We start from the raw sequence: 57671 nt of genomic DNA on the forward strand, positions 1-57671 counted from the left end.
AACCAACGAAACTCAGTATTGTTGGTAAACAACGACGATGCTGGATGAAAACAGCGCATCTTGAGAAGGTGTTGATGGCAGGAATATCTTCAATGGTTAAAAACTAAACACTCATGCGGTTGCCCTGCAGTGAACAGGGTGTTTTTTTATCGCGCGTGCCTTATTACCTTTAAGAATGTTATTGCTGCTCATTATGCCCGCTTTAGTGGTAAGATACGGATTCTATTTTAAGGAATGTCACGCTGGCACATGAAGAGCAACCTATTATGAAACCCATGATCTCCCTTATTTTTCAACGCCATTGGAATCCTTATCTGGTGCTACTTATGGCCGGCTTACTCAGTGCATTGTATTTTGGCTTAACTTCTACTGTGTGGGCTGTGACCGGTGAGTTTACTCGTTTGGGAGGCGATATATTAGGCCTGTTTGGTGTGGATGCCTCTGGCTGGCAGTATTTTAATATGGTGAAGCTTGAAGGGGCCACTTGGGAGCGTGCCGATGGCTGGATTGTATGGGGGATGTTTATAGGTGCCCTGATCATGGTGCTGCTAAGTAATAGCTTTAAAGTGAGGCTGCCCCAACAAAAACGCCGTTATGTGCAAGGACTGGTAGGCGGCATTATTGCCGGTTTTGGGGCACGATTAGCGCTGGGCTGTAATTTGGCAGCCTTTTTTACTGGTGTACCTCAGTTTTCACTCCATTCGTGGATCTTTATTGTGGCAACGGGAATAGGGACTTTCTTTGCCGCTAAGTTAACCAAGATGCGCTGGTGGAAAGGGCGTCCCTCGTTAACGCGCGGTGCAGCTGCACCTTCTCAGGTTAAAAAACGCCTTATTCAGCCCTATATGGGGGGCGTGATTGCCATCGCCTATTTAAGCTTAATGCTGTACTTTTTTGTATCAGGGCAAACGCGACTCGGCTTAGGCGCGCTCTTTGGTTTGGCGTTTGGTATTTTAATTGAGCGTGGCCAAATCTGCTTTACTGCGGCCTTTCGTGATTTATTTTTGGTAGGGCGCAGCTTAATGGCCAAAGCCATTATCTTGGGGATGGCATTAAGCTCTATCTTCACCTTTATGGTTATTGTGTTATATGGCTTAACCCCTATTACGCAAATTGCGGCACTTAGCACCTTGGTAGGGGGCGTATTATTTGGCTTTGGTATTGTGCTAGCGTCGGGGTGTGAAACAGGCATGATGTATCGATTAATGGAAGGTCAGGTGCTGTTTTTACCTGTGTTTGCCGGCAATATCATAGGGGCGACTTTGCTTGCTTATGCTTGGGATCATCTTGGCGTGTATGAGTTATTAGTGAGCAGTGGCGCGAAAATTAACCTGTTTGAGGCCATTGGCCCTGTGGGAGCTTTGTTGGCGACACTGGCCATGTTAGGCGGACTCTATGCCCTAACGGTATACAAAGAGCGCAACTACCACCGTCAATTCACACAAAAGAAGAGCGTGAGACATGAAGCATACTGATAAAGAAGCCGATTTTACTCTCGATTTACGGGGGGAGTCTTGTCCTTATCCCGTGGTATATACTCTAGAGGCATTAGAGGGCATGAGTAAAGGTGAGCTATTACAAGTGATCACCGATTGCCCTGGTTCGTTTCGTAATGTACCAGAAGAGGCGCTGGCTCATGGCTATACTTTTGCCAAAGAGCCAGTCAAAAACGGGCAAGAATATTTGTTTTTTATTTATGCTTAAATGTGCGTTGACGCTTTAGCCACCTGCTTGCTTAACCTTGAGCCCCGCTTTAACCAGTAGGGCTTGTACTTGTGCTAGGCGATCGCCTTGAATTTCGATGACACCTTTTTTAACGGCGCCGCCTGTACCCAGCTGCTTTTTTAGCTGCTTGGCAAGGGCACCGACTTCGGTGCTGGGAACGCCATAAATACAAATAACGCCTGCCCCTTTACGGCCTTTGGTTTCGCGACGTAGTCGGATCACGCCATCGTTAGGAAATAGGCCCTCTTGCGTTGAATGATCCTCTGTAGGAGCTTGCCAATTGGGATCGGTACTATAAACCAGTTTATTCATTATTAACTCCTAATGCCTGAATGAAATTGTCCATTCACCAAAGTGGCTTTAACGCTAAGTGTATCGTTTAGCTCACCCGTTAACACCGCCAAGTTAGCAACCTTGCCAGGGGCAATAGAACCTAAGTGATGATCTTGGCCAATAGCGCGAGCGGGATATAAACTGGCCATGCGCAATGCTTCTTCAGCTTTAATGCCCATTGCGATTAAATGACGAACACCGGCTATCATGGTCAGCGAAGAGCCTCCCAAAGTACCTTGCTCATCCACACATTGGCCATCGCGTATCCATACCTTAGTACCACAAAAATCAAAATACTCAAGCTCTGCCGGGGCACCGGCGGCGGCAGTGGCATCTGTGACTAAGCACAGCCGAGGCCCCAATATTTTATGCGCTAACCGCACATTTGCATCGTGCACATGAATACCATCAGCAATAATACCCGCATAAATATTAGGACTATCGTACACAGCTCCTACTACGCCTGGCATGCGGCCATTGCTGGTTGGGGTCATGGCATTGTAAAGGTGAGTTGCAAAACCAACGCCTGCCGCTATGCCTTGCATGGCTTCATTATAGTTAGCCGCAGTGTGCCCCATGGCCACTAAAATGTCGGCGTTAGCGAGGGCTTGAATATGGTGTGAAGGATGACACTCAGGGGCTAAAGTAACTTTGGCAATCACATTGCCATGCTGACACAAAAAATCGAGCATAGCAGGGTCTAGCGCTCGAATAAGCGGTGCCGGATGAATGCCTTTGCGCTCAAGGTTGGTGTAAGGGCCCTCTAGATGCAGCCCTAATACGTGGTGCTTGTGCTGAGCCATATAGGCTTGAGTGACAGCTACGGCTTGGCGAATGTCGGCATCGGTGGCCGTTATTAAGGTAGGCAAAAAGCTGGTGGTGCCAGAGGCTAAGTTAGTGCGCTGCATACTTTCGAGGGTGGCAATACTAATATCGCTATTAAACATGACACCGCCACAGCCATTTAGCTGCAAATCAATAAAGCCGGCGGTGAGTAAGGCACCGCCCTGTGTATAGCAGGGTAGCTCTGGGGGTAAAGCCGAACGGGGGGTTATCGCGCTAATATGTGCGCCGTCGATGATCAACGCATGATCATCTAGCCAATATTCACCAGTAAATATGCGGCATTCAGTGAGCGCAAACACGAATTACTCCTTTTTAGCTTAAAGCGTGAATATCTTGGATGTTAGGGGAGGCTTGCAAGCGTGCTGTAGCCGATTGATCACACACAATCATGCTGCGTTTATGTAATTGCAAACAAGAGATGGGCCACACAGGGTTGACCTCACCCTCTACAGCAGCTTGTAGCGCGTGAGCTTTGTGCTCACCTGTCACCAATAACATCACTTCTTCAGCATCTAATAAGGTACCTAGACCAACAGTAATGGCTTCATTCGGAACTAGAGAGAGATCATTATCAAAAAAGCGTGAATTATCTTGGCGGGTAATATCGGTGAGGCTAGTCACTTGGGTGCGAGAATCAAAAGGGGTCATGGGCTCATTAAAGGCAATATGCCCATTACTGCCTACTCCACCCATAAACAAATGTACACCACCAAAGTGACGAATGGCTGCTTCATACTGCTCACACTCTGCCGCCATATCTTCAGCATTACCGTTTGGGATATAAATCTGCTCAGGCAAAATATCGATATGCTGAAAGAAGTGCTCATGCATAAAGTAATGATAGCTATGAGGATGAGTAGCAGAGAGGCCAATGTACTCATCCATATTAAAGGTCACAACATGGCGAAAGCTGATCTCGCCTGCCTGATACAGGCGAATAAGCTCTTGATAGGTGCCCAGTGGCGTACTGCCTGTCGGTAGGCCCAGTATAAAAGGGCGCTCGGCAGTAGGAGCAAAGTTATTAATACGCTCGGCAATATAGCGAGCAGCCCAGTGACAAACTTGATCGGCATTAGTGAGGGGAATTAAACGCATGTGAATGTCTCGTAATAAAAGATTATGCAGCCTAACATATTTTGGCGGTCTAATAATAACAAGCTAGAGTGAACGAATAAAAAATTATAACTTTGCTTTTTTAAGGCTTCAGTAAGAATATCGGATTAACCGAGTAAAAAAAGCAGTTAAGTGAACGAAACCTAGATGTAGCGCATAAGTTAATTGTAAAAAGGTACTATCACTCATATAAAACCCAACGCATTTTTTAGTTGACTTATAAGTTCATTTTTTATTTTGATAGTTTTAAGGTTATGCACAATCACGCTAAGTCACGGCTAGTCAGGCTTAGCGCCAGTTATCCACCATTTCTGTGGATAAGGTTGTGCATTACCTGATGGAAACTCCAGTGAGCCCAGTGGCAGCAAGCATCTTAGATAAAGCGGCAGTTTTTTGAGCTAAAGTTAATTCTTTAAAAATCAGTAGGTTAATTTTTAGCATAGCAGCAACTAGGTGATTATCTGTACGATAGTCGCCTTATTTAGAATAAAAGCACAAAATGTGGATTTTTGTAGAATGTCAAACTATTTGCAGGGGATAACTCTGGGGGAGGTGTCACTAATTTGGCTCCCCTTGCTGGACTTGAACCAGCGACATACGGATTAACAGTCCGGCGTTCTACCAACTGAACTAAAGGGGAATCTCATACGAGGCCGCAGATAATACCCACCTTAATAAGGTGGGTCAAGGATAATGTATATATATTCGAGCTTGCAGTGGTAAAGGCACTTTTTGCTTAAATTTAGTGCATCACAAAGGGTAAACTGGTCATTAAGATGAAAGGAGACTGTAAAATGAGCAAAGACTTCCAATTGGTCAGTGACTATCAGCCTGGGGGCGATCAGCCAACGGCCATTGCCCAGCTATTAGAGGGCATAGAGGCAGGTTTGGCGCATCAAACCTTGCTAGGGGTTACCGGCTCGGGCAAAACCTTTACCATGGCTAATGTGGTGGCAAGTTTAAATAGACCTACCATGATTTTGGCCCCCAATAAGACTTTGGCGGCTCAGTTGTATGGCGAAATGAAAGAGTTTTTTCCGCATAATTCGGTTGAGTACTTTGTGTCCTATTATGACTATTATCAGCCCGAGGCCTATGTTCCTACTACAGATACCTTTATTGAAAAAGACGCCTCTATTAATGACCATATAGAGCAAATGCGCTTGTCGGCGACTAAAGCGTTAATGGAGCGGCGCGACGTTATTATAGTGGCCTCGGTATCGGCGATTTATGGCTTGGGTGATCCACAGTCTTATTTGAGCATGATGCTGCATTTGCGCACCGGCGATATACTCAATCAGCGTGATATGCTGCGCCGTTTGGCTGAGTTACAATATACTCGCAACGACGCAGGTTTTCAGCGTGGTACCTTTCGGGTGCGCGGTGAGGTGATTGATATTTTTCCGGCGGAGTCTGATAACCAAGCGGTGCGGGTCGAGTTATTTGATGATGAAATAGAGCGACTGAGCTTATTTGACCCTTTAACCGGGGGCGTATCACAAACGCTGGCGCGTTTTACTGTTTACCCTAAAACTCACTACGTGACTCCGCGAGAAAAGCTATTAGATGCGGTTGAGCATATAAAGGCGGAGCTAAAAGATCGCAAAGCGCAACTGTTGTCAGCTAACAAGTTGCTTGAAGAACAGCGCATTAGTCAGCGTACGCAGTTTGATATTGAAATGATCCAAGAGCTGGGGTATTGCTCGGGCATAGAAAACTACTCTCGCTATTTATCGGGCCGAGGTGAGGGAGAAGCGCCGCCAACTTTATTTGATTATTTACCTGCTGATGGTCTGCTGATCATTGATGAGTCTCACGTGACAGTGCCACAAATCGGCGGCATGTATAAAGGGGACAGATCGCGCAAAGAGACCTTAGTGGAGTATGGTTTTCGACTGCCCTCGGCACTCGATAACCGACCCATGCGTTTTGAAGAGTTTGAAGCCTTAATGCCACAAACTGTGTTTGTGTCGGCCACTCCCAGTGCCTATGAGCTTGAAAAGTCCGGTGATGATATCGCTGAGCAAGTGGTTCGCCCCACGGGGTTATTAGATCCTGTGATTGAAGTGCGCCCAGTGGCGACCCAAGTTGATGATGTGCTGTCTGAAGCGCGATTGCGTATTGCGGCTAATGAGCGGGTGCTAGTTACTACTTTAACCAAGCGCATGGCAGAAGATTTATCAGAGTACCTAGCGGATCACGGACTAAAAGTGCGCTACTTACATTCTGATATTGATACTGTAGAGCGCATGGAGATTATTCGTGATTTACGCTTAGGTGAGTTTGATGTACTGGTCGGTATTAACTTATTGCGTGAAGGGCTAGATATGCCAGAAGTCTCACTGGTCGCTATTTTAGACGCCGACAAAGAAGGCTTTTTGCGCTCAGAACGTTCACTTATTCAAACCATAGGGCGTGCTGCACGTAACTTAAATGGCAAAGCGATTTTATATGGCGATAAAATTACCCGCTCTATGGAAGCTGCCATTAGCGAGACCGAACGCCGACGCGAGCTACAACAAGCCTTTAATGAGCAACACGGTATTACGCCTAAAGGTCTGACTAAAGCCGTGACCGATGTGCTAGATTTAGATGGGACTCAACGCATAGGTTCAAAGCGAGCGAAACATAAAACCGACTTCCCTGAGCATATTCTGAGTGCGAAAGAGCTGGATAAGCAGATAACGGAGTTAGAAAAAGTGATGGTAACCCATGCGCAAAATCTTGAGTTTGAACAAGCGGCTGCCACCCGTGATCGCATACACACCTTGCGCGAACAATTGATCCGCAGTTAACACATAGCTGTGCGCTTTACGCTATAAGTTAAAGATAAACATCGTCTTGTTTACTGATAGCGTAATGCGTATAGCGTTAAGTTAATCCACTAACTCTTAGGGTTGAGCAGGCGTTTCATAGGCTGTTGTTCCCCATAGCGGCACGGTCGACATGGCATGCTTATAACTGCCGCTGGTTTCTTTGGTGCTGTAAGCTAAATACAGTAAAGACTGGCTTTGCTCATCATAGATACGACGAATTTTTAGACTTTTTAAGAAAATGCTTTTTGATTTCTTAAATACCACTTCACCACTTTTTGATTTATCAATACCGGTTATCATGGCTGGAGTAATTTCGCCGGTTTGGCGACAACTTATTGACATGTCAGAAGGATCAGCAAGATTTAAATTAGCCACCACGTTCGACATATGACAGGTCACACCGGGTACAAGCGGGTCGGCCAATACTTCAATTTTGATGTCTTTGGTGGTGAATAAGCCTAAAGATACATCCCCCACCTCATTATTATCACAGCCGCTTAGCAGTAAGGCGGCAGCCCCGCCTAAAATGCATTTTTTTATCATGGGCAACTCCTTATAGACAGCTTATAACCAGCCTTTACGTTTAAAGAAATAATAAGTGCCACAGGCAGACATTAGCATCAAGATCAGCGACATAGGGTAACCATAATCAAAGCCAAGCTCGGGCATAATTTCAAAGTTCATACCGTAAATACTGGCAATTAAGGTCGGAGGTAAAAAAACCACGGCTGCCACCGAGAAAATTTTGATCACCTTACTTTGTTCTAGGTTGGTAAAGCCTAGGGCAGCGTCGAGCTGAAAGTTTATTTTATCAAATAAAAATTGGGTGTGTGGCAGTAACGACTCTATATCATAGAGCATTTCATCGACCCAACGGCGCTGCTCATCATCTGATACTTGACGCAGTGAACGCTTTAGAAAACGTAATGCTCGGCGGGTATCATATAAAGCGAGACGAATATGACCATTACCGTCTTCTTGTAGCATTAACTCCGAGATGGTGGTGTGCAAATTACTCACATCCAGCACTTCTTTGGCGGTCGCTTCAAGGGTTTTGTAGCCATCTTCTATTAAGTCAGAAATATACTCAATTTTAAGCTGAAATATTTCTAGCAATAAGTCGGTGGCATTGTCTGCTTCTAGTTTTTCTTGGCGCATATAATGGCGTAACAGGCGCATTAGTCCTAAGTCGTCTTCACGAAAAGTGATGAGTAGATCATCACGCAACGTAAAGAGTACGTTGATGCCGTCAATTTCTTTACCCATGCGCTGAGGAAATAAAGAATGCACATGTAAGCCGTCTTTATCGCGATAAAAACGCGCCGAGGCTTCAATATCATCTAGTTCGTCTAGCTCGGGTAACTCTTCCACAAACAGCTGCTTCATCCATTGCTGTTCATGTTCGTCAGGCTTAAAAATATCAAGCCATAAGGTGTTTTTAGGAACCGCACTGTCGAGATCGAGCGGCTGAATGGTGATAGAAGTTCCATCTAAGGTATAGGCTGTGATCATGCAGCACTCCGACTAATGAAGGATATGCGCAGCACTATATAGGTGCTTGAGTAATATGTCAGGTTGTCTGTGCAGTTTACTCGACATATTAGGGTTAAATTTGGCCAGATTCCCTCTAGACTCAAATGACTTGAACTCGACTAAGGCCTATAATAAAAAATGTTGACCATCAATGCATGTCGGAGAGCGATTGTGAAACTGCTAAGTTATGCGTTAATTTTATTGCTGGCCATGCCGACCTTGGCCAATGAGATGGTACTTAAAGCCCGCCAAACGGTGGATATTTACGGATCGAGCACGCTCGAACCCAACTTGGCAGACGTTGACTACCAACTATCTTGGAAACTGTCGGGGGTGTATACTGAGGCGGGATGTCGGCCGTCTCACGTACAAGTCTCCCTTAGCGCCACTGTGACAGAGCCATTAACTTGGCCACAAACTCCCGAGTGGCAAAATTATCGTTTAGCGTTAACGGGTTATGAGCGGCTAGTAAGAGAGCGCGCTTTATTATCTGCGCAGTGGTTAGAAGCGTCACTGTTTCATATTGCTGCACAAGATACTTGCCAGCAGCTACAAGAAATAGCGGATAACGTGGGGTATCATCAACTTAATATTGCCCGTACTTTATTACGTAACTTTCAACAACAAAATGATTATGGGCGCCGTTTAGGGTTATTACGACCTACGCAGCAGTAATGTACATTCTTATTGACAAGGACGAGCGTCAGTAAATGTCGGGTATGTTATGGTGCTAATTACATGTTATTAGGCAATAAGGTAGTTGAATGAATAAATTAGCAATTGCAGTCGCTGTTGTTATAGCAGCAGGGGTAGGAGGTATGGGTTATGTTAACCACGCGGCAAGTAAACAAGTACGAGCAGAAATAGATAAACAATTAGCTTTAGTGAATGAGCAAACCGGCGCTGTTATTACTTATGCCGATGTGTCTGCCAGTATGATATCTAATAGCGTGACTGTTACCGACCTGTTAGTGAAAGATCCCACAGGTGAGCGTATGGCTAACATTGATAGTATTGTTGTTACAGGGTATGAAGCAGATAAACTTCCCCCGAGTTCTTCAGTTAATATCAATCATTTTCAATTTGATGATGGCTTTATTGCACAATTCCCTGCCGAGACTAATTTAATGTTAGCTTCTGCAAGTTATGATCTTCACTCAGCACTTGATTACGATGAAGCATCCGGTGACAGTGAGCTGGTCATTGATGTTAGTGCAAACGACATAGTGAGTATTCACCTTGATATGGGGCTGAGTAATACTAATCAATTAATGGCGGTCTCGCTTGCTGCACAGCAACAAGCCAGAACTCAGCCGCTAACAGAACAACAATTATTTGAACAGCAAATGAAGATAATGGAAGCTATGTTCGAAATAGAGCCTCGTTATTTGAATATAGTTCTCAATAATCAAGGCGAGCTTGAAGCTTTATTGGAAAGTGAGCTAAGCAAACAAGGAATGAGCCTTGAGCAAATGCAAATGATGGTTGAGCAGCAATTACAACAAGCTCCCGTAACCGACGAGGTAGCACAAGCTATGGGTGGCTTTGCTAAAGGGTTAAATTCTTTTTCGTTGTCTGCAAGCCTGCCTAAAGGGCAAAATATGATGGAAGTTAACGAACAAATGATGATGTTGATGGGACAACCTCAGCAGCAAGCTAAGCTGATTAACTTAGAGGTGAACGGCGACTAGTGCACAATACGATTATCTTTAAAGGGCCTCTTTGGGCCCTTTTGGGGCTGTTAACGCACTGTTTTTCCTTTTAATCGTTTGCGCAGCCATAATCGATTCGGATTTAACGATGCTAATTGCTCACGGGTGAGTGGATAAGGCTCATCTAATAGTTGTGCCACCAGCACTTCTGCCAACAAAGGCGCTGTACATAGCCCACGCGACCCTAAAGCTGACATTACATATAAACCAGGATAATCGTCGGGTAAGGGGAGCGACTCTTTATGGCGCTGTGGCATATTCTGATATTGCTGTAATTGTTGTGATTTATGTGGCGCCGCCCCCACTAATGGTAAATGATCACGACACACAGCGCGCACACTCACGCGTCCAGCACCCAGGGTAGGCGTTATATCATTTAGGGCAGGTAAGGTGCGAGTGAGTTTATTGAGATTATCTTGCTCATCGGATGCTTGATATTCTAACGCTTCTTGGTCATGAGCGTAGCTTGCTCCCACACAATGGCACCCTTGCCACTGGGGCGTTAAATAGCCTTCGTAACAGACCACTGTATTAAGTCCGGCAAGGGTTGGGGTGCTAGGCTGATAATTAACCTGCCCACGTACCGATGACACAGTAAGCTGGCGTGTTTGCCATAGCTCTCTTATTTGATGACCATTAGCAAGAATGACATTGTCTGCTAATAAAACGTGTGTTGATGCTGAGTCTGAATACTGAGTTTTGGCGGTTGCTGGTGCTGAATGGGTTACATTTAATTGCCATTGCTGGTTTTCTTGCTGGTTGAGAGAGCGAACACGGGTATTGTAGTGGCAGTGTAATAAACCGCTTTGGTGAGCGGCGGTAATAAAAGCTTTTGTTAGCTCAAAAGGGCACACCCAGCCCGCCAAAGGGTACTCTATGCCTTCAAGATTAGCCTGAACGCCCGTACGTTTGTTAACTTGGTCAGGTGTTAATGGTTGCACTATATCGGTATTAAATGGCGCTAAAATGTTCGCTATTTTAATCGCACTTTTTTCATTAAAGGCTAATTGCACTACGCCACACCAATCATGTGCCACTTGATGCTCTTTCATTAGCGGAGACAGCAAGCGCCGGCCGTATAAAAAAGACTGTAAATAAATCTGACTTAAGGTGTCATGCTCACCATTCAATAGCGGGTAAACTGCTGCTTGTCGATTACCCGATGCTCCCACTGCCGGCTCTGCGCCTTGTTCAATCAGAGTCACCTGTTGGCCACGACGGGTAAGCGCATAGGCGAGGCTGGCACCAGCAATGCCTGCCCCTATAATTACAGTGTGTGTCTGGCTTTTTATATCCGCCGCCATCTGTCCTGGGCGGCGCCAGAACCAGGGGGCAGAGTAGGGGGGACGAGGCTGGCTACGGCGTACACCGGTTATCATATTACGTTTTCGGCCAAACCCTTTTGGCCTTGTCACGTCAAACCCTGCTTCAGTGAGCCCGCGGCGCACAAAACTGGCGGCTGTAAAAGTAGATAAGGTTGAACCATTACGAGCTAAGCGTGCAATTTGGTTAAATAAACTTTGGGTCCACATCTCGGGGTTTTTGCTTGGGGCAAAACCATCTAAGTACCAAGCATCGACTTTTCCTGCTAAGCCCGCTTCCATTTGCGGCAGCACATCCGCCACATCCCCCAGCCATAAATCTAGGCTCACCTTATCGTCTAACCACAGTCGATGGCAGCCAGTCACGGCGTTAGGATATTGGGCTAACAAACGTTCGCTTAAAGTGCTAAGCTCTGGCCATTGGCTCAGAGCCTGTTTTAGATCAAGGTGAGTCAGTGGATATTTTTCTACGCTTATCAAATGTAGGCGTTGAGCGTTACCCTTCGGATGTTGCCGACGGTAATCAAGAAAAGCGTGCCATGTGGCCAGCATATTTAAGCCGGTACCAAAACCGGTTTCGGCGACCACAAATAGCGGGCTGTCATGTTGCACCCAACGGTGTGCTAGATTATTTTGTTCGATAAACACATAGCGTGACTCGGCAAGCCCTTGGCCGCTATAAAAGTAAATATCGTCAAATGCAGCAGCAATAGGTGTGCCCTGGTCATTCCAGTCCAGACACGCGGTTGTAATGAAGTGGGGTGACACTGAACCTCCGGGGCCGTAAAAACGGCTATTTTATGTGAAAGCAGACCACTTTGGCCATGGTTTATGGTTAGAATTGGCGCTAAATCAATACAGTAGGAAGGATAGATGAGAAGAGCAGTTATTACCGGTATCGGTGTAGTGTCCAGCATTGGTAACAATCAAGAAGAGGTTTTGGCCTCACTCAAGGCGGGCCGCTCCGGTATTAGCTTTTCCCAGCAGTTTGCTGATCATAACTTGCGCAGCCATGTTTGGGGAGACATAAACATGGTTCCGTCCGAACATATTGATCGAAAAGTGATGCGTTTTATGGGTGATGCGGCCGCGTTTGCCTATTTATCCATGGAAGAAGCCATTGCTGATGCTGGTTTAGATGAATCTATGGTGTCTAATGAGCGCACAGGGCTAGTTGCCGGCTCAGGTGGGGCATCTTCTAAAAACCAAATTGCCGCGTGCGATACACTGCGCGAAAAAGGTGTGCGTCGTGTAGGTCCATATATGGTACCTCGTACTATGTCATCTACCGTATCGGCCTGCTTAGCCACTCCTTTTAAAATTAAGGGTATTAACTATACCATTAGCTCAGCGTGTGCTACCTCTGCCCACTGTATTGGTCATGCACTAGAGCAAATTCAGCTTGGCAAGCAAGACATCGTTTTTGCCGGTGGCGGTGAAGAAGTCGACTGGACGCTGGCGTTACAATTTGACGCCATGGGTGCGTTATCAAGCAAGTATAATGAGACTCCCGAATTAGCGTCTCGTACTTATGATGCAGGCCGTGATGGTTTTGTTATCTCTGGCGGCGGCGGCATGGTAGTGGTTGAAGAGCTAGAGCATGCACTAAAGCGTGGTGCTAAAATTTATGCGGAAATTACCGGTTACGGTGCTACTTCAGATGGCTACGACATGGTAGCGCCATCAGGCGAAGGCGCGGTACGTTGCATGCAACAAGCCATGGCCACTGCTCCTTCTGCGGTGCAGTATGTAAATACCCACGGTACTTCTACTCCTGTGGGCGATGTAAAAGAGTTAGAAGCCATTAATAATTTATTTGGTGATAACGCGCCTTATATTTCAGCTACTAAAGCCATGACTGGTCATGCGTTAGGGGCGGCAGGTGTACATGAAGCTGTATATTCATTATTGATGATGGAGCATGGTTTTATTGCGCCTAGCATCAATATTACTGAGCTTGATGAAAAAGCCCAGAACTTGCCGATTGTTACTGAATATAAAGAAGCAGAGCTAGACACCGTTATGTCTAACAGCTTTGGTTTTGGCGGCACTAACGCCAGTCTAGTATTCAGCAAGTACAAAGCATAATTATTGTATTGCTACGCGGTACGAAAAAAGGACGCCACGGCGTCCTTTTTTGATCTTAAATGGCAGCGCCGAGCACCAAGCTAAGAGTAAGCCCCAGTCAATCAGTCTGGGGTGTTTTATGTAGATACTCTGTTGGACGTCAAGGCTTTGCACTATATTGTTATGCGCCCTTATTTCGTCTTTGCGAGCGTAGCGCGGCAATCCATCTCAAAGGAAAGCGCTACATCTAACGCTGACCGCGTTACGTTAAAGAAAAACTGCGGTTTTGTTTTTTCATCAGGCGCTCAGCGTAAAGCGTATAGAAAGCCGGAAGCTCAGAGCTGGAAGCGGTAAGCTAAACAAAAACACTGAGGCATTTTTATTTTTGGTTTTACTTCCGGCTTCTAGCTTCAAGCTTATTACTGTCTGTTAAATGGATTGCCGCGTCGTTGCACTCCTCGCAATGACCAAAGGGTGGCTCTGGCTTTTTGTAGGGGCGAACTTATTCGTACAAAAAGGGTAGCGCCGAGCCTTGCAGGGGAGTTTGCTCTAATTGTGCTAATGCTTCTGGCGTATTGAGATTAGTAAAAGCGGCGACTTGATCGCTAAAGTCTACTTTTATTAACTCATGCTGAGCAAACCATAACTGTAGCTTACGATCCCCCCCTGATAAATAATCACGCAACGAGGGCAATAGCGATCTATGCAACAAAACCGTAGCGGCATGTATGCGCTGCCCATCATCCACGACCGCTATTTGACATGAATGAGTAACGGCATTACACAAGCGCTGGGCTAAATCAGCGGGTACTAAGGGGCTATCGCAAGGGACAAATAACACCCACTCGCTGGGGGCTGCACTTAGGCCGGCTTCAAACCCGGCAAGTGGGCCGGCAAAATCAGCCACCGTATCACTAATAACGGGCGCATATTGCTGATAGGCACAGTGGTTTCGATTGGCATTAATGATAATGCTAGCCACTTGTTTGCTCAGGCGAGATAATAGGTGCGCCACTAATGGCTGACCCCATAAGCTGATTAGTCCTTTATCGGCGCCTTGCATGCGACGACCTTCGCCTCCGGCTAAAATCACCGCCGTAATGTGTTTTGAATTTAACAAATGATAGTTCCTATTAGTGCCCTTACTGACCAGTGCCGATGGATATTATAGGCACTGGTTGCATACATTAGCGACTTGCTCTCTAAGCTTGCAGATCCTACCATGGGCGGCTGCCATTTAGTGTCTGTACCTTGTGTGTTTAAGATTTTTATTAGGTCACCGGCTTTGGTTATTTATTTTACTTCTATCTAAGGAATCATAATGACGACAAATACGCCGACCAGTCCTTTTGCTGGTCGCCCCGTGATTGCATTATTAGCCATAGCGGCATTAATGTTAGCCGCCGCTAACTTGCGGGGTGGATTAGTAGTGGTAGGTCCCTTAGTGATGGAAATTCGAGCAGCTCTTGATATCAGCGCCAGTGCCTTTAGTTTGCTCACCACCTTGCCGCTGATTTGCTTTGGAGTCATGTCTATTTGTGTGCCTTGGTTTACCCGTCGCTGGGCACCGCAGTGGATTGCAATTGTTGGGCTTATGGTTATCAGTTTAGGAGTGGGTCTGAGGTTGGTGGATAATTACCCACTGGTGATTGTGGGCACCTTATTACTGGGTTCAGCCATTGCAGTATTAAATGTATTGATCCCAGGCTTGGTTAAAGCTTTTTTCCCCAACAGTGTTGGCCTTATGACAGGGCTATATTCTGTTACTTTAAGTTTAGGGGCAGGGCTTGGGGTATATCTTGCTATTCCACTATTAGAACAATTTGATAATTGGCGTGTGCCTGTCGCTATGTGGGCAATATTCCCATTATTTTGCTTATTATTTTGGCTACCCATGGTGCGGGTTAAGGGAGTCGGGCGCCCAGCTAACCCGGTACGAATTAGTCTGTGGAAAGATAAAATAGCTTGGTCTATTACCTTGTATATGGGCTTACAGTCGTTTTATTTTTATTCAGTGGCAACTTGGCTCCCTAAAATACTGATTGAAAATGGCCTTGATGCTCACCAAGCGGGTACCGCTACCGCACTGATTAACTTAGTGAGTATTCCATTTAATCTTATTGTTCCCATACTGGCCGCTAAAATGACAAACCAGCGGGTGTTAGTTTTTGGTACCTTTGTTGTGTCATTTACTGGTATTGTCGGTTTATGGTGGCAGCCTGATGCAGCACCTTTGTTGTGGGCCTCATTTATTGGTATGGGTTGTGGTAGCTCACTGAGCTTGGCGTTATCTTTTTTTGTACTGCGAGCAAATAATACTGCACAAGCGACCGCGTTATCTGCCATGGCACAAAGCATTGGTTATTTGTTGGCTGCCTTGGGGCCGGTATCGCTTGGGCTATTGCGTGATATAAATGGTCATTGGCAGTGGGCGCTATTGCTGATGTTAGCACTGCAATTCGGGCAAGTGGCTGCGGGTTGGTCTGCGGCACGTGCGATTAATGTTGTGCCGGATCAAGACCGTACGTCAGCTTAAAGCTGTGTTCTCACCTATGCTTGGTAGAAGAGGGGGGGACGAGTTTAATCCCTTTATGATCAACCAAGGAGGGTGAGGTATGCGTAAGCTTCCACTATGGGCACCATTAATGGTGTCTTTTATTGTATTGTCCAGCACGGGTTATGCTGAGGGGATTGCTCTGCCGCCTTTGCAATTAGCGGCCGAGTATCAACAGCAAGATGCCAGCTTATACCGAGTGAGTGAAAAGCTCGATGGCGTGCGTGCTTATTGGAATGGACAGCAACTTGTTTCACGCAGTGGCCATTACTTTTCAGCGCCTGCTTGGTTTACGGATGGCTTTCCAGATACGCCTCTAGACGGTGAATTATGGATAGGTCGTGGTCAATTTGAAGCCGTATCTGCGGCTGTGCGTCGTTATCAGCCTATTAAAAGTGAATGGCGCACCATTCGATTTATGGTGTTTGATTTACCTGCGAGTAATGCTCCGTTTGAGAAAAGATTACAGGCGCTAAAACCCTTAATTGCCGATATTAACTCGCCTTATTTAGCGCTAGTGGAGCAGCGGTTAGTGAAGGATAATGCCGAGCTTGCCGCACTACTTCATCAAGTTGATACTTATGGTGGTGAAGGCCTGATGCTGCGCCATCGACAAAGCCTTTATCAAGCGGGACGGCATCAAGACTTGTTAAAATTAAAGCAGTTTCATGATGCGGAAGCGAGAGTGATAGCGCATTTACCAGGACTTGGAAAATACCAAGGAATGCTAGGTGCCCTATTGGTGGAAACAACCGATGGCCGACAGTTTAAACTGGGTACCGGCTTTAGTGATCAGCAGCGCAAACAGCCGCCTGCCATTGGTTCAACCGTCACCTATCGTTATCAAGGTAAAACTGCTCAGCAATTACCCCGTTTTGCCAGTTTTATGCGAGTCAGACACCCAGATTAATATTTACTTAACTTGATATGGAAGGGCCGGCTTTTGTGCTTAATTGCATTTTCTTGGCAGCCAGAGAATGGCCGCTTATTATTATTGGCTAATCGTGATGAATTTTATGAAAGACCTACCGCTCACGCGCAGTGGTGGACTGACTATTCTGATATTTGGGCGGGCCGAGACTTACAAGCCGGTGGTACTTGGTTAGGGGTTAACCGAGCTGGGCGCTTTGCCGCCCTTACTAATATTCGAGAGGGTGAGGTGACGCTTGGCAAGCGTAGCCGAGGCGAGCTGGTAAGCGGCTTTTTATCCAGTAATATCAGTGGGGCTGATTATTTAAAGCAAGTGCTACGTCAAGGAAGTGATTACGCCGGCTTTAATTTATTAGTGGGGGATATCAGCCAGCGTGAGCTTTGGTATGGCGCTAACCGAGCTGGAGGTGAGGCGCGCCTCTTACCCTTGGGGCATTATGGTTTATCTAATGGATTATTAGATGCGCCTTGGCCTAAAGTGCAGCGATTAAAGCAAGGTTTAATCGATATCCCCAAAGGCGGTGCATTAGCGGATATTGAACCAGCTGCACTGCAATTATTGAGTGACAATCAGCCTGCGCCTGTTGAACAGTTGCCTAATACGGGGGTTGCCCCTGAGTTAGAACGTTTGTTATCTGCTCCTTTTATTCATTGCCCTCATTTAAATTATGGTACACGAGCGCAAACGGTGTTGTGTATTCATCCAAGTGGCATTGATCAGCATAAACTGGAGGTAATGGAGCGAACTCGAGGGGCAGATGGCACAGTATTGGCGACTAATTCGACTGACTTTATCAAGGCTGCCGAGCATATACTGAGATAGAATGGGGGATGGAAGCTGGCAAGACTAAAGCTACTTTCAAGCTTGTAGTAAAAAAGACGAGCACCTTGCGGTGCTCGTCTTGTTATTCATTGATATTAATACAGAATATTAAACCAGTCCGCGCTTTTCTTTTTTAGCGGCTTTTATGTCTTTCCACACTGCGCGGCAAATAACCCACAGTACCAATAAGGTAAGGGCAGGCCAGACTAGAATATAAGAACCTAATATAAACTCGCTCATTATTGCTCCTCAGCTAAACGGTTAGGTATACTAACAGCTTCAGTATTTAGCTCTTCTCTATCGTCATAGTGCTCGACACGCTCATTGATTAAGTCAAAATCAAAGCGCTCATTACTTGCTAAACTAATGGCTACACATACCAAGGTACTGGCACCGTAAGCTACAAGTGAAGAAAGCAGCACAGTGTATTCACGTAACAATCCAGTGGCAAAGTAGGTCATGGCTAGGGTCGCAATAATACCGGCAATAATACCAACCCACTTACCAAAGAAACCAAATGCCATTAAGCCAATTACCACACCGGCACCCACAAATGCCATTAACTCAAAGATAAGTCCGGTTGCTCCTGACATAGGCAGTAGCTCAAAGCGTGACACGCAGAATAAGGCCAAACCAGATAGCACAGCACTGGTAAAGGCGGTGTTGGTAATGCGATCCCAGTAACAGCTAGCAATCACTGGGAATACGATGGCACCCCATAGTGCGCCCACAAATACCAGCATCACGAGAATATCAAACGAGTAGCTTGCTAATATCACGCCGATTAAAGTGGCGGTTACCATGGTCATGCGACCAATAAACAGCATACGCTTAGGATCCACTTTACCGCGCGCTAAGTTTTTACCATACACATCAGCCATCACAATGGCTGATAGCGCAGATAAGTCAGAATCGGCAGTCGAAGATAAAGATCCAATCACCAGAATAAAGAATAAGCCAATAAAGAAGGGTGATAAGTAAGTTGATACCATTTGTGGGATCAAATTGTTCACTTCACCATTAATGGGCTCTACACCTAAGGTTAGGGCCATTAAGCCAATCATACCTAAGCCAATAACAATGGCGCCATAGCCTAAGGTCGCGGTTAAAAAGGTTGATTTAATGTGCTTTTCATTCACCGCAAATAAGCGTTGAGAAATAGTTTGGTTACCAATGGCGTAGGCTAATACCGCAATAAAAAACGGCGCTCCCTGTTTTAAAATGGCTTCCATTGAAAACAGATCAACCTGTTCAGCGTTTAGGTTACTAAAGCCGTCTAACATTACGCTTGGCCCACCCATAGAGAACAGCACCGCTGGAATGATCACAATGGCAATGGCCATTAAGGCAACTAACTGAGCAAAGTCGGTAAATACCGAGGCTCTAAAGCCAGACCAAAGTGTATAGCTCAGCACCCCCACACCAGCAATAATGATACCAGCCTGAAAGGATAAGGGTGATAAGACGGCAACCAGCGCACCGGCAGCGGTAAAGTTCACCATAAGACTAATAATACTGCCCAGTAGGTTTGAGAAAGCTAAAATTAACTGACTTGATGAGCCATGACGGGCGTGAATAAGCTCACCTAAAGTATGGGCTTTTGGTGCTAATGAGCGAAAACGACGGCCAAAGGGATAGATGAATAAGATCATCAAGGCGCCCCATAAGCCATAATGCAGCGGGCCCGACACTCCATAGGTGTAGCCAGAAGTCGCAGCAGCATAAAAAGAAGCAGCCCAAATCCAAGTGGCGGTCATACTGGCCGCCCCCATACCAAAACCAATACGCTGGTTAGACACCATAAAAGCATCGGTATCTTCTTGGTCTTTTTTGATAAAAGTGGTTAAAAAATAAGTGCCGCCATAAAATGCCGCAAGTAGCAGCAATACGGTGGTAATCGAGAATTGATAGAGCTCCAAGGAAACCTCCATAACTGACTTAAGTCATGTACTTAAGCAGATGATGAGACAAACGCGCGGCTGTAGCAGTTATTAACTACTGAAGGGCGTTAATGAGTAACTTGGCTTGCGACAACGGACGTAAACAGGTGTAAATACAGCTGCAGTTAAAGGAGGTGACAAAAGTCAGACCGATAACAATAGTAGTAACTAGAGACGTTGGCGATAGCCGAGTGATAGGTAGTCAGCGACACAGAAGGTCGTGAACTAAGCTAAGGTAGAGTTTCAATTGCACCAATCATGGGTGTCACACCTCCTGTGAAACATACAGATAATCTAACAAACGGCTATTACTCTAACCTTACCTTAGGGCTCTGTCTATACTTGCCTTTTTCTTGACTTTATATTAGGGGGTTTGTTGCTCAGGTGACTAGCCGACAAACCCCCATTTCGTTATAATTTGCGCTCCTCCCAGATCCACCACAATGCTGGGCGTTTAATCTGCACTTATTGCAGTGTTATGCGCCATTAATCTTGCTTAACAGGAGTAATCATGCAAGCAAAAGTTGCCGTCATCATGGGCTCAAAAAGTGATTGGCCGACCATGCAGGGCGCCGCCGAAATTATGGACAAACTACAAGTGCCTTATGAAGTAGAAGTGGTGTCGGCGCACCGTACTCCCGATCGTCTTATGTCGTTTAGTAGCGAAGCCGTGGGGCGCGGTTTTGAAGTCATTATTGCCGGTGCCGGCGGTGCCGCACACTTACCCGGTATGGTGGCCTCTAAAACCCGCTTGCCTGTGCTGGGTGTGCCGGTACAAAGCCGAGCGCTAAAAGGAATGGACAGCTTGCTGTCTATTGCACAAATGCCTAAAGGCGTGGCGGTGGGTACCTTGGCCATTGGTGATGCTGGCGCCTTTAATGCTGGCTTATTAGCTTGTCAAATACTCGCTAATAACGACGCCGCTTTGGCCGAGCGTTTAGAGGCTTTCCGTCAGCAACAAACTGAGACAGTATTAGCCAACCCCGATCCGAGGGAGCAAGCATGAGTCGTATATGGGTATTAGGTGCCGGTCAACTTGGGCAAATGTTAAAGCATGCGGGCATGCCGCTAAACTTAGATGTGCAACCGGTAGACATTGAGTCTGAAGAAACCTTTCCACTTCAAGCACACGAGCAAGTTACCGCAGAGCGTGAGCAATGGCCCGAAACCGCAGCCACTCGCCAGCTGGCCAGTCACCCGGCATTTGTAAACCTGCAAACTTTCCCTATATTAGCGGATCGTTTTACTCAAAAATCCTTAATAGATGAACTCGGATTAGCAACCTCGCCGTGGCAGCTAGTACGCACTAATACCCAAGCTGATAGCCTGCATGACAAACTGGGCGAGCGAGTATTACTCAAGCGTCGCACCGGTGGTTACGATGGCCGTGGTCAACACTGGTTGCGCGAGCCGGGCCTAGATGCTATTCCTGAGGGCTGGCATGAAGAAGCGATTGCTGAGCAAGCGATCGATTTTGATGAAGAAATGTCAGTGGTGGGAGTGCGGGGAGCCGACGGTCAGTGTTTTTTCTATCCACTGACGCTTAACCTACATGTTAATGGCATTCTTTTAGGCTCGGTTGCCCCCTTAGCGCGTTTAGCTCACTTGCAACAAAAAGCAGAGCAGATGCTGGCAAAGCTAATGAATCACCTCGATTATGTGGGGGTGATGGCCATGGAATGTTTTCGCGTGGGCGATGACTTGCTGGTTAATGAGCTGGCGCCTCGGGTGCATAACAGCGGCCACTGGACTCAAGCAGGCGCTAATATCAGCCAGTTTGAAGCGCATTTACGTGCTGTTGCTAAGCTGCCATTAGTGCAGCCCTGCGTTAAAAACACCAGTCTGATGGTGAACTTGGTGGGAACCGAGCGCCAAGAGGCTTGGTTAACCGTGCCAGGTGCTGAGCTATATTGGTATGGCAAAGAGGTACGTCCCGGGCGAAAAGTGGGGCACATTAACTTTAGTCTTGACGCACACCCACAGACTAAAGCCGCACTTGATACGTTACAGCCCCTTTTACCCGCTCATTATGGTGAAGTATTAGATTGGCTACGCAGCCAGTTGGATTAACCTCTCCAGCACTTATCTGCTAGCCAAAAAAGCCCCGTGCAAGTTACTGCACGGGGCTTTTTAGTACCGGCCATCGGCGCTGTATTTCTTTAACTGACAGCCTGTCACTTCATCACATCTCTTTGTTGATGTTTGGGTAAAAGTCAGGCAGAGCGCACTGCTCCGCTCGACTCGCCGCTGGGATAGCCACCTTCGCTGGGCAACGGCTGCAAATATTCACAGGATATTTGGTCCATTACCCAGCAAAGGTACACGGCAGCAAGCTGCCCCATACGGGCTCCGCCGCGCCCTCCCTGGCGCGGAGGGTCGACCTCTGCCTTCCCATTAGCACCTGAGTTGCCTGAATGTGTTGGCGAACGCTTGCTCTCGCATTGGGCCGTAGGCGCAAATCAGCTTCTTTCGAAGAATGGCTTGATCTCAACCATTCGCTCAAGGGTATCGTTAATCGATACCAATAGGCGACACCGAGGTGTGTGGCCGGATAAAGGGATCTTCTTCACCGACCACCACATGACATGGATGTCATGTGTTTGAGCGTTACAGGGAGGTACTTGCAGCGTGTCGGCGAAGAAGACCCTTTGTTCGGCAGTTATGCAGGCCGAACCGACTACATCATGCTCCTTATTTTTATTTGTAATGTAAGCAGAAGATGTGACTAAGTGGCAGGCTTACAGCTCCCCGCAGGGGTTGGCTCTGCGAAGCAGAAATGTTAGGTTTTTCTTTAACTGACAGCTTATCGCTGACGGCTATAAGCTGCTAAACCAAAGGTTGCCCCATTTTATCTTGCGCAATTAAACGTACCACATAAGCCAGCTTAAATAGCGCGGCACTAATCACCAAAGTAATGTGCATAAACACCGTCATGCCCAGCGATACCTTTTCTTCTTGTAGATAAGCAATGCTTAACGCGCCGCAGCATAAGATAAGAAAAACAACCATAGAAATGTTTGCCAGACGAAGTAAACGTGTATGGTTCATAATGTGCACCTCAAATGCTTATTTGAGGTTATCCTATGCCCGCTTGACTATGTAGTCAACAATAAGCAGTAGTAAAAGTGAGTTTTTTGCTTTGATTTAGATCAACGAGCAGGCAAAAGAAGGTGAAAAAGTGTTCGTGTCTCCGACGGCGGAAAACTTATTGCCGTCGGCTATCTTTTAACTCAATTGTGCGAGTTGCTCGTGATAAGGGGTTAAATCGCCAATGTGTTCGGCTACCCACTCTGGGTTGTAGTAAGTGTCTAAATAACGCTCGCCACTGTCACACATTAACGTTACCAAAGAGCCACGCTCACCGTTTGCTTGCATGCGCTTTGCCAGTTGTAGTACGCCCCATAAATTAGTGCCCGTTGAGCCCCCAGCCTTGCGGCCTAAAATAGGTGTTAACCAATGTAAAGTAGCAATGCTGGCCGCGTCAGGTACTTTGATCATTTCATCGATAACACTTGGCACAAATGAAGCCTCAACCCGGGGGCGGCCAATGCCTTCAATACGGCCATTGGCTTGGCTAACCAAATCACAATCCCCACTTTGAAAGCTGTCATAAAATACTGAGTGTTCAGGATCAACCACCACCAACTGTGTATCTAAACCTAAATAGCGAATATAGCGGCCTAAGGTGGCAGAAGTACCGCCGGTGCCAGCGCTCATCACAATGGCGCGAGGAATAGGATGTGGCTCTTCGGCCAATTGGCGAAAAATGCTTTCCGCAATATTATTATTGCCCCGCCAGTCGGTGGCACGTTCAGCATACGTAAATTGGTCCATATAATGGCCATTATTTTGCTGAGCTAAGCGCTCGGCCTCGGCATATACTTGAGAGCCGTTGTCCACAAAATGACAGTGCCCGCCTAAGTGTTTAACCTGCTCTACCTTTTTGCTGGTGGTGCTGCGCGGCATGACAGCGGTAAAAGGTAAGCCCAGTAACTTGGCAAAGTAGGCCTCCGAGACCGCAGTACTGCCGGATGAAGCTTCTACAATATGGGTACCTTGATGCACTTTTCCGCTACAAATTGCATGCAAAAATAATGAACGTGCTAAACGGTGCTTTAGGCTACCAGTGGGGTGGGTGCTTTCATCTTTTAGGTAAATATCGATGCCACTTAAGCCGGGAATATCCAGTAAGTATAAGTGAGTGTCTGACGTGCGAAGTTGGTCGCTCGATAAGGTTTTAAGGGCAGTACGAGTCCAATTGTTCATGGCAAGATCCCAACGCTAAGGGTGATAACAGGTAAAGTGAAATTATATCCGTAACGAATCATTAATCGGATAGGTATTTTGCTGGCATGTTAGCTGTTTGCAGTAGGTAACTCTATGGGTGAGTACTTTGATGACGTTAGCTGCTGTGTAATGCGATGTTATTTAATCAGATATTCACCAGGGGTGCTGCCCAGTAAGGCTTTAAAGGCGGCAATAAAAGCCGATAGGCTGTCGTAACCACAGGCCAATGCCACATCGGTAATGCGCATACCGGATTCTAATAACGGCAAGGCTGCGAGTAAGCGACTACGCTGTCGCCACTGGCGAAAGTTCATGCCGGTTTCTTTTTTAAACCCGCGGCTTAATGTTTTATCGCTGATTGCCAATGCGCCACTAAAGTGGGCTAATGGTCGGCAATCGTCGGGGTGCTGAGCTAAGTAACGGCATAACTCTATTAACGAGGGGCTATTAGGCCAAGGCAGCATTAGCTGACTGGCCTGGGCGCTTGCTAATCTGTCAAGTAATACGGCAACAAGCCGCCCTTCACTGCCTTGCTCATCGTACTCAACGGGGAAGGCACTAAATGCAATAATTAGCTCTTTTAATAAGGGCTCAATGCTTAACACTTGGCAAGATTGCCAAGCAATAGTGTCGGCATCAATATATAAACTGCGAATGAGAGTATGACTGGTGCTGTGCACGCCATGCATTACCTGAGGCGGAATAAATATGCCATGAGTAGGTGGCGCTATAAATTGCCCTTTTGGTGTGTTTACTTTAATCACCCCACGAATCGCATAGGATAACTGCGCCCAAGGGTGGCAATGCGGAGTGCTAATGGCGTGATTAGGCAATGACAGTTGCTGGCCGAAAAGAGGGCGAGGCAAGGCGGTTAAATGCGTGAGTTGGCTAAGCAGCTGCTGCTGAGAGATATCCATAGTTAGGATAATGCAGAATTTTAAATGAATTGACAATATTTGCGAGTACCTTTCACTGAGCCGCTCTTTTGTCTTTTTAGCGACACTAGCTGTCCTTATGTCGACAAACTGCAAAGGTATAGTCAGTTAACATTATCGCTTGTCTTTGATCGGAGAGTACCATGTTGGGTTATTTACGGCTGTTATTTGATAATTTCACCCTGATTTTACTGGGCGTCGTGGCCACGGCTACCTTGTTACCGGCACAAGGCCAAGGTGCCGTGTTTTTTGAAGGCTTAACCGTGGCTGCTATTGCATTATTGTTTTTTATGCACGGGGCTAAGTTATCTCGCCAAGCTATTATTGCCGGGGCTACCCATTGGCGGCTGCATTTGCTGGTATTTGGTTGCACCTTTGTGATGTTTCCTGTGTTGGGGGTACTTGCTAAACCGATATTACTGCCGTTGTTAGGTGAGCAGCTGTATATGGGGGTATTATTTTTATGTGTGCTACCCGGTACAGTGCAGTCGGCCATTGCTTTTACCGCTTTAGCAGGGGGCAATATTCCTGCTGCTGTATGCAGTGCCTCGGCTTCGAGTATTTTTGGCATTATTTTAACGCCGTTATTAGTGGCACTGTTAATGCAAATTGATGCCAGTGAAGGCCCGTCGGCACTGCATTCCATCGGTGCTATTAGTATGCAATTACTGCTGCCTTTTGTGTTGGGGCATGCCATGCGACCTGTTATTGGTGCTTGGGTTGATAAGCATAAGAAAAAGCTAAGCCGCCTCGATCAAACCTCTATTTTATTAGTGGTGTACACAGCACTTAGTGCGTCTGTGGTGCAAGGGTTGTGGAGTACAGTATCGCTGAATGCTTTAGTCATGCTAACGCTGGTGTGCTGTGTGTTACTGGCACTGGTGCTCTTTTTAACCGCCTGGTTAGGTCAACGCCTCGGTTTTAACCGAGAAGATAGGATCACCATAGTGTTTGGCGGCTCAAAGAAAAGCATGGCTACGGGAGTGCCCATGGCACAGGTGTTATTTACCGGATCATTAATTGGCCCCGCTTTATTGCCTTTAATTATATTTCATCAAATACAGCTGATGGTATGTGCCGTAATAGCACAGCATTATGCACGCCAGATTAACCCAGATACAGCTGCCAGACCTAAAGCGTCATCATGATTTATATAATTTTAATTTTAGGTAAATATTAATATCTGACGATACTTGACGCAGCTGTATTTGAGAGGGAAAAGTTCTTTATATTTCCAGAAGTGTTCTGGTTTAGCTTAAGCGGTTGATTTGTAGGTTGTTTTTTGGTCTTGTTTGGTTTGGATAACGTTAGTTTAGGTTTGTTTTGTTTTAATTGACTACTTTTTATAACTTGCAAAGTAATATCGATTGTTCTAGAACTTAAAGGGCAGAAAGCGAAGCTTGTATTATTCGTTTCATTTGCAGCTTTATTTACTTAGTGTTTAATTCGCAATATTAAGGAGCAAACAATGAAGAATAATAAACTGTCATATTCAACCGTCGCCCTTGTATTAAGCTCAGCATTAGCCAGTACCAGTGTCTTGGCTGATAGTCATGTAACAGATAAGGCTGAGGCCGTGTCTAACAAAGCCGAGCAAACGGTGGAGCGCTCGGGCGATAAACTCGATAAAGCGGCTAATACTGCCGGTCAGTTTATCGATGACAGTGTGATCACCACCAAAGTGAAAGCCGAACTGCTTAGTAATGATGCCATCGCCAGTGGCGATATCTCCGTTGATACTGAACAAGGTGTTGTTACCCTTTCAGGTTTTGTTGATAACCAAAAAACGGCACTGCATGCGGTAGAACTTACAGAGAACATTGAGGGTGTACAGTCTGTTGAAGATAAGTTAAATGTAAAAGGTGATAATGAACAGTCACTTAAAGAGTATGCAGACGATGCCATGATCACTAGTGCCGTCAAGGCAAAGTTATTAACAGATACCAGCGTTCCTTCGTTAGCAATTTCAGTTGAAACCCAAGATGGTGTAGTGCAGCTTACCGGTGAGGTGGAAAGTGAAGAGCAGTCCACCCAAGCTGAAAATATTGTAAAAGGGATGGATGACGTAAAAAGCGTTAAAAATGATCTAAAAGTGAAATCATAAGCTAGGCTATTATTTATTATACTAGATAAGGCTGTATTTGTTGTTATAAGCAATATCTTATAGGTACTTGCTTATAGGTACTTGTCATACAAACTGTTTTATATGCAGGCAAATTCATATTCAGACAAGTACCTATCTAATATCAGCTGTTCTCTTAACTAAGGAGCAAGTTATGTTTCGTTGGGGCATTATCTTTTTAGTGATAGCACTTATCGCCGGGGCATTAGGCTTTGGTGGCTTAGCAGGTACGGCTGCTTGGGCGGCAAAACTAGTCTTTGTGGTGGGTATTATCATTTTTATTATCAGTTTAATAATGGGGCGCAGAGCCCCCTAACGCAAGCTGGCTTTAGCCTAGCCAGCAGGGTTGTTAGACTAAGCGAACATAACACAGTAAAGTAAGCTTGGGCTGACAGTGACGGCAAACAACCACCCCCCAAATAGCGAGACTCAGTCTCGCTATTATCGTAATGGGCCTAATCACCGCCATAATGAGCACATTGATTTTGTTCAGGTTAGGCGGCGTTTTGATTTTCGCAGTATCGAGATTGGCCGTTGGGTGACGCGCCCTGAGCGTGAGCGTGCTGCAGGGTTATTTTTTGATGCCTTGTGCGATTTAATGTTGATCTTACAAGGTAGCGAAGCGGTCATTTCGCTGCGCGGCTCGCTGTCACTGCAATATGGTATTGGCGGTCGTCCAGGGGTCGCAGCCCACTATAGCCCAAGTACTCGTTGCTTTTCGCTGGCTAAAAATGCCGGCCCTGGCAGCATTGCTCACGAATGGTTTCATGCTTTTGATCACTATATTGCCAGCAAAACGATTGTGAATGCAGGTACGGGTACTTTTGCCTCCCATGCTTGGCTGAATAATGCGCCTCTTATCAAACACCCGCTAAATACACTGCTGTTTGACTGCTTTCATGCCATTATGTTGGATGAGAGCGGCACCCTGCCCAGCACCTTATTTACGGCTTCGGCCGCCGCAGACAGCCAATTGAATACCCTATATTACAGTCTACCCGAAGAGTTGTGCGCTCGCGCCTTTGAAGCTTTTGTGCAAGATGCAGCCATTAAAAACGGCTTTTTAGTAAAGGGCACCAAGGCCACTAAAGAAGCCGAGCTAGGCTTGTACCCACAAGGCACACAGCGCACCACCATTAACGGCGCTTTTAGTCGCTACTTTCGCACTTTAGGCACGGCTCTGGCCCACCAAGGCTAATTTATTATTGTTAATCTCTAAGCAATTAAGGAATCCTATGAGCGATCACCAACAAAATAACCGCGAACAAATAAAAGCCGAACGCCATCAGCAACGCCAACAAAAAGTAAAAGATGCCGTAGATGCTAAAGTCGCCGAGGCTCAAGAAGAGCGGGGTGTCTTAATGGTGATTACCGGTAATGGTAAAGGCAAAAGCACTGCCGGCTTTGGTACCGTCACCCGAGCGGTCGGCCATGGTAAAAATGCCGCCGTGGTGCAGTTTATTAAAGGCGGCTGGGAATGTGGCGAGCGCAATTTGTTACAAAAAGTGGGGGTGCCTTTTGTGGTCATGAACACGGGTTTTACTTGGGATACCCAAGATCGCGAACACGACATCGCCGCCTGTGAGCAAACGTGGGCACCTGCCGAAAAAATGTTGGCCGATCCCAATATCGACATTGTGCTGCTAGATGAGCTGACTTATATGGTGGCATATCACTATTTAGATTTAGAGCGCGTACTCAGTGCACTAAAAAATCGCCCATCGCATCAACATGTGATCATTACCGGCCGTGGCTGCCATCGCAGCATTATTGAATTAGCCGATACAGTGAGTGAAGTGCAATCAATAAAGCACGCCTTTGAAGCAGGCGTAAAAGCACAAGTAGGCTTTGATTATTGAACGCTAAAGGAGATAAAAGGGAAACTAGTGTGCGCTGACTTTACTTAAAGCGAACAGTTTCCCTTGTTGTGACACAGCGCGCTTAAGAGTTTGTTAAATATGGTGATTAGCTGCTACAGTTATATTAAAAGAAGGTAATACCTATCATTTAAAGGAGGTGTTAATCATGTCTGAACAAGACGTTCTTATCGGTGAACAGTTTCCCCATAAAGTAAGCGCAACTTACAACCGTCAGTCGGATGCTGAGCAGGCTGTTAAATCCTTAGTTGATAACACTAATATTCCACGAGAACAAATTAAACTGGTACACCCCAAAGATCCTCAGATTGCTCGTAAGCTTGAACCTGAAGTTGAAGGAGTGCGTCGGACTTTTGTCAAATCTCATTTAGTTTTTGGGGGAATAGGCTTTATTGTCGGGATTATAGTGGCGACCTTGCTGATCACAATAGGGCCTGCTATCACTCGCTCTAGCCCCGTATTTACTTATATCGCTATTCTTTTTTTATTTACGTTAATTCCGTTATTGGCTGCGGGTTTAATCTCGTTTCGCCCTGATCAAGATCCCTTAATTAATAAAACCCGTGAAGCAGCACAGTCAGCACAATGGACACTGGTTGCCCACTGCGCTGACCAAGAACAACAAGAGCAAGCGACGCGGATCATCACTCCCACGGCAAAAACCTTATAGTTGACTCACCTAGCAAGCAGTGAGTGACGTCTTTATCGTTTATTGTTGGTATAGTGGGGTACATTATTTTTACTTGTGAGTAACCGCCTTGGCAGGCAATACGCCTGCCCAAATCTACTCAGTGAGAGTTGCTGATCTAGTTAGAGAAAAACAATATCATCAGGGTTAATGCTGCCGTTATCATCATCCTCAAAGCTTGGATATTGCTCGGGCTTGGTGCCTGTTTCGCTAACGAGAAAAGGATATTCGCGATCGGGTTGGCTGGCTCTTGGTTTCTTGCGTGACTTACTTACCTGAAAAATCCAGTCATCGCCAAAGTCGAACCAATAAAATAGCTTGTAACCTTTGCGAAGCGGGAACAAAGACAAGAGGGAGATATCCTCAAGATCTTTCTCATCATCGACCATAAAGTGATGTGAACCATGGGCATTTCGAGCCGTAAAAAACGAAAATAAGTGGTCGTTATCAAAGTCGACGGCTTCTTGAATAGCATCATGCAGCTCATATAGCATAATGTTTTCGTCTACTTCCAGCTCGCAACTCCAGTCTGAGTCAGTGTAAATGTTGCCTACAAGCTTAATTGTTAAAGTAATAATCATAAATTGCTCTGGTTTAACTCATGGTGAATAAAGTCATCAGCCTAATATGCTTCAGGAAAAAGTACGACCTCATCCTCTGGCTGCCAAGGCTTATATTTCGTCATGGCTTGTAAAAATACAGGGTGCACTAGCCAGTCTTGCAACCATTTTTGTAGATAAGGGTAAGGTAACTGATAAAAGGTATCGCGATCAACATGGGCGAACTGGCGTACAAAAGGCATAATGGCAATATCGGCGACCGTCGGTTTATTCCCCAGTAAAAAATCTTGCTCGGTGAGTAATGCTTCTAAAGTCTGTAAGAACACTTCTCCTTGTTGCCGATAGTCTGTTTGGCTCATCTCTGGGTGACGATCAGCATATTTATAGCGGTCTAACCAATATTTAAATTGCTGGTCGTTTTGCTCAATTAACATGTTTGCTTTATGTACATGAAAGCCCTCTAATAAGCCGCTAGGGTCTTGCTGCGCAAGTGCCCACATCATAATATCTTGGCTTTCGTCAATAACGCTGCCATTTTGCAGTTGCAACACGGGCACCGTACCTTTGGGGCTAATGGCTAACATGGCCGCGGGTTTATTTTTTAGGGTGACTTCTCGAAGTTCTAGCTGCAGTTTGGCAAATAAAGTACCCAGACGAGCACGCATGGCATAGGGGCAACGGCGAAAAGAATAGAGACAATGCAAGGATAAAACCATAAAAAATCCATCGTTAATTGTAAAGATAACCTATGGTATCAAAGATAAATGCAATTGCTTAATGCAGCGGTAGCACCTGTGTTTCATGACTGCTTAGGGCTATAATTATGTGATTTTTTGTAGAGATATTTTTAACTTAATTAAAAATTCACTCTCATCAAATAGTACTGATTATGATATAACTAATGCACCTAACATCCTGTCGGAATTTCTTCATTGGATAATATTGAACACCTCTTCTTACTGACTGGGATCTTACTGTGTGTGAGCGTATTAGCCACCTTATTATCGGCGCGCTCCGGCATCCCCATTCTGCTTATTTTTTTAGTAATAGGCATGTTGGCGGGTGAAAGTGGCCCAGGTGGAATTGAGTTTGAAAGTTACTCATTAGCTTACAGCATAGGTAACCTAGCACTAGCCATTATTTTGCTGGATGGTGGCATGCGTACTCGCATGACGACCTTTAGGGTCGGGCTAAAGCCGGCCATTAGTATGGCCACCTTAGGAGTGTTAGTCACCAGTGGCGTAACAGGGCTAATTGCGGTTTATATTTTAGATTTAAGCTGGCTACACGGTTTATTACTCGGCTCTATTGTCGGCTCTACCGATGCGGCAGCAGTGTTCTCATTGCTTAGTGGCAGAGGTATGCACTTGAATGAGCGGGTAGGGGCCTCCCTTGAAATTGAGTCGGGCACCAACGACCCTATGGCGATTTTTTTAACACTCACCCTGATTGGTTTAATTACCGGTGAGATGAATGGCATGGGTGAAACCTTACTCTTTTTGCTCACCCAGTTTGGTATTGGCACCATAGCTGGCATTTTAGGCGGTTTGTTATTGGTGCAAATGATCAAGCGCTTTGAGTTAGCTCCAGGCCTATACCCCATTCTTGTTACCGGCTTTGGCTTAACCTTATTTGCGCTTACCGCTTTGTTAGAAGGGAGTGGTTTTTTAGCCGTGTATTTGGCGGGCTTGGTACTGGGCAACTCTCGCCTACGTGACATGGAGTCTATTTTACCGGTATTAGATGGCTTAGCTTGGCTGAGTCAAATTGGCTTGTTCTTGGTTCTGGGGTTGTTGATCTCACCATCAGAAATGTGGACCATGGCATTACCAGCTATTTTAATTTCATTAGCGCTAATATTTATCGCTCGGCCGCTGGCGGTGCTGGTCTCTTTGGTGCCATTTTTTCGTTTTACTAAACGAGAGCTTGGTTTTATTTCTTGGGTGGGGTTACGAGGCGCAGTGCCTATTGTATTGGCCATTTTTCCACTAATGGCCGGTATACCCGAGGGTATGATGTTTTTTAATGTGGCCTTCTTTGTGGTGTTAATCTCTTTATTAGTACAAGGCTCTACTCTGCCGCAAATAGCCCGCTTATTGAAAGTAGAAGTGCCCCCTGAGCTAGCACCGCAGCGCCGTGCTATGTTGGGTATATTTCAAGAAGATGACTTTGAAATGTTCTTATATACAGTGAGCAGTGAGTCGATAGACGGTGTTGTGGTACGTAACTTAACCTTTCCGCCCCATTGTCGCGTTGCTGCTGTATTTAGGGGAGAGTATTTATTACCTGCCTCGGGCAGTACACGGCTGGCGATGGGGGACTTGTTATGTGTGATTGGCCGCAGTAATCACCTTAAAACCTTAAATAATATGTTTGGGGGAGACTTAGATGCGGCGCGCAGTAAAGCACGTGCGTTCTTTGGTGATTTTATTTTAGATGCAGATGCACTCATGGCGGATGTGGCCAAAATGTATGGTGTGGATGTTGATGACAGTGAAGCAAAGCTTAATTTGGGTGAGTTTATGCTTACCCACAGTAATGGTCATCCGGTAGTGGGCGATAACTTTTTACGCTACGGCATGGCGTGGACAGTGGCGGATGTAGATGGTGATCAGGTGCTAAAAGTCGGGTTGCGTGAAGATGAAACTGATAAGCCTGATTAGTAAGGTGCTGTGTTTGGCGTGTTTAAGTATAAGGCGGCGGTACCACTTATCGTATCATCTGCTGCCATTGGACCCTCGATAGGGCGGGCCTGCTGCGTGGTTAAGCCCGTGGCTTTTAATTCAGCAAGCGCACCGGCATGGCTTGCTGCATGGTAGCCTAAAGCCTGTAACGCTTGGCTAGCCTGTTGGCCACGCAGTTGGCCGCGACCATATAATTTAATGACGGTGTTTTTGTCGGGGTAGCGAGCACTCACGCCACGGGCTATATAGGTATAAGGGATATGTATCGCATTATGCAGGTGCTCTATGGCGTATTCCTCTTGGCTGGCAACATCTACCCATACTTGTGTATTGGTAAATGCCAGCATCGGCCAACTGCATAAGAGGGTGACTATCCAAGACTTCATTATTTATCCTGCTACACAAATTAACAATATTGAGTGTAGAGCAGAAAAGTATGAGTATCTTGCGCAAAAAGCGTGCAGCCGACAGAAGTCGGCACACTCGTACAACAAAAAATCCCCCGCATGGCGGGGGATTTTTATTAACTCGCAATTTATCTCTGCGTTAAGCTTAAGATAGCAAGTAAGTTAAGATTTCAACCACTTGCTCTGGCTCACGGCAGGTGGCTTTAGCGGCTTCGTCTACTTCTTTTAGTGGGTGGTCTAGCTCAGCGTCGTGCAGCGTCACAATGGGCTTCCCAGATGCAACTGCAAAGCCTGCGTCAAAGGCGGCGTTCCACTGACGGTATTTAGGTCCAAAACGCACCACCACTAAATCAGCAGCTTTAATTTGGGTAGAAGTGCGGATGCTGTTGATGCCAGACGCTTTACGGTCACGCCAGAAGTTATCTTCTTCGCTACCTAAAATATTAACGCCTACCATGTCACTGGCATCGTGATCGGTCACCGCTGAGCTAAATTCAACGGCAAGGCCTGCGGCTTTAGTGCCTTCAATTATACGCTCACGCCAATCGGTGTGAATTTCGCCGGACAGATACACGTTCCAAGTTTTCTGAGTCATTATGTTTTCCTTATTGCTCACAGAAGTAACTAAAATAAAGTACAGTTGTTAAATGTTACCTTATTATGACCATAAAATCAGCCCTAGGAAGTGCTGCACAAAACAAGATAGTAAGGCTGCAGTGAAGGAAAATAAAAAAGCCGGTCTTGCGACCGGCTTTTTAAGTACTGAGTATTGATTTTAACGTAAGAGGTTACTTCTTAGTTAGCACTCTCAGTGCTTACTTTTTTTTGGACATTACCAGCGGAGTCATCGTTACCGCCGCTCATGTTTTTTTCAATTTCTTCACGCTCCCGTGCTTCATCTTGTAATGACTTCTTAGGCAGAACAATATTCAAGATGAAAGAGGTGAGTGCTGCAATGATCACTGGGTTAGTCAATGAACCTAACATTTCAGGTAACATAGCAACTGACTCAGGCTTAGCAGCCACACCCATGGCCAGAGCAACAGATAGAGCGGCAATGGTCACGTTACGTGAAGACAGCTCATCTTTAACCAGCAGCTGAATACCTGTCATGGTGATCATGCCGAATACAATGATGGTTGCACCGCCAATTACAGGGTACGGAATAGTCAGCATAACCGCAGAGAACTTAGGCAGTAAACCGGCTAAAATCATGAAAATTGCAGCAATACCTAATACGTAGCGGCTGATAACCTTAGTCATGGCCACAATACCTACGTTCTGACTGAACGAAGAGGTTGGCAAAGAACCAAAGAAAGAACCCACAAGCGTAGTTAGACCATTACCAATCAAGCCGCCAGACATTTCCTTGTCTTGCAACTCACGGTTCATACCGCCAACAGCAGTCGCAGATAAGTCACCGATGGTTTGTACTGAGTTAACAATACAAATAATAACCATAGGTACAATGGCACCAACAGGGAAGCTAAGGCCAAACTCAAGCGGCATAGGCAAGTAAGCCCAATCAGCAGTCGCTACACGGTCTAGGTTGACCATTCCAAAGAATGAACCTAATGCATAACCGGCAATAATACCGATGATGATGGCTGCAAGGCGGAAGTAGCCTTTACCAAACTGTGAGCAAAGCAGTACGACAAGTAGCGTAACCGCTGCGACTAACCAGTTTTGGCCACTACCAAATTCAGGGTTAGGTGCGCCGTTTACAAACGCATTACCCGCCATGTAGTTGATTGCAACACCGTACAAGGACAAACCAATCACCAATACCACGGTACCGGCAACAACTGGCGGGAACAAGTGACGGATATGTTTAATTAGTATACCGACCAATAACATGGCGATACCACCAATGACTTGTGCACCCATGATGGCATCAATGCCGTATCGCTCACCCGTAGCAGGGTCTATGCTGTTGGCGACCGACAGTAAGGTTGGCATATAGGCGAAACCTACCCCGAAGATAACTGGCATACGCGCACCAATACTACCGACTGAGTAAAGTTGTAATAATGTCGATAGACCAGAAAACAACAAGGCTACTTGAATAAGCAGCGTTGATTCTTGTGCACTTAAACCAACCACGTTTGCAACAATAAGTGGTGGCGTAACGGCACCCATGATCATCGCTAAGATGTGCTGTAGTGATAACGGTAGTGCCTTGCCGAAACCAGGCTTCCCGTAAAAGTCGAATATCGACTTGCTGTGTACATGACTTTGTTTCATTGCAATAAGTCCCTGAGTTTTGCTCAATTGGGGAAGAGCCTGTTGTGCAATATTGCAACAACGTAACTACAACCACCAGTAATGACGTTAATCGCTGGACTCCCTAGCTAATTCGTCTTTTTTGTATGCACAGTGGTAGGTGAGACCACTGTTAATACAAAGAAAACACACCAAACCCAGCAAAGGCCAGACGCACAACTTGGATGCGACTTGTGTCGTGTTCGACTGTTTAGTTAAACACTAGGTGTAATGTATACATTTATGTAAACATTAAAGCAATATTTTGTTTGTTTTTGTTTGACTTGTTTCGATATAGATCGCAAAAAAATGCTGAGTTATTTTACTAATAGATGCGACGTGGAATGCCGGTTCGTTCTAAAATTTTGGCTGAAATCTCTTCTACTGAGTGATAGGTGGTGTCAATAAAAGGAATGGCTTCCATTCGAAATAAACGTTCAACTTGGCTCAGCTCGTAGCGGCATTGTTCGGCTGCTGAATACGCACTGTTCGCCATACGGCGCTGGCGAATTTCTTGCAATCGGTAAGAGTCGATGGTTAGGCCAAACAGCTTGTGTCTATTGGCTTTTAGGGCTTTTGGCAGCGCCATTTGCTGCATATCTTGATCAATAAAGGGATAGTTAGCTACGCGAATTCCAAATTGCAATGCAAGATATAAGCTGGTTGGTGTTTTGCCACAGCGAGACACGCCAATCAAAATAAGATCGGCTTCATCATAGGCTTTAGTCGTCATGCCATCGTCGTTTTCTAGTGCATAGTTCACGGCATCAATGCGAGTGTCATAATGTTTTTTATTCTCCATACCGTGAGTGCGGTGAGTGCGAGGGTCGGCTTTTACTCCTAACTGTTGCTCTATGGGTGTTACGAAGGTGTTAAGAAAGTCGTAATGCTTAGCATCACTATTGGTGATAATGTTACGCAACTTTGTATCCACTACAGTGTGAAATACTAAAGGCAACTTGCCACTTTTGTGGTAACTGTCGTTAATCTTATTTTTTACTGCTTGCGCTTTATCTTCATCACCGACAAACGGCATGGTGATTTGCTCAAAAGGCAGTGGAAATTGGCTTAATACCGCATGACCAAAAACCTCGGCTGTGATCGCCGTCCCATCCGAAACATAAAAAACCGTGTGCATTAGACCTCCAGATCTCACTTTTGTGTATTGGTATAGGTTAAACCTTACCTGCATTTTCTGCTTATTGTAGAATCCTTTGTGTGCCGAGCATGTTCAATGCCAGCTCGATAATAATAAGCTCAGATGCACATAAATAGACATGTAAATATTCGCAACTCAAAATCACTGTTGGAGACGTGGCCGTGAAGGAATATGTAATTTGGTACGAACAACTCGGAATGCAAGATGTAGACCGAGTAGGTGGCAAGAACGCCTCTTTAGGTGAAATGATCAGCCAATTGGCCGGGGCCGGAGTGTCTGTGCCTGGCGGGTTCGCAACCACTGCTTATGCCTTTAACGAGTTTTTAGAGCAAAGTGGCCTGAATGCCAAAATTCATGATTTGCTAGATACCCTAGATGTCGACAATATTGGCGCACTGGGCGAAGCCGGACAACGGATCCGTCAGTGGATTGTTGAAACGCCATTTCAACCTGAACTTGAAAGTGCGATCAATGAGGCTTATCAAGCTTTAACCGGAAAAATGGGCGATGAAGCTTCTTTTGCTGTGCGATCTTCTGCCACTGCCGAAGATATGCCAGACGCTTCTTTTGCCGGTCAACAAGAAACCTTCTTAAACGTACGTGGTTTAGACTCGGTAATGGAGTCAATTAAACACGTCTTTGCTTCTTTATTCAATGACCGCGCTATTTCATACCGAGTACACCAAGGTTATGCCCACCAAGGGGTAGCTTTATCTGCCGGTGTTCAGCGCATGGTACGCTCCGATATCGCCTCATCTGGGGTGATGTTTACCATAGACACAGAGTCGGGCTTTGAAGATGTGGTCTTTATTACCTCTGCTACCGGCTTAGGTGAAATGGTGGTACAGGGGGCAGTGAACCCCGATGAGTTCTATGTACATAAGCCAACCTTAAATGCAGGCCGTCCGGCGGTAGTGCGCAAAACCTTAGGTTCTAAGCTACAAAAAATGACCTACGCCCAAGGTCAAGCACTGGGTCAGCAGGTTGAAATTAAAGAAACCACTAAAGATGAACGTCATCAATTCTCCCTCACCGACAGCGAAGTGATGGAGCTGGCCAAGCAAGCGGTGATTATTGAGCAGCACTATAATCGCCCTATGGACATTGAGTGGGCAAAAGACGGGCTCGATGGCCAGCTATATATAGTACAAGCTCGTCCTGAAACTGTACGTAGCCGCCAAGACAGTAACGTGCTAGAGCGCTTTGCACTCAGTGAGCACAGTGAGGTGTTGGTGGAAGGCCGTGCCATTGGTCATAAAATAGGCGCGGGTCCGGCTAAGGTGATTGCTTCTTTAGAGCAAATGGATGAAGTGAAGCCGGGTGACGTGCTGGTTACCGACATGACGGATCCCGATTGGGAGCCGATTATGAAGCGTGCTTCTGCCATTGTGACTAACAGAGGGGGGCGTACTTGCCATGCGGCCATTATTGCTCGTGAATTAGGCATTCCAGCGGTAGTTGGTTGTGGTGATGCCACCGCACGCATTCAAGAAGGTCAAGACATTACCGTTTCTTGTGCAGAAGGGGATACCGGTTTTGTGTATCAAGGCCAACTGAGCTTTGATATTAACACCTCTGAAGTTGGCTCTATGCCAGTATCACCGGTTAAGGTGATGATGAATGTGGGCAACCCTGATCGTGCCTTTGACTTTGCACAACTCCCCAATGCCGGTGTCGGCTTGGCGCGATTAGAGTTTATTATTAATCGCATGATAGGGGTGCACCCTAAGGCGCTGCTTAATTACGCAACAGAAAGCCCTAAGCTGCAAGAGCAAATTGACGAGATTATTGCCGGTTACGAGAGCCCAAGAGAGTTCTTTGTTGCCAAGCTTACCGAAGGTATTGCCACTTTAGCCTCGGCATTTTGGCCAGAGCGGGTCATTGTGCGCATGTCTGACTTTAAGTCCAATGAATACGCCAACTTGCTAGGCGGTGATGCTTACGAACCCGATGAAGAAAACCCCATGTTGGGCTTTCGTGGCGCTTCTCGCTATATTTCAGAGGACTTTCGTGATTGCTTTGCCATGGAGTGTGAAGCCATGAAGCGGGTACGTAACGACATGGGCTTAACCAACGTTGAGATCATGATCCCCTTCGTACGCACCCTTAATGAAGCAGCGTCAGTGATTGATATTTTGGCTGAAAACGGCCTTAAGCGCGGCGAAGCAGGCCTTAAAGTGATCATGATGTGTGAATTGCCCTCTAATGCGTTATTAGCGGATAAATTTTTAGCTTACTTTGATGGCTTCTCAATTGGCTCCAACGACATGACACAGTTGGCATTAGGGCTAGACCGAGACTCAGGCCTAGTGGCGGCGTCCTTTGATGAGCGCGACGAGTCAGTTAAGGCGCTGTTATCTATGGCTATTCAAGCGGCGCGCAAAGAAGGCAAGTATGTGGGCATTTGTGGCCAAGGCCCATCAGACCATAAAGACTTTGCCGCTTGGCTGGTGGAGCAGGGAATTGACTCTGTGTCGTTAAATCCCGATACCGTGATTGATACCTGGTTATATTTGGCAGAGCAAACCAATAAAGCATAAACAAGAATAGCATTGTCTACTTTTAGACCAAGATGTAATAGAAAGGGCGCTTAGCGCCCTTTTTGTTTGCGCTCATTCGCTAGATGGTTAGAATGGCGCTGATTTTTATTGGTGCCGGTCGCAGCCTACCCGGAAAAAACAAGGACACAATATGATGAATGCCTTACTTATCTGCTCAGGCGGATTTGATTCAGTGACGCTCGCTTATCGCCTAGCGGCAGACAACAACTTAGGCGCCTTACTCACCTTTGATTATGGTCAACGCCATAAAAAAGAAATAGACGCCGCGCGCGTGTGTGCCAAGCAGCTTGGCGTACCCCACATAATGATGGACATTAGCCACATAGGTGCCCAGCTGACAGGCTCGGCACTCACCGACGATATTGATGTGCCCTATGGTCACTACAGCGAACAAAACATGAAACTGACGGTGGTGCCTAACCGCAATGCCATTATGTTGACCATTGCCTTTGGCGTGGCCGCCAGCCGAGACTTAAATGCAGTGGCATTGGCGGTGCATGGTGGAGATCATTTTATTTACCCCGATTGTCGCCCCGACTTTATTCGCTTATTTAGTGAAATGCAGAACCAAGCGCTAGATGGGGTTGCCGAGGTGGGCTTGTTTGCCCCTTATGTGAATACCGATAAAACGGAAATTGCGCGTGATGCGGCACGCTTTAAGGTGCCCATTGCCGACACTTGGTCGTGTTATGAGGGAGGAGAGCTGCACTGTGGTCGTTGTGGTACTTGCGTTGAGCGTATTGAAGCCATGACCTTGGCAAACATAGTGGATCCCACGCCATATCAGGACCCTGATTACTGGAAAGCTGCTGTTGCAAAAGTAAAGGCCAAGGTAACAGAAAAGGTGAACTCATAATGTATCGTATTAAAAAGAGTTTCATTTCTCGGCTTCCCATCCGTTAATGAAATGCCCGACTGGTACCCTTGCGCTCGTTTGCACGGCCATTACATGTGTTAATCTGGAACAATGAACGCGGTGTGTAACAGTTTCAGAGCGCGCGATAGAAAAGGGGCAAGTATGCGCCATAGCATCATTAAAAACACTGGTAGGTCTTATTGGGTAGCGGCACTCACTCTATTTCTTAGTAGTAGTGCTGCTTGGGCGGCAACACCGGAACCTTTACCGGAGGCGCAGGGGCGGGTGATATTAACCGTGACCGGTAATATTGCTGTGACCAATCAGAGCGGCCCACTTGGTAATCATAAAGCCGATAAAGCAGAGTTTGATATGGCAATGCTCAGCACCTTGGCACAGCATGAATTTAGTACAGAAACGCCTTGGACTGAGGGAAAAGTGCATTTTCGGGGAGTCTTGCTGCAAGATTTGTTACAGCGAGTAGGGGCTAAGCATCATAAAGTGAGGGCGGTGGCACTCAATGAGTATTATCATGAGATGGATCTGAGTCGCCCTGAGCTGGATCAGCTGTTGCTTGCAACACATCAGAATGGCAAGCCAATGAAAATACGAGATAAAGGGCCAATTTGGTTAATGCTGCCTTTATCTGAGTTGAAGCAACTCAATAAAAAGCAATATCATGAGCTACTTATTTGGCAGCTTAAACTTTTAGATGTGAGATATCGTGAACACCTTTAAACTACCGATATTAATGATTATTGCGCTTTTGTTTAGCGCAAGTTCAATGTATAGCTATTATCGGGATTTAGAGGTAGTGCGGTATGTGTCTGCCACCATTAAAGCCGTGGGTTGGACCAGCTCAGAGCTAGAAATGGAAGTGCTTAAGTTTGATCATGCCCTTACCGCATTAGCAGCAGAGACGGCTGATGAAGAATTTGTACAGTTACACTTTGAGTTATTGTGGAGCCGTATTAATACCTTGTTACAAGGCGAAGAGAGTCGACCGGTGCGTGAACAGCCCGGGGTCTTACCTATTCTTGAAAGCCTCTCAATACAGCTAGCGCGTTGGGAAAGTCGAATTTATGCTTTGGGCACTAGTGACAGTGCAGGCAATAAGGCCAAACAAAGAGCACAAGTCATGGCATTACGCCAAGAGCTATCGCACTTTCGTAAATTGGCTCGCGAGATAAACGTCGATAGTTTTTCTGGAACCAATGCGTGGCAACAGCTTGATATTATTCAAGATATTAGACTGCGTTCTAGTGTGTATCTTATCGGACTCTTGCTTAGCGGTGGCTTAATGATGCTGCTATTGCTAAGAGAAAATCGCCGCAATCGCTATTTGGCCTATCATGATATATTAACCCGCTTGCCTAATCGTATGTACTTTTACCAGCTGATTAATAAAGCATTGCGCGACGCAGATAAACGCAATGCAGGGCTGGCAGTTCACATGATTGATCTTAATGGTTTTAAAGCCATTAATGACAGCTTGGGCCATGAGGTGGGTGATAAATTACTCACTGTGGTGGCACAACGTCTACAAGAATGTGTGAAAGTTCACGGCCATGCTGCACGGCTAGGTGGGGATGAGTTTGTGGTGATCCAGCCCTTGTCGTTGGGTGAAGACCCTAAGCCCATGGCAACCCAGCTTTGGCAGTCATTAATACGAGATGTACCATTACCCGCCGGCAATTTATCGCCACAAGCCTGTATTGGCACCAGTGTTTATCCTGAGCAAGGCACAGGGGTATCTGAATTACTCAGCCATGCAGATACTGCCATGTATTATGCTAAGCACAGTAGTACTGTCATGGTGCAGTGTTATGAGATGGGCATGGATGAACGGCGATTACGCAAACAAAAGTTAGCCCTAGCCCTGCAAGGTGCCATAGAGCAGGATCAACTGGTGCTCTATTACCAACCTATATATGAGCTTGAGGGCGGGGCGATAGAATCAGTAGAAGCATTATTGCGTTGGCACTCATCGGAGCACGGCGTGATTCATCCGCTAGAAATTATCGCGGTGGCGGAGCATCATGGGCTGGCACACAAATTAAATGAATGGGTACTACTTACTGCCAGTCGGCAGCTAAGTGACTGGCATCAAGCCGGCTTTTCTGGTTTAAAAGTGAACGTAAATATTAGCCCCAGTATATTTATGGACGGTGAGTTAGCCAGTACAGTACATAACGTATTGCGCGCCACTGCGCTATCTGCCTCTAGCTTGGTGCTTGAAATTACCGAAGATACCAGTTTGTGGGATACGAAAGGTTCTATTGCAACACTCGAGCAGCTACGCAAACTGGGGGTTGAAATTGCACTCGATGATTTTGGTACCGGTTACTCCTCTTTTAGCCATCTGCGACAATTACCGCTGAATAAGCTGAAAATAGATAAATCATTTGTGGCCGACATGACCACAGATCCTAAGGCCTTGAGTCTTGTCAAAACCATTATCGCCTTGGCGGCGAGTCTAGAGATGAAAGTGACGGCAGAAGGGGTTGAATTAAAAGAACAGCAACTGCAGTTACAACAGCTTGGCTGTGAGCTGGGGCAAGGCTATTTATTAGCTAAGCCTATGGCGGCAATTGACATGACGGCAGAATTACAAAGCACCTGCGCGTAACCGCATGTTAAAAAACACGGCCCTGTGGTTTAACTGTAGCGCTAGACTACCATTTGCCTAAGAGTAAAAGTACGCGGCTATTAAGGTTAATAAAGTGGGGTAAAACGCGCTGGCGGTCTCAATTTTTTGTGCTCGGCTCGCCAGCTCAGGTAGCCAGCTGGCGAGCTCCTCTTTTACAAACAAGGCCAAGTTGGCTTCTGCTTCTGGGGTGGGGTCGAGCGCGAGGCGCCGATAACTTTCTGCTAGGTAATCAAGCATTATCGCCACATGATCTGCAGGCTCCTGAAAGTCGGCATCAACACCATAACCGGCCGCAGTTAAGCGTGCTTGCATGCGTTGAAAACTTGGGCCATTAAAGCGGCCGTCATCTAAATATAACGAAGCATACGGAGCCGGACTATGGCGAGCGTCGCTTAAAAAAAGACTAGCAAAATCAGCGGCCAACTCAAGGCGCGGTTGCGCGAGCGCACTCAGGCCATTAATAGCATTTTGCACCGCTGTTACCGACTCGCTGAGCTCATCGATTGAGGCCAAGCCGTCCAATAAGGGGGCTGCATCGCCTTTCATATAGGCTTGTAGTGTCGTTTCGTTTAGCTCTGCTGCCAGTAAGGTTGCAAACCACTGGCACAATAATGCTTGGTGCTGATAATACTCAGCCACCAGCTGTTGCTCGGGGTTGAGTTTGGGGAGTGCATGAGTTGGCAGGCCTGTGTCTGCCACATTATTTATGGACATTATTTACCTCGATTAATTATCGATGGATTTAGGTCAGCCGTCAGCCATCAGCTTGGTCCAATGAATTGGACCCTACAAAAGATAAACCATCCCGCTTTGCATGACCCACAGTCAAATTCAGTAGTGTTTATCTTTAGCTGACAGCTTGCAGCTGCCAGTCAGTTTGGTCCAATGAATTGGACCCTACAAAAGATAAACCATCCCGCTTTGCATGACTCACATTCAAATTCAGTGGTGTTTATCTTTAGCTGACAGCTTGCAGCTTACGGCTGCCTTTAAGTATTCACCACGGTTGGGCCACCAAATGAGGTGACTTCAGGTACGGTGCCGGTAAAGACTTCTATATCCACTAAACAGGTATTGGCGCTGGGCGCTTGGGCTAAGCGTGATGTGCCCACATCGAGTGTTAACGTATTTGGGTCGCCATAGGTATCTAGCGCGCCAATACTGGCATCGGTTGGGCCATACCAAGCGCCTTCTTGAATACGAATAACCCCAGCCGGAAAGTTATCGGATACCACAGCACCGGCTAATAACTGGCCTCGGTCGTTAAATACCCGCACTAAATCGCCATCATTAATGCCGCGTGCTTTTGCGTCTTCAGGGCTTAAAAACACCGGCTCTCGGCCTTGTACCGCATAAGTGGCACGGTATTCATCCGACTCACACATTTGCGAATGCAAGCGTTTATCGGGGTGCACCGATTGTAACCATAGGGGGTGTTTATCTGAGCCAGGGCCGCCATGAGAGCGCTCGGCTTTTTCCATCCAAATGGGGTGCTGCTGGCAGTCGTCATAGCCATAGCTGCCAATTTTCCGGCTGCTAATTTCAATAAAGCCAGAGGGCGTGCCCACGGCATTCACTTCTGGATCTTCTCTAAAGCTTGCGTGACGCACCCAGTTTTTACCTTCGCCAAAGTGCACATAACCGCCTTCCCAGAATTGTTCAAATTCGGGCATGGGGTATTTGTCTTCATTGGCTTTTTTACAGTCGTTATACAGCTCTTTTAACCACTGAAACTCATCTTTATTTTGCGTGTATTCTTTATGACGGCCATAACGGCGCGACAAGTCGGTGAAAATATCGAAGTCGGTGCGCGAATGAAACAAAGGATCCACTAACTTGTGCATCGCCAAAATGCCGGTTTTCGAATAACCGCCATACACATCTATATCGTTACGCTCAAACTGCGTACAGGCGGGCAGTACCAGATCAGAAAAACGACAAGTGGCGTTCCACGAATAATCTATGGTGACCACAGTTTCTAGCTCATAAAAAGCCCGTTTCATGCGGTTATGATCTTGGTGATGGTGCCAAGGATTACAACCACTAAATATAGACATTTTAATATCGGGGTAGGTCACTTCACTGCCGTTATATTGCAGTTTGCCACCGGGTTCTAAAATACAGTCAATCCAGCGGGCAACCGGAATAATACGGCTGGCTCCTTTAAAATCGGTGCTTGGGTGCTCAGGCACCTTGCCCGGATCTAGGTTTCGTGGAAAACCGCCCGGCACACTGGCGCCAGTGGGCGGAATGCCAATACCACTGTAGTGGTGGGCATAACTAATACCGCCACCGGGCAGGCCAATTTGGCCCAGCATTGCCGCCAATACGGCTCCTGCCCAATAAGGCTGCTCACCGTGTTGCTGGCGCTGAATTGCCCAACCAAAAATAAGTTGAGTACGACCCGCGGCCATTAGGCGGGCAAACTCACGAATACGCTCAGCGTCCACGCCGCTGATTTTGGCTGCCCACTCTGGAGTTTTCTCAATGCCGTCGTCGCCTTTACCCAGTACATAGTCAATAAAGGGTTCAAAGCCTAGGGTGTAGGTATTAAGGAAGTCTTTATCGTGCAAGTCTTCACTGTACAAGGTGTGGGCTAATGCCAGCATAAAGGCCACATCACTTTGTGGATTAATGTATTGCTGTTCGCACTGTAAATAATCCTGCGTTTTGCTCTTCACCGGATCAACACTGATCACCTTAATACTGCCATCGGCAATTTTGTCTTTTAACTGCGCTAAATAGGCATAAGAGTCGTGAGTTTCACAGTTCCAGCCCACCTGTAAGTTTTTATACAGGTCGTTGGCCCATAAAATAATGGTATCGGTATTTTCTAAGATCAAAGGCCAAGAGGTACCTTGGTCATACACCTCGGTTGAGCCCATGACATAAGGCAAAATAACTTGGCCAGCCCCAGTTGAGTAATCCCCGACCTTGTTAACAAAGTTGCCGTGCAAATTCACTGCCCGCTGCATGTGGCTGCCGCAGCTGTGAAATTGCCCGGTTTGGCGCCAACCTGTGGCACCGGCATATAAACCAGAGGGGCCGTAGGTGGTTTGTATCCGCTCTAGCTCTTCGTGAAACAAGTCCAATGCTTCATCCCAAGTTAAGCGCACAAAGCGGTTATCGCCACGTTGTTTGCGGTCACTGTTTTCGCGATTCTTTAGCCAGTCTAGGCGTGCCATGGGGTAGCGAATACGCGAAGGATTATAAATAAGCCCTTTAATGCCATTGATCATATCGGTGGGATATTTATCACGCTCAAAAGGCTTAATCTCGGTGACCACGCCACCTTTAACTAACGCTTTAACCGCCCCCCAGTGAGAGCCGGCCATGCGCCAGGTGCCGTCAGCAGAAACGGCGGCCTGAGCGCCACGTACTAATAAACTTTGACCAATTAAGGCGGCGGCTGAAGTGGCGGCTATGCCTTTAAGAAAATGTCTGCGTGAAATAGTCATATTTTTTCCTCATCAACCTAATATTAGTGCGCGCTATCGGCGTAGTCTGAAGAGTGTTTTTGCAAGTACTTGAGTACCAAGGCTTGGGTGTCGGCGTCCATATTGGTAAAGCCCACCATACCGGCAAACATGCCTGGCCAAGTGTTGGCATCAAAATGCTCTTCAGCAGGCTGTGAGTGACACACACTACAACCACTGCGATAGGTATCGCGAGCATAGCTCCATAAATCTTCGGCCTCGGGCAGCAGGGCACCTGCTTCTGTCCACAGCGCAATGTTCACCTGCTGCCAGGGCAACCCTGTTAGCGGATCTTCTTTGGCCTCGCTAAGCACTTCTACTCGCTGCTCGTTTTGTGCCACGGCTTTGTTTAGCACCATATTGGGAATGTTTTGACCAAAGTCCTCATACCAAACTCGACCAAAGCCGCGCATTTTGCGCCATGAGGGAATTGCCAGCTGTATTTTATCGCCCTTATGAGCAAGCAAAGTGACGGGGGCTGCCGCTTCTAGCTCTCCGGCTTCTTGGGTCAGATCTTCATCTAGATACAAAGTGACGGCTTTAACGGCGTAATATTGTTCGCCATCTTCTACTTTAAGGCCATTAGCACGTTGCTCTAACTGATCCAGCGCTGGGTCTTTAAAGACCATGGTCTCGGGTAATTGGTGGGCAATGCCTTTATGACAATCGATACAGCTTTGATCCCGCTCGGCGGCGGGCTTCATAAAGCGTTTTGCCTTATCTGACATGACATCCCAGTCCATACTGTTGTAGTCATGACAGTTTCGACACTCCAAAGAACCATTAGCCGAAAAGCGCGCCCATTCGTGCTGTGCTAGCTCTAAGCGTTTATCAAGAAATTTTTCTCGGGTATCAATGGTGCCAAATACTGCACCCCATACTTCTTTACTGGCTTGCATTTTACGGGCAATTTTATCGGTCCAGTTATGGGGCACATGGCAATCGGGACAGGTGGCACGCACGCCCGAGCGGTTAGACCAGTGAATGGTATCTTGCAGCTCTTGATAGACGTTATTTTCCATCTCGTGGCAGCTAATACAAAACTGCTCGGTATTAGTAGCTTCTAGTGCGGTATTAAAACCACCCCAAAAAATTACACCAGCCACAAAACCACCTATGGTTAATACGCCCAAACTAATATGAACGGAGGGGCGTCTAAGGGTGTTCCAGAATTTTTTTATAAAATTTAGCATCTTGATTCTCGCATCAGGTTTCAGAGGAGCTTATTTTTATTGTTATGAAACATGACCTGGTGGCCCAAAAATCATTTGTAAAAACCACACAATAAAACCGTAACCGGCCACTGTCATTACACTAAGCAGCGGAATAAGCACCACGGTCAGCAACAAAAAAGTTTGCCATTCGCGGCGGCGAGAAGAAGAGGGGGTAGAGTTACTCATAGGTCGGTATCCTTGATGTTGGAGAACCTGAGGTGTAGCTGGTAAATAATAAACCCTAAAAACTGTAATGAATTTATATTAGTGCATGATGCAATAACAAACGCCATAAGGCCAACATATAATGCTGTTAATTATATAATATAGAGCTATATTTTTAAAAAATTAGACAAAGGTCAAAATGTTCATCTGTATTGCAACTTATGGCGTGCGAATAAGAGCAGGGATTGGTGATTAGGGGTTGGTGATTAGGGACGATTTTAATTGCTAAGCCAGCACAATAAAAAACCCCGCAGTGGCGGGGTTTTTGCTTTTTAGGCGAACATAAAAGGTATCGCTTAAAAGTCGGCGTGGCGTGGGGTGCGAGGGAAGGGGATTACATCGCGCACGTTGCCCATGCCAGTTACATAAGCAATTAAGCGCTCAAAGCCTAAACCAAAGCCAGAGTGCGGCACAGTGCCATAACGGCGCAAATCACGGTACCAACCGTAATCTTCTGGGTTTAAGCCCATTTCCACCATGCGAGCATCTAATACTTCTAGTACTTCTTCACGCTGTGAGCCACCAATAATCTCGCCAATGCCTGGCGCTAACACGTCCATGGCGGCCACGGTTTTACCGTCTTCATTCAGCTTCATGTAAAAAGACTTAATGTCTTTGGGGTAGTTTTTTACCACTACGGGCGCTTTAAAATGTTGTTCAGCCAAGTAGCGCTCGTGTTCAGACGACAAATCAATGCCCCATTCCACAGCAAACTCAAACTTCTTACCGCTGTTAATTAAGATCTCAACCGCCTCGGTATAATCAACTTGGGCAAAGTCTTTGCTTACAAAGTCTTGCAAGCGAGTAATGGCTTCTTTATCAATACGCTGAGCAAAAAACTCCATGTCGTCCATACGCTCGGTTAACACCGCGTTAAACACATATTTCAGCATATCTTCGGCAAGATGAGCCACATCATCTAGGTCGGCAAACGCCACTTCTGGCTCTACCATCCAAAACTCGGCCAAGTGACGACTGGTATTGGAGTTCTCGGCTCTAAAGGTAGGGCCAAAGGTATACACCTTGCTCATGGCACAGGCATAGGCTTCTGCGTTTAGCTGGCCAGAAACCGTTAAAAAGGTTTCTTTACCAAAAAAGTCTTCACTAAAATCAACGGCACCTTGTTCGGTACGCGGCAAGTTTTCGAGATCCAGCGTTGAAACGCGAAACATTTCACCGGCCCCTTCACAGTCCGATGCAGTGATCAGCGGTGTAGCAACCCACGAATAGCCGTTTTCGTGAAAAAAGCGATGAATGGCTTGCGCTAAACAGTTACGCACACGGGTTACGGCACCCATCATATTGGTGCGTGGGCGCAGGTGTGCGTATTCGCGCAAATACTCAATAGAGTGGCGTTTAGCAGCCATGGGGTAGCTGTCGGGATCTTCTACCCAACCAATAACTTTTACCTTTGTGGCTTGTAGCTCAAAGTTTTGACCTTTGCCTTGAGAAGCGTCTACGGTACCGGTAACCTCAACAGAACAGCCGGTGGTTAAGCGTGTCACCTCAGACTGATAATTCTCGACGCTATTGGGCACCACAGCCTGCACCGAATTAAAGCAGCTACCATCGTGGATGGCCAAAAACGAAATACCCGCCTTAGAATCACGGCGAGTACGAATCCATCCCTTAACAGTAAGGGTGGTACCAACGGGAAATTTACCCGCCAGCACATCAGTTACAGATGCGTGGGTCATGTGAAATCGCTCTCCAGCGTTAACTAAAATCAGCAAATGCTGATATAATAAGTGCATTAAGACTACTAATGTTACCCGTGTAAACTCAGGACTCAAGCAAAAGTTGTACTAGGAGGGCTAGCATGGCACAGCGTCGTCATGGTTGGTTTAGCCGATTGCTTATCGTGATGACGATAGGGGGCTGGGCATTATATATAGTGCTTTTGCTGGTGTTTCACTACGGGCGGCCAGAGCAAGATTTTGGTTATTTACGTTATCAAGATATAAGTGTGCGAGCACAATGGCTCTCTGTGCACTTATTTTGGGCTTATGCCGGTGTCTTGGGAGCCTTAGGGATTGCGGTAACCGCCTTTACCTTAGTGCACCTTAAGGGGCGTCGCCACCTGCAATATCTTAAAGTCTATTTAGTGATGTTAGCCATTGCCAGCCTGTTTACTTTGCTACTCATTACTTTTTCATCGCGCTAGTGCAATGGATTTCATGTGTTATTATACTAAATATTATTTCTTGCCCTACTGATGATTCATTTTTTGTAAGTGGGTCTATTTTGTGCTGACTATTAACCTTGACTTAGAATGTTATAAATAATGATATTGACGCGATTTATCTTGCTGTTTTCGCTGTTGTCTGCATTAGTGTTGGCAGTGACATATCCGATTTACGCTCAGTACTATCAGGGGTTACAAGATAGAATTTTGGCTAATGAAGAGACGTCTGTGGTGGCCGCCAGTCAGATGATCCAAAAAGAAATGTACGAACAGGTGCATTTAATTGCGATGATAGCAGACGCGGCTCCAGTATTAGATTATGTTACTCACGGGCGTGCAGAGCAGCGTGTTGCTCTAGAAACCTTTTTCAGCAATGTCTCCACTAACTTCCACCGCTTTGATCAAATTCGGCTTCTAGATAACTCCGGCTATGAACTGGTTCGAGTTAATTTAAATGACAGCAAGGGCAACATAGTTCCGCAATCTGAGTTACAAAATAAATCACAACGCTATTACTTTACTGAGGCAAAAGAGCTAGCTGACAACCAATTGTTTGTGTCGCGCCTAGACCTTAATATGGAAAATGGCCAAATTGAGCTGCCTCATAAACCTATGCTGCGCTTTTCTACCCCCATATTAGACCGCAATGGTGAACGAGCAGGGGTGCTTGTGCTTAATTATCTTGCCGAGGGAATGTTAAAAAGCTTTCGTCGGCAAATGTCTCGACGAGTTGATCAGCAAGGCATGTTAATTGACGCAAAGGGTTATTGGCTAAGTAACCATGAGCGCAGTAATGAATGGGGGGCGGATTTAGGGCGTGCTGAGCATACCTTTGCGCGCATGTATCCAGAGGTTTGGTCTGAAATATCGGCGGCAGATTCTGGCATTATTGCTACCGATAAAGGATTATTTCGCTTTCAGAGTATCAAGCCTTTTAACTTTTCTGGCTCTCAGCATGCACACTTTAAAGCTGATCATTACCCACTATTTGCGTCGCAGTCGGTGGCTAATACTGATTGGAAACTGGTCATTTTTATACCGAATGAGTTAATTCAGTCTCGCTCTTTTTTATACCAGCCCTTGGGGCAAGCCTTGGTGGCTTTAGTGTTGTGTTTACTGGCTGGAGCATCATTAGCAATGGCTATTATAACGAACCAAAAACAAGCGCGTTCGCGTGAACAAAAAGAGCTCAATGAGGTGTTGAGTGATCTGTACGATAATGCGCCTTGTGGCTATCATAGCTTAGATGCTAACGCTCATTTTATTCGTATTAATCAAACTGAGCTTGATTGGCTGGGCTATACGCGAGAAGAAGTCTTGGGTCAGCCATTTATTGCGTTTTTAACCCCTAATAGCCAAGTGCGCTTTCAGGAGTTTTTTGATGCTTTAAAAACAGAAAAGCAGATAGAAAATGTGGTGTTAGAAATGCAATGCAAAGATGGCGCTACCTTTTATGTGTCTAGCTCAGCAACGGCGCAAAATGATCAAAGTGGCGACTTTGCCGTGGCGCGCACCAGTGTGTTTGATATTACTGATCGTATCCTGTTAGAGAAAAAGCTAGAAACACTGGCCAATATTGATGCGCTCACCAATATCAGTAATCGTCGACACTTTTATGAAGGTGCCACTTTAGAGCTTAAGCGTGCCCTGCGTTATCAGCATCCACTTGCAATACTGATGTTTGATATCGACCATTTTAAGCGAGTAAATGATACATACGGGCACGATGGCGGTGATGCAGTACTTAAACAACTTGCCAGTACGGTACATAGCAGCCTACGAGACTTAGATGTTTTTGCTCGTTTTGGCGGTGAAGAGTTTATTGTGTTACTTCCTGAGATCTCGCCCGAGCAAGTGGCCTTGGTTGCTGAGCGCTTGCGCCAAAAAGTAGCAGAGCTACAAATTAACTTACCTTCTGGCGAAACTGCAAGTATTACCATCTCAATTGGCGTTGCCATGTTAACGCCTGACGATAAACTGCTTGAACACTTGATTAAAAAAGCCGATCTGGCGCTCTATCAAGCCAAAGAACAAGGCCGAAACCGGGTAGTGGAATACAATGCTTAGCGCCAAGCGCTAAGGCATAGCTGTCAGCGGTCAGCTATCAGCTGTCAGTTAAAGAACAAACCGAGATCCTGAAACGAGTTCAGGATGACGGCTAAAACGGAGCCTGCTTGCTGTCATACCGGACTTGCTCCGGTATCCCGCTTTTATGTTTAAAGCAAGGGAGCTGTCAGTTAAAGACCAACCGAGATCCTGAAGCGAGTTCAGGATGACGGCTAAAAACGGAGCCTGCTCGCTGTTATACCGGACTTGCTCCGGTATCTCGCTTTTATGTTTAAAGCAAGGGAGCTGTTAGCCGTCAGCTATCAGCGGTCAGTTAAACAGCGCGCTACGCTCGCAAAGACGGTTGGCTTGTTTCTCCTGATGGCTGACAGCTTACGGCTGATGGCTGAAAGCTTCCCCACATATAGTAATCATGGCTTTGGTCAGCTGGCTTAATTGTGCCGCTTCAATAACATAGGGCGGCATAATATATAACAACTTACCAAAAGGCCGTATCCATACCCCTAATTCCACTAATTTGGCCTGTACTTTTGCTACATCCAGCGGCTGATGCAGCTCAATTACGCCGATCCCTCCCAGCACTCGCACATCTGCCACACTGGAGAGCTCAAGTGCTGGCGCTAATTCATGTGTTAACTGTTGCTCTATGGCCGCAATACGCGTCTGCCAAGGGGAGCTTAGTAGTAACTCTAAACTGGCTTTTGCCACCGCACAAGCGAGCGGATTGGCCATAAAAGTAGGGCCGTGCATTAATACTCCCGCTGGGCCATTACAAATAGTATTGGCCACATGCTCAGTGGTAATGGTGGCCGCCATCGTCATATAACCGCCGGTAAGCGCCTTACCAATACACATAATATCGGGCGTAATATCGGCCCATTCGCAGGCAAATAACTTACCAGTGCGGCCAAAGCCGGTGGCAATCTCATCTACAATCAACAGCACCTCATACTGGCTGCATAATGCCCGTGCGCCTTTAAGGTATTCGGGATGATAAAAACACATGCCTCCGGCGCCTTGCACTATCGGCTCTAGCACTAATGCGGCTAACTCGTGATGGCGCTTGGCCAATAAGGCCTCCAGCGGTGCTAAATCAGCGGGGTCCCACTCATCACCAAAGCGGCTGCGTGGGCTTTCTATAAACACATGCTCCGGCAAAAATCCTTGATATAAGCTGTGCATGCCGCCATTAGGATCGCACACGCTCATGGCACCAAAAGTGTCTCCGTGATAGCCCTTATTGAGTGCGGCAAATACCGTTTTGGGGGTGCCTTTGCCATGCCAATACTGAATGGCCATTTTTAGCGCCACTTCTACCGACACCGAGCCTGAATCTGCAATAAAAAAGCGATCTAATCCGTTGGGTAAAATCTCGGTTAAGGCGCGGCATAAATCAATGGCCGGATCGTGGGTTAAACCGCCAAACATCACATGAGACATTTTGCTAACTTGCTCATTTACCGCCGCATTTAGTTTAGGCACATTATAGCCATGCAAGCAGGCCCACCAAGATGACATGCCATCCACTAAGGCGGTGCCATCTGCTAAGTATAAATATACCCCTTCAGCGCGTTCTACTTTATAGCAAGGTAGAGGACGAGTTAGCGAAGTGTAGGGGTGCCAGAGGTGGTGTAAGTCGAACTCGCTATTAGTAAAAGAAGCGCTAAGCGGTGTGCTAGAGGTTGGGGTGTACATAATATAACCTATGGTAAACCTTGGTGTTTATTTATGGTTGACAGGTTAGCATTGCGCCTTACACTAGCCAACCTAATACCTCTCGTCTTTACCGCAAAAGTGATACAAGGATACCTGCAACCTAATGAGCCAGTCTCCCTTACCCTCAGAATCATCGCGCCGTGAGCCCGTTAGCCGTGAGCATGTGCTCGCATTATTTGATCGTCCGTTTTTTGACTTATTGTTTGAAGCTCAGCAAGTGCACCGCGCCCACTTTGATGCCAATGAAGTGCAAGTCAGCACACTGTTGTCCATTAAAACCGGTGCCTGCCCAGAAGACTGCAAATATTGCCCGCAAAGTGCCCGCTATAGCACAGGCCTTGAAACCGAGCGGTTAATGGAAATGGAAAAGGTGATAGAGCGCGCCAAAGAAGCCAAAGCCAATGGCTCTAGCCGCTTTTGCATGGGCGCGGCGTGGCGTAATCCTAAAGAGCGAGATATGCCGTACCTAGAAAAAATGGTGCAAGAGGTCAAATCCTTAGGCCTTGAAACCTGCATGACGCTCGGCATGCTCAACGATCAACAAGCTACCCGTTTAGCTGATGCTGGGTTGGACTATTACAATCACAATCTAGATACCAGCCCCGAGTTTTACGGCGATATTATTACCACTCGTACTTATGCTGATCGCTTAAATACCCTAGAAAATGTGCGCAACTCCGGCATGAAAGTGTGCGCCGGCGGCATTGTCGGCTTAGGCGAGAGCATGGATGATCGCGCCGGTTTATTGCAAGCATTGGCCAACTTGCCACGCCAGCCCGAAAGTGTGCCCATTAATATGCTGGTAAAAGTCAAAGGCACGCCCATGGAAAATCAAGCTGATTTAGATGACTTTGATTTTATTCGCACCATAGCCGTGGCGCGCATTTTAATGCCGCAAAGTCATGTGCGTTTATCTGCAGGTCGCGAAAAAATGAACGACCAAATGCAAGCCATGTGCTTTATGGCCGGCGCTAACTCCATCTTTTATGGTTGCAAGCTGCTCACCACCCCCAACCCAGATGAAAACAGCGACATGCAGTTATTTAAGCGCTTAGGCATTCGTCCCAGCGGTTTAAATCAAGATTCAGGCATTAGCCAAAAGCCCGATGAAATGACCGAAATTGAATTACACGAACAACTCGCCGCCCAAGCCGAGCCCGCTTGGTATTATGAAGCTTAAGACACAGCGGTAAGCGCTAAGCCGTCAGCGATCGGCTAAGAAAAAGCTACGGCATACACAGAGCCTATATAAGTAACAAGCTTAGAGCAGAGCAAAATTGAGTATTGGGTAAGTTCGTTCGCTCTTAAGTTTTTACTCTACCATTGTTGGTTTTTCTGATAGCTGAAAGCTTACCGCTGATAGCTGTTATCACCGACAATCTCTTTAAAAGTAAGGTGATAAACATATGCCTTTTAATCTTTGCCTTGCCGATCGGGAAGCGGCGGGGTTGCGCCGTTGGTTGCCCGCTATTGATCAGGTAAACGGCTGCCAGTTGGTTAGTCAAGGTAAGACTTATCTTAACTTTGCCGGTAATGACTATTTAGGCTTAAGCCAAGCGCCCGAGCTGATTAGCGCCACGGCCAATGCCGCGCAGCAGTTTGGCGTGGGCGCAGTGGCGTCTCCCTTAGTGGTGGGCCATCAGGCGATTCATCGCGAGCTGGAAACTGCCGTTGCCGATTGGCTAGGGGTTGAGGCCGTAATGCTGTTTAGCTCCGGCTTTTCGGCTAACCAAGCATTAATTAAAGCGCTGCTTACTAAAGGGCACACCCTTTGGCAAGACAAGCTTAATCATGCCTCATTGCAAGAAGCGGGCATGTTAAGCCCGGCACGACAACAGCGCTTTGCTCATAATAATATGCGCATGTTAGCCAAACAGCTTAAGCCGCAATCGGGATTAATTATCTCAGAAGGGGTGTTTAGTATGGATGGCGATCAGGGTGATTGGCGAAGCTTAAGCCAACTTGCCGAGCAAAGTAATAACTGGCTAATGATCGACGATGCCCACGGCCTAGGCGTGTTGGGTAAGCAAGGGCGAGGCACCTTAAGCGAGCAGGGTATAGCGGCCGATAAAGTACACATTCACATGGGCACCTTTGGCAAGGCACTGGGGGTAAGTGGCGCTTTTATTGGCGGCAGTCGTGCGCTCATTAATTATTTACACAATCATGCGCGCAGCTATGTTTACAGCACCCATTTACCGCCGCCGCAAGCCGCGGCTATTTTGGCCGCGGTGCACTTGGTGCAAAACGCTGATGAAAAGCGCGCACAACTGCAAGCGCGTATTGCGCAATTTAAAGCCGGAGCCGCAAACTTACCGCTGTCACTGATGGCTTCTAGTACTGCGATTCAGCCGTTATTGGTGGGCGAAGAGCAGGCTTGCATGCAGATAGCAAACCAGTTGCGAGAACGCGGGTTTTGGGTGGGGGCAATTCGCCCACCAACGGTACCTAAAAAATCGGCTCGGCTGCGCATTACCCTGAGTGCCGCCCACAGCAAAGCGGATATCAATGCCTTGCTGGTAGCGTTGCAAAAAGCCGCCAATAGCGTGTAGCGATACGCTTGAAGTTGACAGTTTAGGGCTCCCAACCGTCTAGATCTTAACCATAAATATCACTTTTCGCCGTCATCTTTATTTTTCTGTGGGTTCAGTGGATTCCGTGGCGAAAAAATCTTTAGTTTCGAGTCTGTAATTTTTTAATAAGAGTGATGCCATGAGCCGTTTATCGACCAGTGCTTTACCCGTAGCTTCTCTGTCTAGCCACTCTTTATTCGTAGATAAAAAGTGGTTAGACAAGCAAAAAATCGCTTCCGCCTTTGGCCGAGCAGCACACAGCTACGAGCAACATAACGAATTACAACGCCGCTCGGGCAACGCCTTATTAGCCTTGCTAAATGAACATTTAGCAAGCCGTGGGGCCCAAAACCTGCCGGAGTGTGGGCTAGATTTAGGCTGTGGCAGCGGTTGGTTTTTACCCATGCTTAAGCCCAAAACTAAGCAATTGCTAGCGCTGGACTTATCACCGGCCATGCTGCAACAAGCACAACAAAAAGCCGATGTTTTAGCCTTTTGTGGTGACATGGATGCACCGCCTGTGGGTGAACACAGCCTTGATTGGGTTTTTGCTAATTTATGCATGCAATGGAGTCACTCACCGGCGCATTGGCTTGCCAACTGGAGCCAATGCCTTAAACCCGGCGGCGTATTAGTGTTTGCCACCTTATTGGATGGCAGCTTAAAAGAGCTCAGTGACTGCTGGCAACAACAAGGTCAGCCTAATCCTATTAATGCCTTTATCAGCCAAGCTCGTTTAGAGCAGCACCTTGTTGCCACTGGTAAGCGCTGGCAATGCCAAACCAATACTGAACAACTGAGCTATGCCACTTTAAAAGAGCTCTTGCTAAGCCTAAAGGGCATAGGGGCTAACCAAGTAACGCAAGAAAAACGTGCAGGGTTAATGGGAAAAAACACCTGGCAGCAGCTCAATTTAGCCTATCCTGTTAATAACCAAGGCCAGTGCCTGGCCACCTACCAGCTAGCTTATGGAGTAATTTATGGTTAATACATTCTTTGTAACAGGAACCGACACCGATGTAGGCAAAACCTTAGTTACCGAGGCGTTAATGCAAGCGGTAAGAGACTCAGGCTTATATGTTGCAGGTTATAAGCCGGTGGCGTCGGGTTGTGAAATGATTAACGGGCAACTAAAAAATAGTGATGCGCTTATTTTACAAGAAGCCTCCTCCAATGATTTGGACTACCAAGATCATAACCCTTATGCCTTTGCTCCTGCCATTGCCCCCCATATAGCCGCCGCTCAAGCGGGAGTGACCATAAGCCTAGATAAACTCAGCGAAGGATTAGTAGCGCAAAAAGATAACGAAGCCGAATGGATATTTGTAGAAGGAGCCGGGGGCTGGCGCTTACCTATTAGCGAGCACGAATACTTGTCTGACTGGGTAAAAAAAGAACAGCTGCCGGTGATCTTGGTGGTGGGCATGCGGTTAGGGTGTATTAATCATGCATT

Annotated in this window: 52 protein-coding genes and 1 tRNA gene (1 of these 53 running past the window's edge); 28 read left to right on the forward strand and 25 right to left on the reverse strand. The window is 46.5% G+C overall.

What is annotated here, in order from left to right; translation table 11 throughout:
- Nucleotides 1-266: 266 nt before the first annotated feature.
- Complete coding sequence (gene yedE, locus J3U76_RS02730; protein WP_208004156.1) at nt 267-1475, forward strand: selenium metabolism membrane protein YedE/FdhT; 1209 nt, start codon at nt 267-269, stop codon at nt 1473-1475.
- On the forward strand, nt 1462-1704 hold the full coding sequence (gene yedF, locus J3U76_RS02735) for a sulfurtransferase-like selenium metabolism protein YedF (protein WP_208004157.1): 243 nt from the start codon (nt 1462-1464) through the stop codon (nt 1702-1704). Before yedE ends, yedF begins: the two co-directional genes overlap by 14 nt.
- A gap of 15 nt (nt 1705-1719) precedes the next feature.
- Here the strand turns inward: yedF and J3U76_RS02740 are convergent, their stop codons facing one another.
- The 4 genes from J3U76_RS02740 to J3U76_RS02755 all read right to left on the reverse strand — a co-directional run bounded on the left by J3U76_RS02740 (nt 1720) and on the right by J3U76_RS02755 (nt 4657).
- Nucleotides 1720-2037: a translation initiation factor gene (locus tag J3U76_RS02740; RefSeq protein WP_208004158.1), complete on the reverse strand. Its 318-nt coding sequence runs from the start codon at nt 2035-2037 to the stop codon at nt 1720-1722.
- A 2-nt stretch (nt 2038-2039) separates the two neighbouring features.
- Nucleotides 2040-3203, reverse strand: coding sequence for an N-acetylglucosamine-6-phosphate deacetylase (gene nagA / locus J3U76_RS02745; protein ID WP_208004159.1), 1164 nt, complete (start codon nt 3201-3203; stop codon nt 2040-2042).
- Between the two features lie 13 nt (nt 3204-3216).
- The gene (nagB, locus tag J3U76_RS02750) at nt 3217-3999 is read right to left on the reverse strand and encodes a glucosamine-6-phosphate deaminase (protein WP_208004160.1); all 783 of its coding nucleotides are present in this window, start codon (nt 3997-3999) and stop codon (nt 3217-3219) included.
- Between the two features lie 582 nt (nt 4000-4581).
- Nucleotides 4582-4657, reverse strand: a tRNA-Asn gene (locus tag J3U76_RS02755).
- Between the two features lie 154 nt (nt 4658-4811).
- Here J3U76_RS02755 and uvrB point away from each other — a divergent pair.
- Nucleotides 4812-6812 carry an excinuclease ABC subunit UvrB gene (gene uvrB / locus J3U76_RS02760; protein WP_208004161.1) on the forward strand — a complete coding sequence of 667 codons (2001 nt, stop codon included), beginning with the start codon at nt 4812-4814 and terminating at the stop codon, nt 6810-6812.
- 96 nt (nt 6813-6908) lie between these two features.
- On the opposite strand, the gene J3U76_RS02765 is transcribed toward uvrB, so the two are convergent.
- Both J3U76_RS02765 and corA read right to left on the reverse strand, forming a co-directional pair.
- Nucleotides 6909-7376, reverse strand: a complete 468-nt coding sequence (locus J3U76_RS02765; protein ID WP_208004162.1) for a CreA family protein — start codon at nt 7374-7376, stop codon at nt 6909-6911.
- Between the two features lie 21 nt (nt 7377-7397).
- The gene (corA, locus tag J3U76_RS02770; RefSeq protein ID WP_208004163.1) at nt 7398-8345 is read right to left on the reverse strand and encodes a magnesium/cobalt transporter CorA; all 948 of its coding nucleotides are present in this window, start codon (nt 8343-8345) and stop codon (nt 7398-7400) included.
- A 192-nt stretch (nt 8346-8537) separates the two neighbouring features.
- Here corA and J3U76_RS02775 point away from each other — a divergent pair, with 192 nt between their 5' ends.
- The gene (locus J3U76_RS02775) at nt 8538-9041 is read left to right on the forward strand and encodes a DUF922 domain-containing protein (protein WP_341534288.1); all 504 of its coding nucleotides are present in this window, start codon (nt 8538-8540) and stop codon (nt 9039-9041) included.
- 89 nt (nt 9042-9130) lie between these two features.
- Nucleotides 9131-10057, forward strand: a complete 927-nt coding sequence (locus J3U76_RS02780) for a hypothetical protein (RefSeq protein ID WP_208004164.1) — start codon at nt 9131-9133, stop codon at nt 10055-10057.
- A 50-nt stretch (nt 10058-10107) separates the two neighbouring features.
- Here the strand turns inward: J3U76_RS02780 and mnmC are convergent, their stop codons facing one another.
- Nucleotides 10108-12168, reverse strand: a complete 2061-nt coding sequence (mnmC, locus tag J3U76_RS02785; RefSeq protein ID WP_208004165.1) for a bifunctional tRNA (5-methylaminomethyl-2-thiouridine)(34)-methyltransferase MnmC2/FAD-dependent 5-carboxymethylaminomethyl-2-thiouridine(34) oxidoreductase MnmC1 — start codon at nt 12166-12168, stop codon at nt 10108-10110.
- Nucleotides 12169-12273: 105 nt separating this feature from the next.
- Between mnmC and fabB the strand changes: the two genes are divergently transcribed.
- Nucleotides 12274-13488, forward strand: coding sequence for a beta-ketoacyl-ACP synthase I (fabB, locus tag J3U76_RS02790; RefSeq protein WP_208004166.1), 1215 nt, complete (start codon nt 12274-12276; stop codon nt 13486-13488).
- A gap of 481 nt (nt 13489-13969) precedes the next feature.
- Here the strand turns inward: fabB and mobA are convergent, their stop codons facing one another.
- Nucleotides 13970-14587 (reverse strand): molybdenum cofactor guanylyltransferase MobA, encoded by a 618-nt coding sequence (gene mobA, locus J3U76_RS02795; protein WP_208004167.1) that lies wholly within the window; start codon nt 14585-14587, stop codon nt 13970-13972.
- Nucleotides 14588-14788: 201 nt separating this feature from the next.
- On the opposite strand from mobA, the gene J3U76_RS02800 reads away from it, so the two are divergent.
- The 3 genes from J3U76_RS02800 (at nt 14789) to J3U76_RS02810 (ending at nt 17774) form a co-directional block, all read left to right on the forward strand.
- Nucleotides 14789-16003 (forward strand): CynX/NimT family MFS transporter, encoded by a 1215-nt coding sequence (locus J3U76_RS02800; RefSeq protein ID WP_208004168.1) that lies wholly within the window; start codon nt 14789-14791, stop codon nt 16001-16003.
- A 79-nt stretch (nt 16004-16082) separates the two neighbouring features.
- Nucleotides 16083-16931 carry a DNA ligase gene (locus J3U76_RS02805; protein ID WP_208004169.1) on the forward strand — a complete coding sequence of 283 codons (849 nt, stop codon included), beginning with the start codon at nt 16083-16085 and terminating at the stop codon, nt 16929-16931.
- A 33-nt stretch (nt 16932-16964) separates the two neighbouring features.
- The gene (locus J3U76_RS02810) at nt 16965-17774 is read left to right on the forward strand and encodes an NRDE family protein (protein WP_208004170.1); all 810 of its coding nucleotides are present in this window, start codon (nt 16965-16967) and stop codon (nt 17772-17774) included.
- 108 nt (nt 17775-17882) lie between these two features.
- Here J3U76_RS02810 and J3U76_RS14385 read toward each other — a convergent pair whose 3' ends face one another.
- Nucleotides 17883-18014: a putative transporter small subunit gene (locus J3U76_RS14385; RefSeq protein ID WP_243454020.1), complete on the reverse strand. Its 132-nt coding sequence runs from the start codon at nt 18012-18014 to the stop codon at nt 17883-17885.
- On the reverse strand, nt 18014-19693 hold the full coding sequence (locus J3U76_RS02815; RefSeq protein WP_243454021.1) for a sodium:solute symporter family protein: 1680 nt from the start codon (nt 19691-19693) through the stop codon (nt 18014-18016). Before J3U76_RS02815 ends, J3U76_RS14385 begins: the two co-directional genes overlap by 1 nt.
- Before the next feature lie 532 nt (nt 19694-20225).
- Here J3U76_RS02815 and purE point away from each other — a divergent pair.
- Nucleotides 20226-20720 carry a 5-(carboxyamino)imidazole ribonucleotide mutase gene (gene purE, locus J3U76_RS02820; RefSeq protein ID WP_208004172.1) on the forward strand — a complete coding sequence of 165 codons (495 nt, stop codon included), beginning with the start codon at nt 20226-20228 and terminating at the stop codon, nt 20718-20720.
- Nucleotides 20717-21784: a 5-(carboxyamino)imidazole ribonucleotide synthase gene (purK, locus tag J3U76_RS02825; RefSeq protein ID WP_208004173.1), complete on the forward strand. Its 1068-nt coding sequence runs from the start codon at nt 20717-20719 to the stop codon at nt 21782-21784. The genes purE and purK overlap by 4 nt, the downstream gene beginning before the upstream one ends.
- A 756-nt stretch (nt 21785-22540) precedes the next feature.
- On the opposite strand, the gene J3U76_RS02830 is transcribed toward purK, so the two are convergent.
- The 3 genes from J3U76_RS02830 to J3U76_RS02840 all read right to left on the reverse strand — a co-directional run bounded on the left by J3U76_RS02830 (nt 22541) and on the right by J3U76_RS02840 (nt 24954).
- Nucleotides 22541-22762, reverse strand: a complete 222-nt coding sequence (locus tag J3U76_RS02830; protein WP_208004174.1) for a hypothetical protein — start codon at nt 22760-22762, stop codon at nt 22541-22543.
- 177 nt (nt 22763-22939) lie between these two features.
- Nucleotides 22940-23980 carry a PLP-dependent cysteine synthase family protein gene (locus tag J3U76_RS02835; RefSeq protein ID WP_208004175.1) on the reverse strand — a complete coding sequence of 347 codons (1041 nt, stop codon included), beginning with the start codon at nt 23978-23980 and terminating at the stop codon, nt 22940-22942.
- A gap of 158 nt (nt 23981-24138) precedes the next feature.
- Nucleotides 24139-24954, reverse strand: coding sequence for an AraC family transcriptional regulator (locus J3U76_RS02840; RefSeq protein ID WP_243454022.1), 816 nt, complete (start codon nt 24952-24954; stop codon nt 24139-24141).
- A gap of 125 nt (nt 24955-25079) precedes the next feature.
- Between J3U76_RS02840 and J3U76_RS02845 the strand changes: the two genes are divergently transcribed.
- The 6 genes from J3U76_RS02845 (at nt 25080) to J3U76_RS02870 (ending at nt 29605) form a co-directional block, all read left to right on the forward strand.
- The gene (locus tag J3U76_RS02845) at nt 25080-26084 is read left to right on the forward strand and encodes a bile acid:sodium symporter family protein (RefSeq protein ID WP_341534289.1); all 1005 of its coding nucleotides are present in this window, start codon (nt 25080-25082) and stop codon (nt 26082-26084) included.
- Between the two features lie 320 nt (nt 26085-26404).
- The gene (osmY, locus tag J3U76_RS02850) at nt 26405-27040 is read left to right on the forward strand and encodes a molecular chaperone OsmY (RefSeq protein WP_208004176.1); all 636 of its coding nucleotides are present in this window, start codon (nt 26405-26407) and stop codon (nt 27038-27040) included.
- A 172-nt stretch (nt 27041-27212) separates the two neighbouring features.
- The gene (locus tag J3U76_RS02855) at nt 27213-27374 is read left to right on the forward strand and encodes a DUF1328 family protein (RefSeq protein ID WP_208004177.1); all 162 of its coding nucleotides are present in this window, start codon (nt 27213-27215) and stop codon (nt 27372-27374) included.
- Nucleotides 27375-27452: 78 nt separating this feature from the next.
- Entirely contained in the window at nt 27453-28256 is an 804-nt protein-coding gene (locus J3U76_RS14650; RefSeq protein ID WP_341534290.1) for a CLCA_X family protein, read from the forward strand.
- 37 nt (nt 28257-28293) lie between these two features.
- Nucleotides 28294-28917 carry a cob(I)yrinic acid a,c-diamide adenosyltransferase gene (gene cobO / locus J3U76_RS02865; protein ID WP_208004178.1) on the forward strand — a complete coding sequence of 208 codons (624 nt, stop codon included), beginning with the start codon at nt 28294-28296 and terminating at the stop codon, nt 28915-28917.
- A gap of 166 nt (nt 28918-29083) precedes the next feature.
- Nucleotides 29084-29605: a hypothetical protein gene (locus tag J3U76_RS02870; RefSeq protein WP_208004179.1), complete on the forward strand. Its 522-nt coding sequence runs from the start codon at nt 29084-29086 to the stop codon at nt 29603-29605.
- Between the two features lie 140 nt (nt 29606-29745).
- Here the strand turns inward: J3U76_RS02870 and J3U76_RS02875 are convergent, their stop codons facing one another.
- Nucleotides 29746-30204 carry an IS1096 element passenger TnpR family protein gene (locus J3U76_RS02875; RefSeq protein ID WP_208004180.1) on the reverse strand — a complete coding sequence of 153 codons (459 nt, stop codon included), beginning with the start codon at nt 30202-30204 and terminating at the stop codon, nt 29746-29748.
- A gap of 41 nt (nt 30205-30245) precedes the next feature.
- A complete protein-coding gene (locus tag J3U76_RS02880; RefSeq protein ID WP_208004181.1) occupies nt 30246-30899 on the reverse strand; it encodes a glutathione S-transferase in 654 nt (217 codons plus the stop codon).
- 216 nt (nt 30900-31115) lie between these two features.
- Between J3U76_RS02880 and J3U76_RS02885 the strand changes: the two genes are divergently transcribed.
- The gene (locus tag J3U76_RS02885) at nt 31116-32846 is read left to right on the forward strand and encodes a potassium/proton antiporter (protein ID WP_208004182.1); all 1731 of its coding nucleotides are present in this window, start codon (nt 31116-31118) and stop codon (nt 32844-32846) included.
- Here J3U76_RS02885 and J3U76_RS02890 read toward each other — a convergent pair.
- The 4 genes from J3U76_RS02890 to ppsR form a co-directional block, all read right to left on the reverse strand.
- On the reverse strand, nt 32843-33253 hold the full coding sequence (locus J3U76_RS02890; RefSeq protein WP_208004183.1) for a rhodanese-like domain-containing protein: 411 nt from the start codon (nt 33251-33253) through the stop codon (nt 32843-32845). The two genes, J3U76_RS02885 and J3U76_RS02890, sit on opposite strands and share 4 nt — an antisense overlap.
- A gap of 166 nt (nt 33254-33419) precedes the next feature.
- On the reverse strand, nt 33420-33869 hold the full coding sequence (locus tag J3U76_RS02895) for a YtoQ family protein (RefSeq protein ID WP_208004184.1): 450 nt from the start codon (nt 33867-33869) through the stop codon (nt 33420-33422).
- Nucleotides 33870-34069: 200 nt separating this feature from the next.
- Entirely contained in the window at nt 34070-35518 is a 1449-nt protein-coding gene (locus J3U76_RS02900) for a uracil-xanthine permease family protein (RefSeq protein WP_208004185.1), read from the reverse strand.
- A gap of 343 nt (nt 35519-35861) precedes the next feature.
- Nucleotides 35862-36674 carry a posphoenolpyruvate synthetase regulatory kinase/phosphorylase PpsR gene (gene ppsR, locus J3U76_RS02905; protein ID WP_208004186.1) on the reverse strand — a complete coding sequence of 271 codons (813 nt, stop codon included), beginning with the start codon at nt 36672-36674 and terminating at the stop codon, nt 35862-35864.
- 182 nt (nt 36675-36856) lie between these two features.
- Here ppsR and ppsA point away from each other — a divergent pair, with 182 nt between their 5' ends.
- The 4 genes from ppsA to J3U76_RS02925 all read left to right on the forward strand — a co-directional run bounded on the left by ppsA (nt 36857) and on the right by J3U76_RS02925 (nt 42741).
- Nucleotides 36857-39235 (forward strand): phosphoenolpyruvate synthase, encoded by a 2379-nt coding sequence (ppsA, locus tag J3U76_RS02910; RefSeq protein WP_208004188.1) that lies wholly within the window; start codon nt 36857-36859, stop codon nt 39233-39235.
- Between the two features lie 151 nt (nt 39236-39386).
- Complete coding sequence (gene queC, locus J3U76_RS02915; RefSeq protein WP_243454023.1) at nt 39387-40112, forward strand: 7-cyano-7-deazaguanine synthase QueC; 726 nt, start codon at nt 39387-39389, stop codon at nt 40110-40112.
- A gap of 162 nt (nt 40113-40274) precedes the next feature.
- Nucleotides 40275-40850 (forward strand): putative pterin-binding protein, encoded by a 576-nt coding sequence (locus tag J3U76_RS02920; RefSeq protein ID WP_208004194.1) that lies wholly within the window; start codon nt 40275-40277, stop codon nt 40848-40850.
- Nucleotides 40837-42741: a putative bifunctional diguanylate cyclase/phosphodiesterase gene (locus J3U76_RS02925; RefSeq protein WP_341534292.1), complete on the forward strand. Its 1905-nt coding sequence runs from the start codon at nt 40837-40839 to the stop codon at nt 42739-42741. The genes J3U76_RS02920 and J3U76_RS02925 overlap by 14 nt, the downstream gene beginning before the upstream one ends.
- Nucleotides 42742-42798: 57 nt before the next feature.
- Here J3U76_RS02925 and torD read toward each other — a convergent pair whose 3' ends face one another.
- The 5 genes from torD to asnS form a co-directional block, all read right to left on the reverse strand.
- A complete protein-coding gene (torD, locus tag J3U76_RS02930) occupies nt 42799-43476 on the reverse strand; it encodes a molecular chaperone TorD (protein ID WP_208004196.1) in 678 nt (225 codons plus the stop codon).
- A gap of 275 nt (nt 43477-43751) precedes the next feature.
- On the reverse strand, nt 43752-46220 hold the full coding sequence (gene torA / locus J3U76_RS02935; protein ID WP_208004198.1) for a trimethylamine-N-oxide reductase TorA: 2469 nt from the start codon (nt 46218-46220) through the stop codon (nt 43752-43754).
- A gap of 23 nt (nt 46221-46243) precedes the next feature.
- Nucleotides 46244-47431, reverse strand: coding sequence for a pentaheme c-type cytochrome TorC (gene torC / locus J3U76_RS02940; protein WP_243454024.1), 1188 nt, complete (start codon nt 47429-47431; stop codon nt 46244-46246).
- Nucleotides 47432-47473: 42 nt separating this feature from the next.
- Nucleotides 47474-47638 carry a periplasmic nitrate reductase, NapE protein gene (gene napE / locus J3U76_RS02945; RefSeq protein ID WP_208004208.1) on the reverse strand — a complete coding sequence of 55 codons (165 nt, stop codon included), beginning with the start codon at nt 47636-47638 and terminating at the stop codon, nt 47474-47476.
- Between the two features lie 335 nt (nt 47639-47973).
- On the reverse strand, nt 47974-49374 hold the full coding sequence (gene asnS / locus J3U76_RS02950; RefSeq protein WP_208004215.1) for an asparagine--tRNA ligase: 1401 nt from the start codon (nt 49372-49374) through the stop codon (nt 47974-47976).
- A gap of 122 nt (nt 49375-49496) precedes the next feature.
- Between asnS and J3U76_RS02955 the strand changes: the two genes are divergently transcribed.
- On the forward strand, nt 49497-49841 hold the full coding sequence (locus J3U76_RS02955; protein WP_208004217.1) for a hypothetical protein: 345 nt from the start codon (nt 49497-49499) through the stop codon (nt 49839-49841).
- A 120-nt stretch (nt 49842-49961) separates the two neighbouring features.
- On the forward strand, nt 49962-51929 hold the full coding sequence (locus tag J3U76_RS02960) for a sensor domain-containing diguanylate cyclase (protein ID WP_208004224.1): 1968 nt from the start codon (nt 49962-49964) through the stop codon (nt 51927-51929).
- Nucleotides 51930-52301: 372 nt separating this feature from the next.
- On the opposite strand, the gene bioA is transcribed toward J3U76_RS02960, so the two are convergent.
- On the reverse strand, nt 52302-53624 hold the full coding sequence (gene bioA, locus J3U76_RS02965) for an adenosylmethionine--8-amino-7-oxononanoate transaminase (protein WP_208004228.1): 1323 nt from the start codon (nt 53622-53624) through the stop codon (nt 52302-52304).
- Nucleotides 53625-53748: 124 nt separating this feature from the next.
- Here bioA and bioB point away from each other — a divergent pair, with 124 nt between their 5' ends.
- From bioB to bioD, 4 genes are all read left to right on the forward strand, one after another.
- A complete protein-coding gene (gene bioB / locus J3U76_RS02970; RefSeq protein ID WP_208004235.1) occupies nt 53749-54825 on the forward strand; it encodes a biotin synthase BioB in 1077 nt (358 codons plus the stop codon).
- Between the two features lie 226 nt (nt 54826-55051).
- Complete coding sequence (bioF, locus tag J3U76_RS02975; protein ID WP_208004243.1) at nt 55052-56197, forward strand: 8-amino-7-oxononanoate synthase; 1146 nt, start codon at nt 55052-55054, stop codon at nt 56195-56197.
- A gap of 160 nt (nt 56198-56357) precedes the next feature.
- Nucleotides 56358-57206 (forward strand): malonyl-ACP O-methyltransferase BioC, encoded by an 849-nt coding sequence (gene bioC, locus J3U76_RS02980; RefSeq protein WP_208004248.1) that lies wholly within the window; start codon nt 56358-56360, stop codon nt 57204-57206.
- Nucleotides 57199-57671 carry the 5' portion of a dethiobiotin synthase gene (gene bioD / locus J3U76_RS02985; RefSeq protein WP_208004250.1) on the forward strand. 220 nt of this gene lie beyond the right edge of the window, so 473 of the gene's 693 nt are visible here — the first part of the coding sequence; its start codon is at nt 57199-57201; the stop codon falls past the right edge of the window. Before bioC ends, bioD begins: the two co-directional genes overlap by 8 nt.

It is taken from the genome of Oceanisphaera pacifica (assembly GCF_017498065.1).
Lineage (GTDB): Bacteria > Pseudomonadota > Gammaproteobacteria > Enterobacterales > Aeromonadaceae > Oceanimonas > Oceanimonas pacifica.

Coding starts and splice junctions, on each gene's coding strand:
- J3U76_RS02955 (WP_208004217.1), top strand. CDS start 49,497: ATGGCACAGCGTCGTCATGGTTGGTTTAGCCGATTGCTTATCGTGATG.
- bioA (WP_208004228.1), bottom strand. CDS start 53,624: ATGTACACCCCAACCTCTAGCACACCGCTTAGCGCTTCTTTTACTAAT.
- J3U76_RS02780 (WP_208004164.1), top strand. CDS start 9,131: ATGAATAAATTAGCAATTGCAGTCGCTGTTGTTATAGCAGCAGGGGTA.
- bioC (WP_208004248.1), top strand. CDS start 56,358: ATGAGCCGTTTATCGACCAGTGCTTTACCCGTAGCTTCTCTGTCTAGC.
- J3U76_RS02805 (WP_208004169.1), top strand. CDS start 16,083: ATGCGTAAGCTTCCACTATGGGCACCATTAATGGTGTCTTTTATTGTA.
- yedF (WP_208004157.1), top strand. CDS start 1,462: ATGAAGCATACTGATAAAGAAGCCGATTTTACTCTCGATTTACGGGGG.
- corA (WP_208004163.1), bottom strand. CDS start 8,345: ATGATCACAGCCTATACCTTAGATGGAACTTCTATCACCATTCAGCCG.
- J3U76_RS02800 (WP_208004168.1), top strand. CDS start 14,789: ATGACGACAAATACGCCGACCAGTCCTTTTGCTGGTCGCCCCGTGATT.
- osmY (WP_208004176.1), top strand. CDS start 26,405: ATGAAGAATAATAAACTGTCATATTCAACCGTCGCCCTTGTATTAAGC.
- J3U76_RS02900 (WP_208004185.1), bottom strand. CDS start 35,518: ATGAAACAAAGTCATGTACACAGCAAGTCGATATTCGACTTTTACGGG.
- napE (WP_208004208.1), bottom strand. CDS start 47,638: ATGAGTAACTCTACCCCCTCTTCTTCTCGCCGCCGCGAATGGCAAACT.
- purE (WP_208004172.1), top strand. CDS start 20,226: ATGCAAGCAAAAGTTGCCGTCATCATGGGCTCAAAAAGTGATTGGCCG.
- asnS (WP_208004215.1), bottom strand. CDS start 49,374: ATGACCCACGCATCTGTAACTGATGTGCTGGCGGGTAAATTTCCCGTT.
- J3U76_RS02870 (WP_208004179.1), top strand. CDS start 29,084: ATGTCTGAACAAGACGTTCTTATCGGTGAACAGTTTCCCCATAAAGTA.
- torD (WP_208004196.1), bottom strand. CDS start 43,476: ATGTCCATAAATAATGTGGCAGACACAGGCCTGCCAACTCATGCACTC.
- torC (WP_243454024.1), bottom strand. CDS start 47,431: ATGCTAAATTTTATAAAAAAATTCTGGAACACCCTTAGACGCCCCTCC.
- J3U76_RS02920 (WP_208004194.1), top strand. CDS start 40,275: ATGCGCCATAGCATCATTAAAAACACTGGTAGGTCTTATTGGGTAGCG.
- ppsR (WP_208004186.1), bottom strand. CDS start 36,674: ATGCACACGGTTTTTTATGTTTCGGATGGGACGGCGATCACAGCCGAG.
- J3U76_RS02830 (WP_208004174.1), bottom strand. CDS start 22,762: ATGAACCATACACGTTTACTTCGTCTGGCAAACATTTCTATGGTTGTT.
- bioB (WP_208004235.1), top strand. CDS start 53,749: ATGAGCCAGTCTCCCTTACCCTCAGAATCATCGCGCCGTGAGCCCGTT.
- yedE (WP_208004156.1), top strand. CDS start 267: ATGAAACCCATGATCTCCCTTATTTTTCAACGCCATTGGAATCCTTAT.
- J3U76_RS14385 (WP_243454020.1), bottom strand. CDS start 18,014: ATGAGCGAGTTTATATTAGGTTCTTATATTCTAGTCTGGCCTGCCCTT.
- J3U76_RS02855 (WP_208004177.1), top strand. CDS start 27,213: ATGTTTCGTTGGGGCATTATCTTTTTAGTGATAGCACTTATCGCCGGG.
- uvrB (WP_208004161.1), top strand. CDS start 4,812: ATGAGCAAAGACTTCCAATTGGTCAGTGACTATCAGCCTGGGGGCGAT.
- torA (WP_208004198.1), bottom strand. CDS start 46,220: ATGACTATTTCACGCAGACATTTTCTTAAAGGCATAGCCGCCACTTCA.
- J3U76_RS02895 (WP_208004184.1), bottom strand. CDS start 33,869: ATGACTCAGAAAACTTGGAACGTGTATCTGTCCGGCGAAATTCACACC.
- J3U76_RS02765 (WP_208004162.1), bottom strand. CDS start 7,376: ATGATAAAAAAATGCATTTTAGGCGGGGCTGCCGCCTTACTGCTAAGC.
- J3U76_RS02960 (WP_208004224.1), top strand. CDS start 49,962: ATGATATTGACGCGATTTATCTTGCTGTTTTCGCTGTTGTCTGCATTA.
- J3U76_RS02845 (WP_341534289.1), top strand. CDS start 25,080: ATGTTGGGTTATTTACGGCTGTTATTTGATAATTTCACCCTGATTTTA.
- J3U76_RS02880 (WP_208004181.1), bottom strand. CDS start 30,899: ATGGTTTTATCCTTGCATTGTCTCTATTCTTTTCGCCGTTGCCCCTAT.
- J3U76_RS02875 (WP_208004180.1), bottom strand. CDS start 30,204: ATGATTATTACTTTAACAATTAAGCTTGTAGGCAACATTTACACTGAC.
- queC (WP_243454023.1), top strand. CDS start 39,387: ATGATGAATGCCTTACTTATCTGCTCAGGCGGATTTGATTCAGTGACG.
- J3U76_RS02835 (WP_208004175.1), bottom strand. CDS start 23,980: ATGAACAATTGGACTCGTACTGCCCTTAAAACCTTATCGAGCGACCAA.
- J3U76_RS02740 (WP_208004158.1), bottom strand. CDS start 2,037: ATGAATAAACTGGTTTATAGTACCGATCCCAATTGGCAAGCTCCTACA.
- J3U76_RS02890 (WP_208004183.1), bottom strand. CDS start 33,253: ATGAAGTCTTGGATAGTCACCCTCTTATGCAGTTGGCCGATGCTGGCA.
- nagB (WP_208004160.1), bottom strand. CDS start 3,999: ATGCGTTTAATTCCCCTCACTAATGCCGATCAAGTTTGTCACTGGGCT.
- bioF (WP_208004243.1), top strand. CDS start 55,052: ATGCCTTTTAATCTTTGCCTTGCCGATCGGGAAGCGGCGGGGTTGCGC.
- purK (WP_208004173.1), top strand. CDS start 20,717: ATGAGTCGTATATGGGTATTAGGTGCCGGTCAACTTGGGCAAATGTTA.
- fabB (WP_208004166.1), top strand. CDS start 12,274: ATGAGAAGAGCAGTTATTACCGGTATCGGTGTAGTGTCCAGCATTGGT.
- cobO (WP_208004178.1), top strand. CDS start 28,294: ATGAGCGATCACCAACAAAATAACCGCGAACAAATAAAAGCCGAACGC.